Below are 57671 nucleotides of genomic sequence, written 5' to 3' on the forward strand. Positions count from 1 at the left end.
CGCCATGGACCAGACGCCGGCCTGGTGGGCCGCCAGGACCGCGCCGACGCGCTGGCCGGTCCGGTCCCAGCGGTGGAGGCTTCCGTTCGCGCAGGCCGCCGCGACCTCGCCGTCCCCGGTGAGCAGCAGGCACCGCACCGGCGCCCCCGCCACGAGCGGCGTGCCGACGGGGCGACCCGAACCACGGTCCCACCGGCGCACGGTGCCGTCGAGGCCGCCGGAGGCGAACTCCCGCCCGTCGGGGCCGATCGCGAGCGCCTGTACCGGACCGTCGTGTCCGCGCAGCGGCTCGCCGAGCGGCGTGCCGTCCGTACGGCTCCAGCGCCGCACGGTGGCGTCCTGACCGGCCGTGACGATCAGGTCCTCGTCGGGGGTGAGGGCCACCGCCCGCACCGCACCGACATGTCCGCGCAGCGGCTCGCCGAGCGGGTTCGCGGTCGTCCGCTCCCAGCGGCGGACGGTGCCGTCCCGGGACGCGGTGACCAGCTCCAGGGCGTCGTGTGTGCGGGCCAGGCCGAGGATCGGGCCCTGGTGGGCGGTGAAGCGCTCGGCGAGCGCCCTGCCGGTCAGCCGGTCCCAGCGTCCCACCGTGCCGTCGGCACCCGCGGTGACGACCTCCCGGTCGTCGGGCGTCAGCACCATCCCCCAGACGGTCCGGTCGTGCAGGGGCAGCGGACCGGCCAGGTCCAGCCCGAGCAGCCGGTCCCAGCGGAACATCTGCCCGTACGTGTCCACCCCGACGATCTCCGCGTCGTCGGAGGTGAGCGCGATCACGGTCGGGTAGGCGTTGATCTTCACGTCGTCCCCCTCGGCGGTACGGCCCCGTCGAACGCGAGGGCGCTGGAGGCCTCGCCCCGCCCCGCGCGGACGCGCCGGCCCACCCACTGGAAGACCCGGCCGTCCTCACCGCGGGCGACCACCGGCACCCGGGTGACCGTCACTCCCGACCGGGGCACCTCCTCGTCCCGGAAGAACACCCGCTTCACCTCCGGCTCCAGGATCCGGCCGGCCGCCTTGACCTGCGGCAGCCGACTGCCGTTCGGCCGGAACCGGGGGATCTGCCCGCGCCGCAGGCACACGGCCGCCGAACCCGCCTCGAGCGGCACCGGCACCAGCGGGATCCAGTTCGCCGGCACCGGGGTGAGCAGCCGGTAGGCGAGCGCCGCCGGGTCGGTCGGCGGCACCTGCGGATCCGCGTCGGGCGGCTCGTCGGCCCGCACCCGCGGTCTACCGGTGGCGCTCTGCACGATCCGCTCGATCGCGAACCCGAGGTTGGCCATCTCGTCGCGGGCGAACAGCACCTCCTCGACGGCCGCGCCCTCCAGCCGTGCCGAAGCCGTCGGCAGCAGCGGCAGCAACGGCGGCCCCGGCTTGCCGTCATGGGCGTTCGTCAGCCGGAACACCGACCAGTGACCGTCCTCGGCCGGGTCGAGCGTCGTCGTCTCCTCGAAGGTGTCGACGACCGTCAGCTCGGCGATCCGGTGCAGCGCGCCCGTGTCCAGCTCCAGCGGGATCATCCAGTGGTCGTTGCCGTAGACGTTCGCGAACTCCACGACGAGGAGCCGGGCCAGGTCCGGCACTCCCGCCCCGATGGCGGGCAGGTTGACCGTCGCGTCCTCGAACTCCCACCAGCGCTCGGCCGGCATGCCCGGATACGTGACCCGGGTGGGCAGCACCTCCGCGGCCGTGCCGCCGTTCGGCTCGGGCAGCGGTGTCGGGCCGGCGTCGAGGTCGAAGTGGTACGCGTCGGCGGCGCCCCCGGTGTACTCCGGAGCCGTCAGCGTCACCGGCCGACCGCCCGGCGCGGCGGTGACCGCGAACCGGTGCTCGAGCCGCTCCCGTGCCCAACTCGACGGCACCGGCGGCCCGTACCGCTCCCCGAACCACTCCAGCCACAGCTCCGCCGCCCGGTCGAACGAGGCCTGCTGCGCCCCGGTGAGCCCCGGCGGCCGCCAGCCGCCGTCCAGATGCCCGGCGAGGGCGGCCCCGTCGGGTACGCGGTCCGCGAGTACGTCGCGCAGGGCCCGCCCGGCCGGGTCGCGCCGCAGCGGATCCTCCTCGGGGTTCGCGGGCGGCTCGGGCAGCGGCGCCTTCGCCAGCACCGCGCTGTCGATCTGCTCCAGGACGGCGCCCGACAGGCTCTGTGTGCGGAGCGTGTCGAGGAAACGCCGGCCGGCCCGTGCGGAGGCCCGCAGCGGCAGACCCTTCGCCGGCTCGCCCGCCGCCGCCCCGGCCTCCGCCAGATACTCCAGGGGCACCCCCTTCTGCAGGGGCACGGCCGTTCCGTCGCCTGACGGCCGGAAGGCGGCGAGCGGTGTGCTCTCGGTGTCGATCCGGCACCACACCGGTGAACCGCCGTCCTCACCCGTGAACTCCGCCAGCTGCCACTGCCGGGCGAGGAGGAACAACGGGTCGGCCACCCGGGCCGCCAGCGCCTCGTCGAGCTGACCACCGGTGCCGCTGGGCCGGACCACCGGCTCCAGACGGTGGTACTGGCCGAAGGCCATGACATCGAACATCGTCAGGACTCCTTCTTGATCAGGTGCGCCACGATGTCGGCCATGTCAGCCCGTTTCATCAGGTCCTTGACGTGGATGCTGGGCGCCGTCCCCATCGCCCCCTCGGGCAGATAGGCGGCGGGGAGGTAACGCCCCAGCCAGCCCAGCGCGTCCAGGTCCACGAGCCGCAGCTTCGCCAGGTCGAACGCCTCGCCGATGGTGGCGGCCAGCACGTCCGGCGTCCACGGCGCGCCGACCACGGGCGGCACCGCGAGCAGCACGGCCTGCGGGGCCCGTGCCCCGGGCGCGTCGTAGTGGAACGTGGCGCCCGCGGTGTGCCGCTGGGACGGAATCAGCTCCGACCACGCGTCGACCACGAGCACCGCGGCCCTGCCCGCCGCGAGCGGCTGGACCGGGCCGTGCACGACCAGTCCCGTAGCCGGCTTCTCCTCGTCCTCGGGCCTGCGCCGAGCGCCCACCCAGCGGTCGCCCGTCGCGAAGGGCACCTGCCCGATCCGCAGGGCGTACCCGGCGCCCGTCGCCGCGGCCCCGGTGTGCAGCAGCAGGTCCGCCAGGGCGCCGGTCCCCGGCCGTACCGTGCCCATCAGCTCCACCCAGTCGCCCGGCACCAGCAGGACGTCGCCCCCGCGGTCCAGCCCCGAGCCGAACGAGTCGTCCAGCGCCGCGGCACCGGGCGGCGCCGAGAGGCCCACGGCGCGGAACCCGGGGCCGAACACCGCCTCCAGGACCGCTGCCGCGGCCCCGGGCCCGCCCCGCTCCGTCTCCTGCCGGGCGAGCGTCAGCCGCTCCTCGGCCCGGCGCAGGGCGGCGGCCAGCTGGTCGGCCTGCTCCCCGGCCGGGCCGGCCGGCGGTCCGGTCACCCCGTACGCGGCGAGCGCCTCCAGATCCTTCGCGTTCACCGCCGCCCGCAGGCCGTCGACCGCCTCCTGCGCACGGGCCGTGAACTGCGGGTCCACCACCGGCTCGGGCGGGTTGTGGGCGGATGCCAGCTCGGCCGCGGTGCCGGGCCGGGCGGCCGCGAGCACTCCGGCGACCGCCGTGCCGAGCGCCTCCACCTGGGCGATGTCCAGGGCAGTGCGGGCCCAGCCCGATGCCCGACCGGGGCGCAGGACGGGGATGGCGTCGGCCGGCACGTTCGGCGGCCGCTGCGTCAGGAGTTCGCGTTCCAGCACGGTCCGCAGTCGCCCCGTCGCCGCTAGCGCCACCACGTCCAGGGCGCAGTACCGGGTGAGGGGCCACGTGTGCTCGGTGACGGTGGCCGTGCCGCCCCCGTCCTCCTGGCCCGGCCGCAGCCACGCGGCCCGCAGCCTGATCCGGCCGGTGGCCCCCAGCTGGTGACCCGCCCACGTGTCGAGCCGCGGCTCGGCCTTGGCGCGCGCCCGTACGATCTGCTGCGCGCCGTCCCAGCCCGCCGCGCGGGCCGCCCCCTCCGGCACGACGACCAGGACCCGGTGGCCCACCGGGATGCCGCGTCGCGGCGTGTCGAGGACCTGGGGCCGCGGCGGCGGCTGCCCGCCCGCCGCGAGCGACTCCAGCGTGGCGCCGGCCCGGTCCGGACTGCCCTGGGTCAACTGGTGGACGCTCTCGGCGAGCAGCAGGTCCCCGACCGCGTCCAGGTCGTCGCGGAGCGAGACCAGGTGGCGCCGTACGGCCTTCTCCTCGGCACCGGTCATCGGCGGGTTGCCCGAGTGGGCCCGCAGATGCGCGACGACCTCGCTCTCGGGCACCTCGGCGAGCCGAGCGCCGTCCGTGACGTCGTGGGCGCCGATGAACTCCTGGGCTCCCGTGGCCGAGTGCTGGACGGCCTGCACCGACCACTTCGCCCGCAGCGGAGCGATGAACCGGTCCAGCTCCAGCGGCGCCTCGGCCTGTTCGCGTTCGTCGTGCAGCCGCCGCTCGAGCCGGTAGCCGAGCAGCGCCCCCAGCGGCTGGCCCTGGGCGATCCCGTCGAGGACGGTCATCGCCACCCGCATCCGCCGCGACGACAGGTCGACGGCGAAGGCACCGGGGTCGGTGGGGTGCGACAGGGCGCCGCTGTGCAGGACGGCCGCCGTGGCGGCCTGCGGCAGCGAGGGCGCGAGCACCCAGCCCCGGCTGCGCGGGACGGTGCGCGGCGACAGGTTCTCCACCCAGCCGTACGCGCCCAACTGCACCCCGGTCGGGCGCCGGCCCGGGCTGCGCAGCGCGTGGAGCCGCGCGGTGGCGAGGGATCCGATCCAGGCGTCGAGCCGGTGCGAGACGAGATCGAGGCACTCGCCGAGCAGCCGCTCCATGGCGGCGAAGGGGTCCTCCTCGCGGTCCCGCCAGGTCTTCACCCGGCCGGCCAGGTACTGCAGGGCGGCGTCGATCTCCGCGAGGCGCACGCTCCAGGGCCGCTCCGTGCCGAGCAGCGCGAGGACGCCGTTGCGCCGGGTCGCCGCCTCGACGACCTGTCCGGCCATGGAGGTGCGGGCACCGAGGACGGCCTGGAGCACCGTCGTGCCCCGGTCGGCCCCGCCGTCCGCGTCGGTTCCGGGCGCGGACAGCGCCATGATCTTGCCGAGGGTGAAGGGACGGGCGAGCAGCCCGGCCCCGGTGATGGTGCTCAACTCGTGCTGCGGGTTGAGCAGGGCGTCGGCGAACCGCAGCCGGGGCCAGAGCGCGTCCGGGTCGCGGACGCCGCTGGCCGCCCGCCCGTACTCCAGGTTCGCGGTGTGCCGCAGCAGCGCCTCCAGAAGGGTGCGGGCCTCCTCCTTGCGGATCATCAGCTTGCGCATCTCGAAGCGCTCGACGACGTTGTTGAGGAAACCGCTGAGGTCGTCCGCCGGATCGACGCCCGCCGGCAGGTTCACCGGACGCACGTACGGCAGCCACAGCCGGGTCGCCGCGCCGTTGACGTGGTGGCTGATCCGCGGCCGGTAGCCGATGCCCAGCGCCGTGTTGAGGGCCTGCGAGTGCAGGTCCTCCGGTGTGTCGCCGACGCAGTACCCGGTGCCGCCGAAGCTGATGCCGCTCAGGCTGAGCGAGACGTCCTTGAAACAGGCGAGGAGCCCTCCCTGGACGGACCGTACCGACGCCGTCCGCGACACCGGCGCCATCCCCAGGGCGCGCAGGACGTCACGCTCCGGCTTGGGCAGCGCGAGGGTCTCCCCGGGCTGGTCGGGGCCGCCGACCCGCGGCAGGCTGCCGACACCGACCTCCCAGAAGGGACGCAGCACGCCGAGCACGCGGTGCAGCCCCGTCAGGCCCGACGGCTCGCGCCCCGGATCGGGCTGCCAGCGCGCGGTGGCGGTGACCGGAAGCACGCCGTACGGCTGCCGGCCCAGCCGCAGCACCGGCAGCGGACCCCGGGCCCGTACGTTCTCGAAGTAGTGGCGGCGCAGCCAGGACCGGTCGACGGGGAGCTCCGCGCCTCCCCTGTCCTTCTCCAGGAGTTCGTCGAGGTAGAAGTCTCCGGTGGCGCTCCACAGGGCCATCTGCAGGGCGCGCGCGTCGGCCTGTTCTGGCTCGTCGGCTCCGGGCACGTCCGTGAGGGCGGCCACCGGAAGGCCGAACGCGGCCGCTGCGCGGGAGCAGTTCGCCCACGGGTCGGGCGGCGCGGCGGGCGCGGCGGCCCCGAGCAGCCGGTCCACGTCCGGAGGCGCCGGTGCGGAGCCGCCGCCGTCCTCCGTGTTGTTGGTCGCGGTGCCCTGCGCCACGAACGCGGCCTCGCCGTCGCCGTCCCGGCCGGACAGCAGCCGGGCGAGCCGCCCCGCCGAGGCCTCGGGGTCGAGGGAGCCGGATACGCCGAACGCGACCACCCTGGTCAGCAGCGGCTCGCGGGTCCGGTCGTAACCCTCCCTGTCGAGCGGCACGGTGACGGCGAGCCCCTTCCGCTCCGCCTCCCCGAACTCCGTCAGCCAGCGCAGCGCCGGATCGAGGTGCGGGCCGTCCGGTGCCGGCTCGGCATCCGGGTCGGGGCCCAGCTGCACCACGTCCGGGACCGGCTCGCCCTCCTTCTCGCCGACCAGCACATCGCCCTGGTACGCCCGTACGACGAACAGGTCCGGCAGCGTCGAGGCGGTCGCCGCCCGGTTCCAGCCCCGCCCGCGGACCGGCACCTCGGGCCAGGCCGGCTCCGGCCACGGAGCGGCGTCCGGCAGCGGCGCCTCCGGACGGGTGTCCGACACGGGCGTGAGCAGCCGGACGAGCCGGCGCGCCCGCTGCGCACCGAGTGCCCCCGACAGCTGCCCCCAGGCGGCGAGCAACAGCCGGGCCCGGTCCCCGTCCGCGTTCTCGGCGCGGCCGGCCCGCCACACCGTCCGCCAGTACCGGCGGCCCTGCTGGACCTCGCCGTCGGTGGGGTGCGGCTCGTGCGATTCGACGTGGATGTCGTCGGGGAAGATCCGCACCAGCAGCTTGTCCAGCTCCCCGTCCGTCCGCAGCCGGGTCTCCAGGCGTACGGGCAGGAGCAGCAGTGGCACTTCGGGATCGAGACCGGCGAGCAGCGGGTCGAACCCCTTCCCGGCGAGGGAGCGCACGCCCTCGTCCAGGGCCCGCCGGGCGGTGCCGAGGCGGGCGAACGCGGCCTGCCGGTCGGCGGCGGTGGCTTGGGCGCCGAGGAGGGCGCGGCGCTCCTCGGCCTCGGTCACGGCGCGGCGCAGCGCGCCGAGGTCTGTCATCTGTCGTTCTCCTCAGGGGGACAGGAGGCGGGAGGCGGGCAGGACGACCCTGACGGGCTGCTGGAAGCACTGGCGGGCGACACCGGCCGCGCTCGCACCCCACACCAGACCGGCGTGGGCGACGTTGGGCCGCGGGTTCCCCGGGGCGTGGGTCGCGGCCAGATACGCCTCCTTGGAGTCGAAGAGATGACTCCAGTCGAGGTTGTTCCAGTCGTCCGCCTCACTCGGGGTGTTGGGCGGCGGTGCGTAGGCGCGGCCCCAGAGCCCGGGCTGCGGCGGGGTGGCGAGCGCGCCCTCGGGCGGGTCGTCGAGTCCGAAACGGGGCTCGGTCGGCTGCTCCGCGATGACGAAGCACCAGGGTGACGCGAGGAGTTCGGCCTCGGTGAGGTCGAAACCGATCATGGCGGTGTCGGGATCGAGGCCGCCCCGGAAGATCGGATGGCGGGCGAGGTCCTCCCTGGGTGCGGTGCCGACCAGCGGAGCCGCGTAGATGATGGCGCCGGGGTATCGGCGCAGCAGCGCGCTGCGCAGCAGCAGCACGACCCGGTCGGGCGGGGCGGTCAGATGCGCACCGAGCTGCAATTCGCGCGCCCACTGGTGCAGCGGCGGCAGATCCGTCCCGTACCCCCAGAACGAGGCGAAGTACGTGCCGCGCTGGTCGGTCGGGTACTCGCGCCAGCGCAGCTCGCGCGCGAACTCGTGGTTGGCGCCGACCATGTAGGCGGCGACGAACTGGGCGTTGGTGAGGGCGAGCAGCGCCGTGTCCGCGGGAACGTGCTCGAGACCGCCGAACATCCACTCGTTGGACTGCGCGGACAGCGGGGGCCACATGGCGTCGCGGAAGACCGGCGCCCACTGCACCGGAACCTCCGGATCCGTGCCCGCCGGCCGCTCGATCAGGGCGTCGACCACGGCGGGCACGGTGACCGCGGGGTCCGTCGCCTGAACGATCTGCTGCTGGGTCTGCTGGGCGGGGAACGTGTCGCGGGGCGGGATCGGCGGCGCGTCCGACGGCCGGAGAACCCGGTCGTGCGCCTGGACCACCATGTCCTTGATGTGCTCGGGGCTGGTGTCGAGCACGGCCGGAGCCGGCAGCAGGTCGTTCTGCCGGGCGAGCGGACCCGGGTGGGTGAAGACGCCGAGGCCGAGCCCTCCGGTCTCGTGCCACTTGTCGACGAGGGGCTTCAGGTCGGAGGGCTCCCAGGGCTCCTGCTCGGGGCCGGGGCCCTCGCCGGTGACCCGGAGCTCGCCGGAGCAGTCCGCCCACCAGAGCTCGGAGGTCGGTGTCTTGTCGTCCCAGTCCCAGCTGCCCGGGCAGCTGCCCCGGAACGTGCCGTGGTGGGCGGCGGACCGCCAGGTGCCGGTGAAGACGCCGTCGGAGCTGATGTTGTCCGGGTTCCAGGTGCCGGTGCACACCCCGCGCCAGGTGCCCCGCTCCGCGCCGGACTCCCAGCGCCCGGTGTACAGGGCGATCCAGGTGGGGTCGCCGCCGCCCTCGCCGGGGTAGTTGCTCCAGGTGGCCTCGAAGCCGCCCTGCCAGCTTCCCGACCGCCCGGCACCCATGTCCCAGGTACCGGCGCAGGTGCCCCTCCAGTCGCCCGCGGGCTCGCCCTTGGGCGCCCCGGTCCAGAGCCCGTCGAACGCGCCGGTGAAGCGTCCCGGAGCCGGCCCGGGGGCCGCCGCGTCGGTGAACAGGCCGAGCCCGGCCGGGCCGGACCGCCCGGTGGGGAAGACCAGGTCGCCGTGCGGGGTGACCCTCGTCCGCGCCAGGAAGTCCTCGGGGGCCGTCACTTCGGGCAGCGCCGACAGCCGGAAGGCACGGTTGAGCGTGACGTCGGCGAGCGGCTGCGTGGCGGCGAGCTGCTCGGTGGTGACCGTGCGCTGCACGGAGCGCCGGTCCGCGTCGGCCGCGACCTGCCGCCAGGCGTCCGGCGCCCCGCCGTCGGGCGCGAAGACCTTTCGTACGGCGGCGAGCCGATCCGGGGCCACGACCCGCTCCGGTGCGACGGCGAAGGCCACCGCGCCGTCGGGATCGCGCCGCGGCACGGCGAGCCCGGTGGCGGAGGCGGCGACGGAGGCGAGGACCGTGGCGAACGGCGGCTCCGGTGCGTCCGCCGCCCGGCCCGCGACGAGTCCCACCCGACGGCTGAGGACGCCCATCGGGCGAACCGCGCGGTGGAAAGCGGTGGTGGCCATGGCGTTGGGGAGCAGGCTCGCCCGGATCGACGACCACAGGGTGGTGTCCGCGGACAGCGCGAGACGGCTCTGCAGCGGTGTCGCCAGCCGCAGGACCTCGTCGGCGGAGAGCGGCCGCACATGCCGCAGATGCAGCCGGCCGCCGACCAGCCGGGCGAACCGCGCCAGATCGAGCAACCGGTTGGCGGCCCGTACGTCGGCGAGCTGCCGCCACGCCGAAGCCATCAGCTGCTCCTGGTCGGCCTGCACGGCCCTGGCGCCGAGCCCCGCCGCGACCCGCCAGCGCGGATCGAGGTTCAGGGTGTCGAGCCAGCCGGACGACACCGGGTCGGCCCCTTTGCTGAGCGCGTGGAAACCGCCGTACAAAGGAGGCAGGACGTCGGGGTCCTCGTCGCCCTCTCCGTCCGCCAGCGGCACCAGCGCGGCCGCCAGCTGTTGCCGCCACTGGGTGCTCGGCGGGCCGACGGGCCATGGATCCCGCGCCGGGGTGAGGGGGGCGCGCAGGGCGCTCTCCACCTCCTGGACGACCGGCCCGGGGCCGGTCGCGAAGAGCCCGGGGCGGCTCACATCGAGCGGTCGGCGGCCGGCGCGCGGCGGCACCGGGCGGGCCCGCAGCCGGTCGGCCAGCGACTCAAAGTCGCCGCCCTCGCCGGTGGAGAACACCCAGGAGAAGTAGACCGGCAGTTCGGACCGTTCGCCCGGGGACCAGGCGGGAGCGAGGCTCGCGCCGGCGGGGTCCCGGCCGAGCCCGGCCAGCCGGCCCGCGTGGAAGGAGGGCACCAGACAGGCGGTGTAACCGGTGTGCGGAACCAGCCGACGGGGGGTGAGGAGCCGGGACACCGATCGGCGGGGGTCGGTCTCGTAGCCGGGCAGGGTCTGGGCGTGGGCCCACAGGTGCAGGGTGGCCGGATCGGGCAGTTCGGACCCGGCGACCCGCAGCACCGGCAGCGGAACACCGGGTTCGTGCTGCGGCCGCCCGACCGCGAACGGCACGCAGACCAGGGCGAGCCAGGGGCGCAGGGCACCCGCCGGCCCGGGCGCCAACGGCGTGAACAGCCAAGGAAGTTCGCTCCGCTCGAACTCCACCATCGGGAACCGGGTGGTCTCCGCGTCCGGCGTGCCGGGCAGCGGAAAGAGCCGCACGATCTCCTTGGGGTCGATCGCCCGCACGTCACCCGGTCCGTACAGCTGCATCGACGGCACCGGAACCGCCCGCGCGGGACGGCCGTTCACCGAGGCGGTGGCCGCGAGAGAGCCCCGTACGGGCGTGGTGCGGACCAGGTCGTCGGGATCGGCCAGCGAGGCGGCGGCACCGGCCCGGTCCCAGGACGCGAAGGTATACGTGGTCATGGCCTCACCTCGTGTGCGGGCACGACCTGATGCAGCGCGGACCGGCCCGACACGGTCCCCAGCTGGGCTGTGGCTTGGGTGAAGGTGGACATCTTCACGAACCCGGCGGCCTCCTTGAGCGTGCCGGCGTGCACGATCGCGTACGCACGCTCCTTCAGCACCCGATCGATCGGCGGGGTCGCGTACCGCGTGCGCAGTTCGTGCACGAGGCTGCGGCCGACGGCCCCGAAGGGCAGCGCGGCGGTCAGGGCGGCGTCGGAGATCCTCCAGGGCGCCATCGGTGTGACGACGGGGCCGCCGAGCCATTTCGTCTCGTACTCGACGGGCACCGAGTGGCGGGGGGCGGTCGCCGTCGGCGCGGGCGGGGCCAGCTCGCTGCCCGAGCGCAGCCGCTCGAAGGCCGGCTGGGTGAGCTTCTGGTCGTCCGTGAGGTCGAAGAAGTCGGCCCGGGCGAAGTCCTCCTGGACCGGCTGTACGGTGCCCGCCCCGCCGGAGAACGCCACCGTCACGCCGAACCGGGTCGGCTGGGGGAGCCGGCCCGGTCCGAACCGGACCACCTCCGTGTCCAGCGGCACCGTGCGCTGGCTGAACCGCAGTCGGCCGAGCGGGTGCAGCAGGCGGCCGCCGGCGGCGTCGTCGGCGCGCAGCGACACCATGGTGCGGGCGCCGTCCGGAAGGACGGGCTCCCAGCTGTGGGGGTCGTCCAGGGCCTGCTCCAGGAGCCGGCACACGTCCGGGGGCGGCGGGACCTTGGCCTCGCCGGTGCAGTTCCAGTGTTCGTCGAAGGGGAAGCTGACGTCGAAGAAGAGGAAGGACACACTGGCCCGTCCTGCGATGTGCCAGCAGGGCGTCGGCCCGTCCACGTGGACGCGCAGCCCGACCGAGCACAGGGTCGCGCCGCCGACGCGCAGGGCGAACGAGCCGCCGAGGTCGAGCAGCACGCCGAAGCTGGGCTCCCAGCGCACCAGCGCGTCGAAGGAGAGTCGCCCGGACACGCCGGTGCTGCGGGAGCCGATGACGGCGGACAGCTCGGCGCCCGCCTGGACGGTGCCGGGGGTGAGGGCGAAGTAGCCGGAGAAGACGATCTTCAGCAGCGGGCTGTCCGCGATCGGGATCGTCAGACGCTTCGGTGTGGGGAAGCCCGCGGGCGGGGTGAACCGGGGGTGGAAGCCGCCGGCGCTGAGGATGAAGGTCGCGTCCTGCCCGCTCTTCGCGCGCAGGGCGAGGCCTCCCTCGATCGAGGCGGTCAGCAGCCGGGAGCCGGCCAGGTTGGCGTTGATCTCGACCAGGCCGTTGGCGGCGTCGACGACACCCGCGACGGAGGCCCGCAGATCGAGGATCGGCGCCTGGGGGGCGGGCAGCGCGACCCTGAACCGGCCCAGGATCCCCACCACACCGCTGGGCAGCTCGAGCACCACCCCGACGTCCGCGGTGAGGAAGGACACCGGACGGCCCCAGCCGACCCGGAACATCGGCCCGACGACCGTGCTCCCCGAGCGGGCCGGGAACACCGCGCCCAGCGAGCTCAGGATGCGCGGCGCCGCGGCGGCGGCGTCCGCGGGGAAGAGCAGGTCGTCCAGATGGCCGGACTGGACGACCTCCGCGAGAGCCGCCCGGTCGAGCGCACGGCCGACGCCGAGCAGACCGCCGACGGCGTTCAGCGTGAAGGCGAGGCCCAGCTCGATGGCGGGGGTGAACGCGGCGCTCATCACGACCAGCACCGAAACCGGGCGGGTGTCCAGGATCCCGAAGGCCCGCACCTCGATGACGCCCAGGCTGAACGAGAGCGCCCCGCGGTACTGGCCGTCCTGCTCGGCCAGGAACCCGCCGCCCTTGGCGGGGCCTGCGGCAAGGGTGAGCCCCACGCCCTTCGGCGTCACCGGGGCCGCCGTGTAACCCCCGCCCGCCGGGCGGACTTCGAGGCCCACGCCGTCGACCGCCGCGTCCGCGAGGCCGAGCAGCGAGGCCCGGAAGGACGCGTCGAGCCGGAGCCCGCCGTCCCGGGAGGACACGTACAGCGAGGGCGCGCGCAGCCCGGACGGCGCCCCGCTCAGGGGGAGCGCGATCCCCTTGCCGCTGCCGCCGCCCTCCAGACGCAGCCCGTCCTTGCCGAGCCTGGCGCCCAGCCGGCTTTTGAGGACGAGCCCGCCGGGGACGAGGAGCTTCAGCAGCTCGTGGTCGGTGAGCGCGAGGTCGAGGCCGTCGGCCCGGAACGTGAGCGAGGAGGTGTCGGGCGCGGCGGACGGGAGGGAGAGCACGAGGCTGATGCCGTCGCGCACGGTCAGACCGGGTACGAGGGGGAGCGCGCCGGTCAGGACGAGGGAGAGGCCGATCGTCTGCGGCAGGGCTGCCGCGAGCGGATTCTGCACCGTGGTCGGGCCCGCTTCGAGGACGTCGTCGATGGCCAGCGTCCACGTCGGCGGTGTCTGCCGGGCGGCCGTGCGCAGCAGGTCGACGAGGACCGGCCACACGTCCCCCGCGGGGGCCGCGTGCGGCAGGGCGAACCGTACGAGCAGCGCGTCCGCGGTCAGCGCGCCGCCGGGCAGGCCGAGCGCCTGCGCGAGGCGCTGTCTGCGGGTGTCCTGGGGGAGGCCGGAGAGGAGCGGGAGTACGGGGTCGAGCCCCGCGCGGAGCTCGGCCGCCAACTGCGGCAGTGGGGTTGCCATCAGCGGGCCGTGGAGAGGTGGGGGACGTTCATCTGATCGGCGCCGTTCTCCGCACACGGGCCGCAGGAACGTGCTGCCAACAGGGCGGATGGGGATGGGGAACGCCTCGACGCTAGCGCCGTCGGAGGGGTGCGGCGCCGTCGCGAACCGCGGGGTGCGGCCGGTCCGGTACGGTTTTCACCCGACCGGCCGAGACTGCGGGCCGCAGCGGACGCGGCGGCGCCACCGGCGGGTTCGAGTGTCCCGGGCGGGACGCGGCGGCGGCCGGTGCGGGGGTGTTGATCGGCGCCTCCCATCGGTGGCTCCCACCGGCGTCTCCCACCGGTGCCTCCCATCGGTGCCTCACCGGGCCCCCGGCGAAGTCTCCGACGGCGTTCCCCTTCCCCGAGCGAGGGCTCGCGCGATCGACCGCGCGATCGGTTGACCGGTGTGCTCCTCGTAGAAGCTGAAGGCCGGACTGGGATTGACCTCAAAGCAGTAGGCCTCTCCCTCGTCCGTCAGGGCGAGGTCGATGCCCGCGAGCGTGAGCCCGAGCCGCTCGGCGAGCGTCGAGCACCGTTGTGCCAGGTCCTCCGGCAGGTCCCAGGGGGTCAGTTCCGTCCGTCCGCCGTACCGGTGGGCATAGCGGTAGTCGACGCTGTCGGTCTCGACCCGGGTCGCGAACAGCTCTCCGTCCACCGCGTGCACCCGGACGTTGACACCCCGCACGTAGCGTTGGAACTGCACCGGGCACGCGCGGATGAGCGGAAGGCGGTCGACGGCCTCGTCGTCGAGCATGCGGACGATCGACCGTACGGAGCTGATCGACTTGTAGACCACGTCGCCGTGGTGGGACAGGAACGCCCGGGCGAGATCCGGATCGTTGGTGACCAGTGTCTCCGGGACGCGGAATCCCGCGTCGGCGATCAATTGGGCCTGATACGGCTTGGACTGGTTGGACGCCGTCGCGGCCATCCGGTTCATCACGCAACCCGGCGCGATCTCGATCCAGTTGCCGACGACCTCGTGCCACAACGCGCAGTGCCGCACCGTCTCTTCGCTCGCCCCCTCCAGTTCCGGCAGCAGGCGCCAGTCCATGAGCCGGGTGTAGACGCCCGTCACGCCGGAACAGTCGACGGACCGACCGTTCTCCAGCAGACGCCCGTGGACCCCGGCGCCGTCGACCTCGATGTCCAGCGGGGTTTCCAGGAAACGCCGTTGGTGCAGCATCGTGTACGGCAGGCCCAGCTGCTGGAGCGCCTCCTCGATCAGCCCGATCGGCGGCTCGCTCGCGATGCCGCAGAGGACGATCATCGCGGCCTCGCCGGCAGGCGGGTGAGGTGCTCGTGCAGGGATTCCAGGAGTGTGTCTCCTCCGACACGCAGATCGGGAAGGGGTGTCGCCCCGGCGAAGCGTGCTTCGCCGCGGTCGCGGAGCTCCAGGTCGATCCCCAGGAGGTCGGCGTCGGCCAGCCGGGCGAGCCGCCTGCAGGCGGGGACGAGTTCCCGTACGCGCTCGCCGCCGAAGACCTGCTCGCCCAGGACCAGCACGGTGTGGGCCGGCGTGCCCTCCGGTTCGTGAGGGGGCTCCCGAAGACCCTCGACGCGAGCGTCCGCGCGGGGCGTGCTGGACAGCGCGAGCGAGGACACCGGCAGTCCCGCCCCGGCCGCGAGCACGGTCCACTCGGCGGGGGAGCGCCATGCTCCGGACAGGCCACGCGGGCTGGGCCTGTTGACCGTGAGCGGGGCGATGCAGCTGAGCCAGCTGAGCAGAAGGGCGCTCATCTCCTCCATGGCGTAGGAGGTGTCGGCCGGTGAGGCGAAGAGGAGATGGTCGACCGGAGCGTAGGACAGACGGTTGAGCACGCCGTCGATGTCGCCGCTGGCGAGGGTGCGCCCGTCGGGCAGACCGATCTCGAAGGTCGCCCGGTCGTCGTCGACGCGGTGCGCGGACCGTGCCGAGCGGGTCAGCGTCCGCGGGGCGACGAGCTCGATCGGGGCGAGACCGCGTTTCCTCAGGCCCGAGTACGCCCACAGCGCCGCCTGGTCCTCCGGATCGCACAGCACGAGCCACATGGCGGCCGCTACCGATCGCTCTGCTTCTCGACGTCCTTTCCGTCCTTGGCGTCCTTGGACTCCTTCGTGTACTTCGCCTCCTGGCCGGCCCGGTTCTCCCGGTCCAGGGCGCTCGTCGACAGGTCGGGCCGAAGCTCGGGGCTGATGAAGTGGACGAGCTCGGAGACCGTCCGCTCAAGGCCCGCCAGTCGTTCGCCGACACCCCCTCCGGCACCCTCCGGCATCCGCTGGAAGCGCCCGGTGAGCGTGTCACCGGCCTTCACGTCGAGCTGACCGTCCTTCCCCTTCTCCCCGGTGCCCTTGTCGCCGTCCTTCTCCTTCACCGTCTCCTTCGTTGTCTTCTGTGAGCGGACCAGGAAGAGCGTCCTGTCCTCGACGTCGACGACGTTGCACTTCATCTTGTACTGGGTTTCGGCCCGGGGGGTGCCGGCGACGATCGGGGCGACCTTGATCTCGATGCTTCCGCACCCGTTGGGCGGGATGCTGGACGCCACTCTCACCAGGGTGAAGCCGGCACCCATGTCGGTCCCGGGCAGGTCGTCGAACTTCAGCGCCGTGGTGCCCACGTTGGCGATGCTCGCCACGATGTTCTCGAGCGGTGCTCCCGCCACCGCGTGGCGCCCCAGGCTCCGGTTCATGGAGATCCGCGGCTGATGCGTGTCCTCCTCGACGTCCGACGTCACCCACACGAAGCCGAGCTCCTCCGGATCGTTGTTCGTGATCCGTACGCGCCACAGCCGGGCGTTCTTCTCGGAGATGAGCAGCTTCACCATGAAGATGTCGTCACGCTCACGGGTCCACGAGGCCGTGCCCACCTCATTCCCGGACTCGTCGTGGACCGCGCCCTCGCTCGGGGCGCGTGGCACGGTCGCGATCTCACCGGTACCCGCCCGCAGTTCGATGGTCGGCGCCGCCCCGCCGAGCGGCTCGCAGCCGGAACCCACCGCGACGAGACGGAGGAACATGGCCGTCGCGTCGGCGGGCACAAGGAACGGGATGAGCCCGCTGGTAGCCCGGGAGACGAGCCGCAGCGGTTGTTCCTCGGGGAACATCTGGAATACAGGGTCCATTTCGTCACCCGCTTCGTTCGGTGGGACGGAGGCCCGCCCCGGGCACGACAGAGGTCACCGTCACCAGGTCCCCAGCGGAACGATGCCGGCGTAGATCAGCCGTCCGGGGCCGTCGACCACCGCGCCGGTCTCGTTCGTGGTTGATGGATGTGTCTCGAACTCGCAGGCGGCGAGCGCCTTCACTGTGTAGCGCTTCATCGGTCATGACCCCGTCCGGAGAGAGGGCCGGCAGCGGTGGGCGGACGCGCCGCTTCCGTTGTCACAGCGTCTGGTACGCCGCTGTTCCGGGCTCCGCGAGCACGAGGCCCGACGGCGACTCGAGCAGACGGCTGGAGTAGTCCTCCACGCGGTTGATGTAGTAGTCCCACGGGAAGTACGGACCCGGGTCGGTGTGGTTGTTCCCCGGGACGTTGTAGTGGCCGCCGAATCCGGTGAACCAGTCGCGGGTGTCCGGGTCGAGCGGCACGTCGATGGGAATGCCGTACACCGCGCACAGGTACGCGGACAGTTCGGCGGAGGAGTCGAGCATCTCCTCGGTCCAGTCGGCGGGTCCTGTGGCGCCGGTGTAGCCGTACTCGTGCTCGATGCCGAAGTACAGGCCGTTGCCGCCCTTGCAGTGCCAGGCCTTGTACTTTCCGTCCCGGGGGCCCGCGGTGTCGGGGTCGGGCAGCGGAACCATCTGGACGCGGCGCCCGTCCCGGGCGACGACGAACTGCGCCGAGACCTGGGACACGGGGTCCTGGAACCAGCTCACGGCTCCGTCGTACCGGCCGGCCGTGTAGTGGACGACGATTCCCTGGGGGACCATCGGGCTCCCCCCGGACCGGTGCGGACTGTTCCGGTATCCCACCTGTGGCCGCCTCACCCCGGACAGGTTGCTGTGCATGCGCAGACCCTCCGTCGCCCCCTCGCCGTTCTGGTCGATGGGGTGCGAGGCCACCTCTCCGCATGTCGGGCAGGTCAACTGCACCGTCGTGGTCGCCATTTCTTCCTCCAAGGTACGGTCGCCGAAGAATGAGGCGGGGTTCCTGATGGAGATCTGCCGGTCGAAGAACGCCGGCCGGCAGCTGTGGTCGATCCGGCCTCTCCAGGACGTGGACCTCCGTAGTCCGGGCTTGTCCTGACGGCCTCCTCATGCCGCGCGATGGTTGATCCGACGCTAGGCGGCGGGTGTCATCGGTTCGTCATCCGCCCGTCATCGGTCGCCCGCGGGAGCATCGGCGGCCCGCCCGGACCGCTTCGGCCCGTGCCTGGGGACGCGCGCCCTACCCGTCCACGTAGCGGAACTCCGGTCCGTAGGTCCTGCCGCTGCCGTCGGGCAGTGCCGTGCCCATCAGGGCCACCGCCGGCTCCTCCAGGTCGCGCATCTTCTTCACGGCGTCCTTCAGCAGCGTCGTCGCCTGGGCCGGCACGTCCTGCTGCCATGCCTGTTCGATGAATCGCAGCATGGCGCTGTAGGCCCCGTTGACCTGGTCGAGGCGGTCCAGCGTGTCCTGCCCGGGCGCCGAGGGGCCTTCGCGCGGCCAGCCGCCGCTCGGCACGACGCCCATGGGCAGGGTGTGCGGCATCGGGATCTCGGGTCCGGTGAAGTCCCACCTCTCCGGGTTCTCGGACACCTTCACGAGTTCGCGCCCGCGGTGGATCTCACGGAAGGCGTAGAAGTGGGCCAGCTCGCCGCTCTCATTCGGGTGGGGGTTCTCGGGCGACGCCGAGGTGCCCTCGCCCTGCTCCTTGATGACGGCGATCGCGGACTCGACGGCACTGAGCGTGTCGAGTGCCACGAGGCTGTTCCCCGCGCCGTGGAACTGCATGTTCCTGATTACCTGCCGGGCGCCGGTGATCAGTTCCGGATGGTTCCGGAACGCCGTCAGGATCGCGGTGTAGAAGGCTCCGATCGATGTGTGCTCCGCCCTGCGCTCCACGACCGGGTCGTCGGGTTCCTCGATGCGCGCGTACAGGTCCAGCGACTCCTTGGTCAGTCCGCTGAGGAAGACGGTGAGTCCGGGCCGTACGCCGCCCGGCAGGGGACCCGGATACTTCGGCACGGTCCTGACGTCGGCGAGCCGAGGGACTCCGCCGATGGTGGTGAGCAGGTTGCACGCGATGCCCAGGTGCGACATCTCGTCGAAGACGATCGTATGGAGCGCCTCGCGGACGCGCTCGTCCGGGCCGGGGTCGTCGATCGACCACATCCCGCACAAGTACGGCGGGAGGGTGGCGAGTTCCAGCAGGATCGCCTGCTGGAGCGAATCCCTCAGCCAGTCGGCTCCGCGGAGCTCGGCGGGCTGGTCCAGCAGTTCGACGATCCGGTTGCTCTCGTAGTCGACAAGGGTGGTCATGGAGTACCTCCATCCGGACACGTTCCAGCGGTCTCGAAGGTAGGCAGGCTCCGTCACTCCACCGTCACTGCTGCGTCAGCCGTTGCTGCGTCGGTGGAATCATCCGGGAGAACTCGGGGGACGGCTCGACGCCGAGTTCCGTGCGGAGCAGCCGCCGGAACGCGTGGTAGTGCCGCACGGCCTCGATCACGTTGCCCTCGGCGAGGTGCGCGGACACCACGGCCCGATGGGCGCTCTCTCGCAGGGGCTCGATGCGTACGCTCGCCAGCGCGGCCTCCAGGGCGAGTGCGGGCATGCCCTGCCGTGCCAGCTTCTCCGACAGGGCCTCGAGGGCGTGCAACCGCAACTGGCGCAGCCATTCCCGTTCGGGGACGACCCAGTCGTCGTCCCAGTCGGGGAGCAGGTCCCCGCCGTTCAGCAGCCCCATCGGTGCGGGACGGTCGAGGACGGCCTCGGGGCCGTGCAGCACGCCGAGCGCGGTCTCGGCCAGGGTGTGGACGTCCACGCTCACCGTGTCTGCCATGGCCATGCCCTCCCGTGTGCAGCGGATGAGCCCCTGGTCGCAGCGGGGCATCTTCCACAGCGTCGTGCGCAGACTTCCTCGCGCGCGCTCCTCCGGCACGTCGGGCCACAGGGTCCCCGCGAGGACCGAGCGGCTGACGCGTCCGCGGAGGCCGACGAAGGCGAGCAGGCGCTGGGCGTTGCCGCACAATTCGACGGGCTCGGCATCGAGATCCAGTCGGAACTGTCCGAGCAGCTGCAGCCGGGGACACGAGAGGGGAGGGGAGGGAAAGGATTGCATCGGCCTTCCCGCGGGGTGAGTTCGCGTGAGCGGACTTCGCGCTCCACAGCCGCCTTCCATCGTACGACAGGCGCGTGGCACGGGCTCGTCGACGAACCTTTCCACGAGTGGCGCGCAAGCGGGTAAGGCGGGGACACCCCGAGGCAGGGGTGGCCGATTCCGAGGGTGTGGGTGTGGGCGGGGGCCACGGGTTTCCATATGAACCGGATAAGCGCTGCCGGCATGCAAGGGCGGTGCTCGTCGTCGCCCCGGTATGCGGCGACGACGAGCCCGCTCTTTCGGATGGGCCGCCTGGGCAGCCGCGTATTCCTGTGCGCTGTCGAGACCATGCGCCTGTTCGTTCACGTGAGCAGGTGGATGTCCATCGCGGTCAGTACCCAGTCGATGGGGTTGGCGAAGGTGTGCCCCGAGGCCTGCGAACCGGCGAAGAGCAGACCCACGGGGTTCAGCGGGGACTCCCTGGTCCAGATCACCGAGCCCGAGTCACCGGCCATGCTGAACTGATAGGCGGGGTTCCGGATGGAGATCTGGCGGTCGAAGTAGGCCAGTTGGCCGCCGTAGTTGATCTGGCCGCTCCAGGACGTGGATTCGACCGCCCCATAGGTCAGTTGCGTCGTCCGTCCGGTCTTGCCGACCTGGAGGCCGTAGAAGGCGGACTTGGTCAGGTTGCTGATCCGGAAGTACTGGGGAGCGCCGTTGTAGATGTACACCAGCTCCCGCCGTACGCGGTCCGGGAAGCACCAACCGGTGGCGCAGTCGACGTAATTGGGCTTGCCCGTGAGATTGATGACGCCGAACTTCTCCAGTACCGCGATCTGGTCGGCGGGGCAGAGGCCACCGTCGAGTCTCCCTGGCTGGACGATGCAGTCTCCGATCGTCGAGTTGTTCACCCTGGCGAGGACGTGGTTGTTGCTCAGGCAGAGCACCTTGTTCGCCGCGGGACCGCTGCGGCCGAACGCGAGACAGCCGAGGGTGCCCGCTGCGTTGTCCAGGTAGTGGTGTGTGGAGATCCCGCCGGGTGCGGGACGGTCCCGGAAGCGGTGCGCGAACGCGTCGACGACTCCGCTGTGGATCACCCGGATGGGCGCCTCGCGGGCCTGGGCGACGCCCATCGCGTCCACCAGCACCGTCCGCGCCTGGTCCGCAGTCATCGGTTCGGCGACATATACATGCAGGATCTGCTCGCCCGGCGCGCCATCGCCATCCCGTTCGGACGGCCCGACGGCGATGCCCTGGACGTTCCCGGCACCGGCGAGCCCATCCAGGGAACGCGGTCCGGTCCGCTGCTGGAACGTCCGGTCCCGTATCGCCTCGGCGATGGCCTCTCTGGCCTCCAGTACGCCGTGGTTCACCTCCCCGCCCGACGAGTCCACCCGGGAAATACTCTCGGTGGTCGGCTCGAAGGAGATTCCCGCGGCCTCGCCGGACGGTCCTTGTCCTTCGGTTCCTTCGGGGGGAACCAGGTAGTTCCGCTCTCCGTCGTCCTGGCTAGTCATGATGCGCCCCTCTATTCGAGCTGCCCCTCTTGTCGATTTCCGCCTCGATGGAGTGGCGTACCGCCACTCCGGTCGGTAGGCCCTGCCGCTTCCGTCGGGCAGCGGCCTCCACGCCGGCGTCTGTAGCGTGTTCCAGCAGTTCGAAGGTGTTCCAGTGCCGAGCCTAGGAAGGCCTCGTCACTCCGCCGTCATCGCTGCGTCAGCGGAATCATCCGGGCGAATCGGAGGGAGCGCTCGACGCCCAAATCCTCATGACGGACTCTCCGTAAGGCGTGACAGTGCCGTACGGCCTCGATCTGTGCGTTGACCGTGGTCCGGTGCCAGGTCGGTTCTGTCAGGTGGACAGGTTGATGTCCAAGGTGGCCAAGACCCAGTCGATGGGGTTGGCGAACGTGGTGCCCGTCGTCTCGTCGACCGCGAACAGGAGGCCGACCGGGTTCGTCGCCGCGTCGGCGGTCCAGATGATCGAGCCTGAGTCTCCGCGATGTCCAAAGGTGTAGCCGGGGTTGCTGATGGAGATCTGACGGTCGAAGTAGGCCACGTCGCCGTCACCGTAGTCGATGGTGCCGCTCCAGTTGGTGGACGTCACCATCCCGTACGTCAGTTGGCTGACCTTGCCCATCTTGCCCACCCACATGTTCTGCGTGGCCGCCCGGGTCTGGCTGCTGATGGCGAAGTACTGAACCACGCCTCCCACGAGGTGGAACAGCGATCTGGTCACACGGTCCGGGAAGCACCAGCCGACCGCGCAGTCGACGTAGTTCCTCTTGCCGGAGAAGTCGAGAATTCCGTAGTTCTCGAGGACCGCGATCTGGTCCGCGGACGTGAACGGGTCGCCGCCGTCCGCCGGACCCGGCTGGATGAGGTAATCCCCGAGCGTGGCGTTGTTGTTCTGCGCGAGAACGTGATTGCAGCTCACGCACAGGAGTTTGTTCGCCGCGGCTCCGCTGCGGCCCACAGCCAGGCACCCCATCGTCCCCGCCGAGAACAGGTAGTGCCCCACGGAGATGCCGCCGGGGGCGGGGCGCGTCCGGAAGGCTCCCGAGGCGGCCCTGATGATGCCGCTGTGGATGACCTCGATCGGAACATCACGCCCCACCGGCACGTTCATGGTCTCCGCGAGCAGAGCGCGCACCTGGTCGGCCGTCAGCCGCTCCGCCACGTACACCTGCAGAACGGGCTGACCCGGTGCGCCCTCCGCGTAGGGCCCGCCCAGTCCGACCGCGACACCGCGGATCATCTCCGCGCCCGTCAGGGCATCCGCGTTGCGGGCGCCGGGAGGGCGCCGGTACAGGTACTGCTGGATCGCTTCGGCGACCGCTTCCTTGGCCTCCCTGAGGCGCGGATCCACCTGGGCGGCGTCGTCCTGCTGGGCCAGCATCTCGACCGAGGGCTCGAAGGAGACGCCACCCGTCCCACCCCCCGTTCCCCGCGGTTCTCGCGCTTCGGGAGGAACCGCGAACTCCCTGTCAATGCCGTTCGCATCACTCATGCTCGGCTCCGGTGTCCTCGGGGGTGTCCGGCCCGGAACCCAGCCGTCCGCGGTGCCGGTCCATGGGAAACTGCGTCGGCGTGCGAGCGCCGACCGCGTGACGGTCCGCGGGTTCTGCCGTGAGGTGTGAAGGAGATCGCGACACTGAGCGAACACCGACTGAGTGTCCGGGCGCGTTGTCTGCTTACTCCATAAGTCTCCTTTCTGCCCCTTGCAGACGCAACTCTTGCCCTCAGGGGGGTACGTCCTCATCCGCTGCGCCCCCCGGTCAGGCAGAGTGCCTGTTGATGAGCGATGAAGATGTGATGCCCTACGCCCGCTTCGACTCGGTCGAGGGCCTGCTGCAACGAGGGCGCGGCCTGGGTGCTGTACGCGCGCTGAAGGGTCCCCTGGCGGCCGCGCCCTTCGTCTACGACGGGATCCGGCGAGACTGGCGGTGGGACGGCTTCGACGACCGCGCCCGCTACCTTGCCGGGCTGGTCCGGGACCTGGGACTGTCGCCGGCGCCGGTCGTGGAGCTGCTGACCGGGGACGAGGGGCAGTGTCGGCGGGCTGTCGACGTGCTGGAACTGCTCGCCCTCGATGATTGCGACGAGGCACGCGAGGCGCTGCGCTCCCACGTCCGGGAGGGCGCGCTCTGGGTCCACGTACTGGAATCGGTCTCCGGCATCTGGCCCCTGGAGTGGTGGGAGGACCTGGGTGAGGTCGCGCGGGCCCGGATCGGCGGGGAGCCCGAGCCGCCGTGGTTCACCGAGCCGTGGACCCGCTTCGGGATCGAGGTCCAGCGGCCCGACCGGGGCCCGATCCCTCGCGATCTGACCGGCCTCGCGGTCGGCGAGTTGCTCGACCTGCTGGCCGGGGCCAGGCCCGGGGCCAGCGGCAAAGTCGAAGCCCTGCGCGAGCTGTCCCGCCGGGATCCGGTGGAGGGACTGATCCCGCTCGTGCCCTCGCTCGTCACTCCGGACGGACGCCGTCCTCTTCCCCTGCTCAGGCGGGCCGTCGACCGCCTCGGAGCCTTGGCCGTACCGGCCGCGCGCCGCTGGGTGGGCGACGAGCGGGAGTGGCTGGCCCGGCTCGGCTCGGACGTCCTCGCCGATCACCTCGGCCCCGAGGTGATCCCGGCCCTTGTGGCCGAACTCGCCGACCAGTGGCGGACCCGCGCGTGGTGCGGCCCCGACGCCACGGCGAAGCGGCTGGCCCGCTTCGGTCCTGCGGCCGCCGCGGCGGTGGCGGACCTGCGCCGGTTCTGGCTGCGCACGCCGCACTCCTACGAGCGGGCCGCCTACCTGGAGGCACTGGCCGCCATCGACCCGGGCGGACTGGACCACGCCCACACCGAGTCGCTCTGGGACTGCGAGGAGCGGGCCCGACTGCTGGGCGTCGCCCACGCCCCGGACCACCCCGAGACCCTGGAGCGGATCGCGGCGCTTCGCGACGACCCGATGGAGACCCCTGACGTACGGGCAGGCGCCGAAGCACGGCTGGCCACCACGACCACCGCGTGCTCGCCCTGATCTGCATGCCGCCCTCGACTGCGAACCCCTGACTGGCGACCTGCATTCGCTGCCACCGCTGTTTGATGGCGAGGAAGAGGACTTCGGCCTCCTCTTGGCAACCACGAACGATCCCCTTGCCGCGTTGGACGCTGCCGAGCCCCAGACCGGAGCAGTACGCGAACGGTGGGTAAACCAGTCCATGGCAGGCGATGAGTACCGCGACTACGTACTTGCCGACCGCCCCGCCACGACTCCTGACGGCCAGCCGTGGCCCACTCCGCAGCCGTCCTGATCACGGTTTCACGACACTCCGGTCAGAGCCGTCGCCGACTGGACACGCGGCTCCGCCGCCGCCTGCCCGTCCCTCCTGTCGCCTGGGCAGCCTCGATCACCCCGCGCCATCGCGAGAAGGAAGGGTCGCAATACGGAGAGTGGCAACCAAGGGGGTGTCGGAGGAGTCACCTGAGTGATCGTTTCGCCTTGATCCGAACGGCTGGCAGCGGCGCTACGACTGCACGACGACGACCCAATCCCGCCGAAACCGCTCCTGAATGGCGACGCCTGTATCCACGCTCGCTGCCCACCTCGAATGCGCTGCGGTCACCGGACGCCCGTTCACACACCGCTACGGCCCCGGAAACGCCACCGTCCGGGTGACCATGCCGCAGAGCGGGATCCAGCGGCGGTACATCTACGACTGGGCCCGCCCCGATCGACGGGGCTGGACATGAGCCTGCGGTCCGCGGCGGCAGGAGGACAGTGGCGGCTTCCCGGGTGGTCTCGTCGCCCTCGAAACGGCTCCGTCCAGGCGAGAGCCCTCCGAGCGCCGCCCGTCGGACCCGCGCCTTGCTCCTGCCCCACCCCCGGAACCGCGCAATGGTGAAAGGAACCCCCCGTGCCCGTACCTTCTGCGATCGACCACCACGCCACCGGCTACAGCCTCGCGCATGCCTACTGCCTGGCCCAGTTGGCGGATCTGGCCTACAAGACCGAGCCCGTCATCGAGGAGATGGCCGAGCAATGGGGTTTCGACCGGGTGCGTCACCACCGCACACGGTTCACACCGCCGTTCCCGTTGCAGGACACGCAGGCTTTCACCATGGCCAGCGACCGCATGATCATTACCGCGTTCCGGGGGACCGAGCCGGCTCAGATCCGCGACTGGCTCTCCGATGCCACGACCCCGCCGTGGCCCGGGCCGGCGAAGACCGGCTACGTCCACCACGGCTTCGGCGAGGCGCTTCAGTCCGTCTACCCGGACGTGCAAGACACTCTCGCCGAGTTCCGTACCAACGGGCAGAGCGTGTGGCTGACCGGCCACAGCCTCGGCGGCGCCCTGGCCATGCTCGCCGGCGCCCGCCTCCACCTCGAAGCCCCGAAGCTGACCGCCGACGGCATCTACACCTACGGCCAGCCCCGCACCTGCGACCGTCTCCTCGCCGCGGCCTGCAACGAGGGCCTGGCCAAACGCATCCATCGCTTCGTCAACAACAACGACATCGTTCCCCAGCTCCCACCCGAGCCCGCCTACACCCACGTCGACACGTTGCGCTACATCGACGCCTCCAGGAAGGTACGGGAGTCGATGACGCTCCTGGCGGGACTGACGGACCGGGCCAAGGGGCTGACGGCCGACCCGTTCGCGCCAGCCGGCGACGGCGTCCGCGACCACTCGATCCTCAAATACATTGCGGCGCTGAAGAGCAACCTCAGCTGAATTCCCCCGATCGCGCCGGATTCCCCCCGATCGCGCCGGCTGCCGGCTGGAGGGGCTTGGTGCGCACGTGGTCGGTGAAGCGCGCCAGCCCTGTCCCGCCCGCCCCCCCGGTAGACCGGCCGCGTAAGGGGCACTGCCCGGCGGGCCGTGACCCGTGGCAGCCGTGGATGTTCACGACTGCCGTAGGTCGTGGTGGGTTTGACTCAGCTGTCGTCGCGGACGCACACCGCGTAGGCCTTGAACGGGTAGTGCGTGTCGATGTGCACCGTCCAGCCTGCACCGTCCGGATGAGGACAGTTCATCCTGACGCTGTCCGTATCGTTCATCGAAGGGGCATCCCAGCCCCACCGGTGACGATGTAGCCCTTCGGGGCCTTCACCTCGACCCTCTGCGTGCCTTCGACTTCGACGATCTTGTACTCCAGGCCGGATCCGTTCTTGCCGCCGAGAGCGACGTACGCGGTGTCACGAACCTTTCCGGCGGTCTTGGCGGCACCGTCAACGATTCCCATCAGGGACTCCTTCACTACGGGGGACAGGGCGCCACATAGGTACCCGGCACGCTCCGTGACCTACGCAGCTGTCACTCCAACGGGCCCGGGTGCTGCAACGGGCCATCGGAAGCAGGTCCTAGGCCCGGATCGACGCGGGCGAGGATGCGGGCGTGGCCTGCTTGACCGCCCGGGCCACCACCTGCAGAGTCGGGATGCGGCACCGCAGCAGCGACGCCCGACTCTGCCGACCGGTCCGCCCGTCCGCAGGTGGCAGACCTCTCTCACGCCCAGGAGCGGCTGATCCGATGGTCCTCGACCTGATGGTGATCGGTACGGCCATCACCCTGGGGCCTTTGCACAACAGCGCCTTCATCCTGTTGCTCTCCTCGCGGCGCGGCGTTCGCCAGGGGCTGGCGTTCCTGTTGTCGTGGCTGGCCAACCTGATCGCGGTGATCGCCTGTGTGGTGCTGCTGACCGGCGGTCAGCCCCCGGCCAGTCACAGCGCGCCCTCGACCGCCGCGATCGCCGCGAAACTCGCCATCGGCCTGGCACTGGTGCTGTACGGCGTATACCGGCACCGCCGACCGCCCCGCCCGCACGGCCCGCCACGCTGGACCGCCCGGATCGACGACGCCTCCCCGGCCACCGCAGCCGCCCTGGCATGGGTGCTGCAGCCCTGGGCGCTGGTCGGTGCCGGCGCCGCGACCGCCGTCGACGCGAACCTCTCCACGCTCACCGACTGGCTCGCACTGACCGGCTACTGTCTCCTGGCCACGCTCAGCCTTGTCGTCATGGAGATGTACGCGCTCCGGGCGCCTGCGGCCGCGAACGCCCGGCTGAACGCCCTGCGGAGCTGGCTGGAGCAGCACCAGGAGCAGCTGATCGTCACCCTCTCCCTGCTCGCCGGCCTGTGGCTGACGGTCCGGAGCATCTACGAGCTGGTCGCCTGACTCGGACGGCCCCGGCGGCACCGAATTACGCGCCACCGCACCCGACGACCCAGCTCCGTAAGGCAGTCGGCGGGAGTACGGCCCAACTGGACGCCGTTCCATACAGTTTCGGTCACACTGCCGGAGCCTCCTTCGACTGGCGGGGGCCGGCCCGCTCGGCGATGAGACGCCGGTAGTTCGGGCACTGGGTGACGTCCTCGTGCTCGCAGTTCAGGCCGCCCTCGATGAGCTCCAACGAGGCCTGGGCCGCTGCGATTCTCGACTGGCGCTGAGGTCCCGTGCCGCGGTGACTCCGGCGAAGCCGGCACCGATCACCACGACGTCATAACTGTTGGCCACGGCTCTCTCCTTCCGTCGCCACGCCGTGGGGGCGCGGCCGAAATGCCTGTCGTGACAGGCCTGGCCGAGAGCGCCATAATCGATCTCGATTCGAAGTCGAGGTCAGGGGCTGTTAGGGAGCGTATTGGGTCATGATCATCAGGTGGTCCGAGTGAGGTCTCTGATCCAGATCATCGAGGCGCGCAAGTGGAGGCCGGCGAGGTAGCTGTCAGGGGTCTTGTCGTACCGCGTGGCGATGCCTCGCCAGGCCTTCAGCTTGTTGATCAGACGCTCGACGGTGTTCCGCTCCTTGTACAGGTCGGCGTCGTGGCTGACGGGCCGGCCGCCTCTGGAGCCCTTCTTCTTTCGGTTGGCGGCCTGGTCCTTCTTCTCCGGGATGACGGCCTTGATGCGGCGTTTGCGCAGGTGGGAGCGGTTGTCGCGAGACGAGTACGCCTTGTCCCCGGCGACCGCGTCCGGCCGGGTGCGGGGACGGCCGACGGGCCCGCGCACCCGTACCTTCTTCAGCACGGGGATGAACTGCGGGCTGTCCGCTGCCTGGCCCGCGGTCAGGATGAACGCCAGCGGGCGGCACTTCCGGTCACCGGCGACATGGATCTTGCTGGTCTGTCCGCCCCTGGAACGTCCGAGGAGTGCGGCCTTCAGCCGGAGTTTCCGGCGGCGCCGGATGCGCCGCCGTTCTTCCCGCTCGGGGTTGCTTCCGGCCTCCTGCCCGGTTTGTTCGCCGCGGTCGCCCCCTTTGACCTGGCCTTCTCCGCCTCGGCGGCAGCCTTCTCCAGAGCAGTGAGGACCTCCTCGTCCAGGTGCATGCCGGCTGCGTCGTGATGGGCCCGCGCGGTGGTGGAGTCGATGCTGACCAGGGACAAGTCCACCTCGCCCCGCTTCGCGGCCTGTGCGATCAGGCCCTCCATCAAGGCTTCAAAGACTCCGGCGTCACGCCACTGCCGGAAGCGGTTGTGGACGGTCGACCAGGCGCCGAACTCCGTCGGCATCTCCCGCCACTGCCCGCCCGTTTTGAACCGCCAGATCACGCCCTCGAACTGCCCCCGCAGCCGCTCGGGGTACGGGCCGTACTCGCCGATCGGCAGGTACGGCTCGATGAACTCCCACTCCGCATCCGTCAGTTGCACGCGAGTCACCCAAGAAGATCTACCCGTCCAGGCCCCGCCACGCAGGTGAAACTCGCAGATTGATCACGACCCAATACGCTCCCTAGGGGCCGGTCAACCGTGGTTCGTGTGGAAATTCGAGCGTCATTGATACGATCTCGAATCGTGTTCGAGAAGAGTCCGACAACCCAGCCACCGACTCGCCCGACCGTGGTACAGCGCCGCGGGAAGGAGCGCAGGCGGGCCATCCTCGATGCCGCCGCGGCGCTGCTCGGCGAGCAGGGCTACGAGGCCGCCACCCTCAAGGCCATCGGTGAGCGGGCGGGCATCCCGACCGCCTCCATGTACCACTACTTCCCCGACCGGCATCAGGTCGACGCCGAGCTCCTGAGGCAGCATGTGAGCGAGCTCGACGCGCTCATCGGCGCCGCCCTGGACAATCCGAGGGCGCGGACGCTCCCCGAGGCCGTCGACGTCATGATCGACCTCCACCTCGACTACTTCCGCCGGCACCCGAGCTGCACGGAACTGTGGTTCGCGGGACGCCACGAGACGCTCGACGAACTGGTGCGAGCCTTCGACGAGGCGCAGGCGGAACGGCTCTGGCGCTACCTCGTCGAGCGGGGCTTCGTCCCCGCCGACACGCCCCTGCTGCCGCTGCTGCTCGCCTTCGAAGTGGGCAGCCGGCTCTTCGACATCGCGTTCCGGCGCTCTCCCGCAGGTGACGAGGCCACGATCGCCGAAGCGCGCCGCCTTGTCACCGCCTACCTGGAGACGTACGTCTCCTAAGGGCCGGCGCGGCGCGGCTGACGCGCACGGCGTGCCCTTCGTGGCGTACTGCGGGACCTTGAAGTCGGCGAGACACACCCGGCAGTGCGCCAGCGCGGCGGCGACGTCGATCTCCGCCCGGTCCGGGAAGAGGACGGCTCCGACCTTCTTGCCCATCACGTCGTCGGGCACGGCGAGGACCGCGGCGTCGGCGACACCGGGGGCGGAGAGCAGCACCGCCTCGACCTCCACGCTGGAGATGTTCTCGCCGCCGCGATTGATGATGTCCTTGATCCGGTCGACGATGTGGACGCGTCCCGCGTCGTCGACCCGGACGATGCCCCCGGTGTGCAGCCAACCGCCCACGATCGCCTGCGCCGTGGCCTCCGGCCTGCGCCAGTACCCCGGGGTGACGGTGGCGCCACGGACCACCAGTTCGCCCGTGAACGGGTCGTCTCCGATCGGTACGACGCCGAGGCCCACCGTCGGCACCGCGTACCCGACGGATTCCGCGTGGTCGGCCGCCTCCCGGTCCGGCAGGACGGTGATCAGCGAAGCCGTCTCGGTCATGCCGTAACCGTTGATCACCGTGGCCCGGGAGAACGCCTCCTTCAGCGACCGTACGAGCGACGGCGCGATCGGAGCCCCGCCGTAGGCCAGCCAGCGCACCCCGGACACCTCGGCGTCCGTGAAGCCCGGATGCCGCAACAGCAGGGAGTGCACCGCGGGCACGGTCACGACGAAGGAAATCCGCTCCGCCATCAACGCCGTTGTCAGGCGCGGCGGATCGAGCGCGGGCATGATCACCGACATTCCGCCGAGGCGGGCGGCGACGATGAACTGCGAATTGCAGGCCGTGACATGGAACAACGGCACCGAGATCAGGGTCCGCAGGTCCGGCCCGATGTCGCGCGGTATGCCGAGACAGCGGACCAGGTTCTCGGCGTTGGTCACGAACGCCTCGTGCGTGGTCGGCACCCCCTTGGGGCGCCCGGTCGTGCCCGAGGGGTAGAAGAGCGCGACCACGTCGGAGAGGTCGAGGTCCACCACGACGTACGGATCGCCGTCCGGCAGCGGCGCGTCGGCTGCCAGGTCGACCTTCACGCCCGCGTCGTCGAGGACGAACTCCACCTCAGGCCGCGCCGACCGGGTGTTGACCGCCACCACGATGCCGCCGGCCCTCACCGTGCCCCAGAAGGCGAGCGCCCAGGTCGTGCCCGCCGGATACCGCACGGCCCCCCGGTCCCCGCGTGCCACGCCACGGGCGCGCAGCCCACCGGCCACCCGCGCGGCGCGGTGCCACAGCTGCGCGTACGTCAGCCGCTCCCCGCCGAGTTCGACGACCGCCTCGGCGTCGGGCCGTGTCTCGACGTGCCTACGCAGCATGTCGAGCAGAGTCGCGGGCATCCGCGTAACGCGGGACTTCGTTCGCGTCCCTTGCCAGGTCCTCCTGCGGGAACGGATTGCGCGAGCGTGGGACGGGGGTGACCGGACGGGGCATCTCGGCGGCTCCAGGAAACGGCGTGGCCGGTCGCCACGCGCGGGTGGTCGGTAGACGACCAGGGCACCGCCGTGACCCGACCTCCCCGGTATGTGGTCGCAGCGATGCCCTGGTCAGGGCCGAGTCGGGAGCGTCCCTAGTGCAGCGACTCGACGATCTCGTGGCGCGGTGTGCCCACGCGCTCCAGGGCGGTGTAGAACGCCTCCGGTTCGGCCCAGTCCTCGGCGGCGAACGAGCCGGTGCGCTTACCGCTCTCGTCGAGTGCGAGGACCATGAACGCGGCGCAGGAGGTCCCGGTCACCGTGGCCATGCTGGCGACGAGGTACCACCCCGGTCCGCTGACCGGCGTACGCCGGACGGCCACCGCTGGGCGCCCGTTGCGGGTGCCGCTGACGCTGGCGAGGATGCCGCCCCGCCAGGTGTAGGCCCCGCCCATCGGCGCCGATCCGGTCTCCACGTACGACTCGTGGTTGACGGGACCGCCGTGCTCCCAGGTCAGGCAGTCGCCGGCGGCGATGTGCATGAGGTGCTGGATCACCGCCCGGCCGACGTCCGGTCGCTCGTCGTCGGCCGCCCAGAACATCTCGATGTCCTCGACGGTGTCGAGCTCGTTCGCGGCGTCGACGGCCAGGACGTTGCTCATGCCCGCTCCGGGCGAACCTGCGGGCGATCTAGAGGGATTGGGGCGGTGCCTCGATCTCGGTCGCGTCGAGACCGTGTTCGAGCACGTCCAGAAAGGCGGTGACGTGCCCGGCCGTCTCTTCGGAGGCGAGAGCGGTGATGTCCTCGTGCTGCCACGGCTCGGGAAGCTCGCCGCGCATGCGCAGGAGCAAGGCGTCGACCGACTCGTTCGTCCGCGGTCTGAGTTCTCGGGCCAGACGGCAGAGGAAGGCGTCCACGTCGGTCCTCATGGGGGTAATTGTCAGGAAGGCGGCGGCCGCCTGCCGCCGGGTGGGGTGCCGACCCGGCCTCCCCCGGGGGTGGTTGACGGCGCGCGAGCAGTCATGCGTACTCTCAAACTCGAACTCGATTCTATATCGAGTCGGATCGGGTCTCCGTTCCCCACGGTCCGCGTACGAGTATGCGAAGGGATAGCGCGTCGGCGCTCGGGGCCGTCCCCTTCATCCTCCCGGTCCCGCCGGGATGCTCTCCGGTCCGGGAGTGGGCAGGCTGGTGCCTCGGACCGGGCTCGCGGTCGAACACGGCATGGAGGAGACACCATGGGCGGGACGACGCGCGTGAAGGGGCCCGCCAGGAGTGGGGCCGCTCGGTTGCTTGCGCGTCTCGCGGTGCTCGCGGCGATCGGTTCGCTGGTCGTGCTCGTGCTCGCGGTGGGGGAGGGCGGGCTGGTGGTCCTCGGGGCCGGGCTGCTCGGACTCGTCCTCTGTGCCGTCGGCCTGTGGTGGTTCGTGGCGCACCGTGGCGCGGTGCGCCTGCTCGGCGCGGTCCTCGCGGTCGCGGCACCCGTCGCCGTCCTGGTGCTGTTCGCACACGACGGCCTGTGGCTGACGGCGCTGGTCCTGCTCCTGTGCTGGGGTGCGACGCTGGCCTTCGCCCGGGCGGCGCTGCGCACGTCGCGCCCGGAGCGGTCGGCGCCGGGGATCGCCGCGGCCCGGCCGAGGAGACCGGTCCTGATCATGAATCCGAAGTCGGGGGGCGGGAAGGTCGGCCGCTTCGGTCTTGTCGAGCGGGCGGAGGAGCTCGGCGCGCGGGTGATCCTGCTCGACCCGTCGGCCCCCGCCGACGTCACCGAGCTGGCCCGCCGAGCCGTGGCCGAGGGCGCGGACCTGCTCGGCGTCGCGGGCGGCGACGGCACCCAGGCTCTCGTCGCGGCCGTCGCCGCCGAGCACGGCCTGCCGTTCCTGGTGGTCTCCGCCGGCACCCGTAACCACTTCGCCATGGACCTGGGTCTCGACCGCTCCGACCCATCCCGTTGTCTCGACGCGCTGACCGACGGCGAGGAGCTCCGGGTCGACCTGGGTGACGTCTCGGGTCGGCCCTTCGTCAACACGGTGTCCTTCGGGGTGTACGCCGATGTCGTGCAGCGGCCGGAGTACCGCGACGACAAGGCGGGTACGGCGCTGACCCTCATGCCGGACCTGCTGCTCGGTGAGGGGGTGGGACGGCTCGACGCACAGGTCGAGGGCACCGCGCTCTCCGCGCAGCAGGCGCTGCTCGTCAGCAACAACCCGTACGTCTCACCCGACGAGCTCAGCGGCGGCGGCCGTCGGCCCCGGCTCGACGCCGGCGAACTGGGGGTGATCGGGATCCGGGTGGAGGACGCGGCGCAGGCCGCAGCCCTGGCCCTGCGGGGCTCGCAGTCCACGGGCCTCACTGTCATGACCGCGCAGCGCGTCGAGGTGACCGCCAACACGGACGAGATCGCCGTGGCGGTCGACGGCGAGGCCCTGCGGATGCCGACCCCGGTGGTGTGCACGCTGCGCCCGGGGGCGCTGAGGGCGCGGGTACCGCGTGACCGTCCGGGTGTCGCCGTCCCCGTGCCGCCGGTGAGGTGGCGGCGGATCTTCGACCTCGCGTTCGGCCGCACCGAGCGAGCGGCTGAGCGAACCACCGACGACCAGTCAGGCGCGTGACGGGCCGAACGGCCCGAGGCGCTCGTGGCGGTGTTCTGGCAGGTCACGGCCGACCTTCCGTTCTTCAGAGCCGCTCCCACCATCCCAGGGCCAGGACGATGCCCTTCTTGGCCGCGCATCCCCACGCATGCCCCTCGCGTGCTCGCTTCAAGAGCTTGGGCATGCCGACCAGGCGGGGCAGGTACCAGGTCGAGACCACCTCGGGCGTGATGCCGAGGCGGCCGAAGGCGAGGCCGAACCGCGCGTTCGTGGACATCAGTCGCGCGTCCATGGCCAGGGTCATGGTCGCGCCGATCCCGACCGCGACGCCGTTGATCGCGGCGATCACGGGCTTGCGGCAGGCGTGGATCGCCAGGGTGACCCTGCCTCCGGGGTCCCGGACCCGGACTGTCACCGCTGGGCCTCCCCCCCGGCCGCCCCGGGCGGCCGGAAGTCTCCGTTTCGCCGACGCGCGCGGTGATCGTTCACACGCACGAGTGAAGGGCTCGGGCGTCTGGCGTGGCTGTGACCTGCGGTACGACCTGCGAATCATCGTACTCGGCCGCGCGACACGGCGGCGCAGGCGCCCTTTCGAGTTGCGACCGAACAGCGCATTTACCGGAGAGGGCTCCAGGCAACGCTTCTTTCCGCCCATATGCTTTTCCTGCAGATCCCGCAGAATCGTTTTCGTCTTCCGTCCCTTCCTGGAGAATAGCCATGCGCGTTGCCGTGACCGGCGGCGGGGGATTTCTGGGCTCGCACTTGTGTGAGGCATTGCTTCGGCGGGGGGATTCCGTCGTATGCCTCGACAATTTCGCCACCGGAAAACCCGAGAACATCTCACACCTGCGCGACTTTCGCGCGTTCGAGTTCATTCATGCGGATGTGAGCGAAGCCGTCCGGGTGCCCGGGCCGCTCGACGCGATCGCCCACCTGGCAAGCCCTGCCTCGCCACCCGACTACCTGCGCCAGCCCCTGGAGACCCTCGCAGTGGGCAGCCGCGGCACCGAGAACATGCTGCGCCTGGCGGAGCAGAACGATGCCCGTTTCCTGCTCGCCTCGACCAGCGAGGTCTACGGCGATCCCTTGATCCACCCGCAGGACGAGGAGTACTGGGGGAACGTCAACCCCGTCGGGCCCCGCAGCGTGTATGACGAGGCCAAGCGATACGCCGAAGCGGTGACGATGGCCTACCACCGGAGCCGCGGTGTCGACGTGGGGATCGTGCGCATCTTCAACACCTACGGTCCCCGAATGCGCCCTCACGACGGCCGCGTCGTCTCGAGTTTCATCACTCAGGCGCTCAGTGGCGAACCGCTCACGATTTACGGCGACGGCAAGCAGACGCGTAGCTTCTGCTATGTCGACGACCTGATCCGCGGCATTATCGCCATGCTGGACTCCTCCGTCACCGGGCCGATCAATCTCGGCAACCCGGAGGAGCGGACGGTTCTCGAACTCGCGGAACTCGTCGTCGAACTCACCGGCTCGGCTTCGGACGTCCAGTACCACCCGCTTCCGACAGACGACCCGACCCGCCGGCGACCCGTGATCACCCGGGCACAGGAACAGCTCGGCTGGGACCCGGAAGTGGACGTTCGGCAAGGGCTGAGCAGGACCGTCGACTGGTTCCTGGGCCGGCCCCAGGACATCGCGCGGGGAGCGGCGGCGATCCGCGGCGGGCAGCAGGACACCGTCCCGGTTCCCTGAGCCGCCCCGCACGCCGACTCCCGCGCAATTCCCGGCCCGGGCGTCGTGCCGATCCACCGCGGACCGGCACGACGCCCGCTCGGCCGCCCCTACCAGACGACTTTCCCTCTGGAGCACACCCATGACGCAGGCCCCGCCAGGCCCTGCCACCCAGACCGGCACGATCACCCGCACGCCGCCCGACGCGCTTCTCGACGATGTCCACGCGCTGTCCGCCGGGAACGTCGTAGGGCTCTCTCCCGACGGACCGGTCTTCGGGAACCCTCCCCGTACGGCCATGACACGGGCCGACAGTTTCGTCTCCCAGTTCTCCCGGGCCGACCGGGTCAAGGTGACGTTGCTCAGCGCCGGATGGCTGGCCGGGCTCGTCTGGTTCTGGGTCTGGTGGCTCCAGCCCGAGCACCGGGTCGGCTGGGTGGGCCTGATCGTCAACAGCGCGCTGCTGGTCTACCTCACGGTCCTGCCCTTCCACTTCGTGTTCGTGTGCGCCCGGATGCGCCGCTTCAACCCGGCGATCGCCGTACCCAGGCTGAGGACTGCCTTCGTGGTGACCCGTGCGCCCTCGGAGCACTGGGACATGGCCCGGACCACCCTGCTCGCGATGGCGAACCAGACGTTTCCGTACCCCTACGACGTCTGGCTCTGTGACGAGGATCCGACGCAGGAGATCTCCGACTGGTGCCAGGAGAACGGGGTCGGACTCTCCTGCCGACGGGGTGTCGAGGAGTACCACCGGTCCACGTGGCCGCGCCGGACCCGGTGCAAGGAAGGCAACCTGGCCTACTTCTACGACCACTGGGGCTATGAGCACTACGACGTCGTGGCCCAGCTCGACTGCGATCACATCCCCGGCCCGGACTACCTGACCGAGGTGGTCCGGCCCTTCGCCGACCCGGCGATCGGCTATGTCGCCGCCCCCAGCGTCTGCGATTCCAACGCCGACGCCTCGTGGTCGGCACGCGGCAGGCTCTACCGCGAGGCGGTCTTCCACGGGGCCTTCCAGCTCGGACACTCCGAGGGTTACGGCCCGCTGTGCATCGGCTCCCACTACGCCGTGCGCACCCAGGCCCTGCGGGACATCGGCGGCCTCGGTCCCGAGCTCGCCGAGGACTTCTCCACCACCTTCCTGCTGAACTCCGCCGGCTGGCAAGGCGGGTTCGCCATCGACGCCGAGGCACACGGCGAGGGCCCGATCACCTTCGCGGCGATGGCCACTCAGGAGTTCCAGTGGTCGCGCAGTCTCGCCGTCCTCCTCTTCGGCATGCTCCCCAAGCACCTGGGCCGGATGAGCCGCCGTCTCCGCCTGCGGTTCGGGCTCATCGCCCTGTACTACCCCCTCCTGGCGACAGCGACCGCCGTGGGCATCGCCCTCCCCCCTGTCGCGGCCGTCACCGGCCTGCCCTGGATCAACGTCAACTACTTCTCCTTCCTGGGCCACTTCTGGGCCATGTCCGTATGGCTGATCCTCCTCACCCTGATGGTGCGCCGCTGCGGTCTGCTGCGTCCTCATGACGCTCCTGTGCTCAGCTGGGAGAACTGGCTCTTCGTTCTGGCACGGTGGCCCTTCGTCGTCTGGGGCATCTGCGCGGCCCTGCTCCAGCGGCTCCGACCCCGGCCCGTCGTCTTCAAGGTCACCCCCAAGTCCCGCAACGGGCTCGAACCGCTGCCGCTGCGCCTGGTGGCCCCCTATGTGCTCATCAGCTGCGCGCTCTCCTCGGCGGCGGTGATCGGCGAACTCACCGGCCCCGCAGTGGGCTACGTCTTCCTGTGCATCCTCGGCTCCCTGTCCTATGTCGTGGTGACACTCGCCGTGGCCGGCCTGCACGTCGTCGAGGCCGCCCGGGGAGCCGGAGTCGGCGTCCACCGGGCCCTCGTCACCGCATGGCCGCCTCTGCTCGCAGGCACCCTCGCGCTGCTTCCGCTCGCCCTGGCCGCCTACCTGTACCCCATCTACCTCGCCGGTGTCCTGGGTTGGTGACCCAGGACGTCGCCCCGCCCCTGCCCCGCGCCCATCGAAAGGTCCCTCATGCCCGGTCCTTCCACCCTCCTCGTGACCGGAGCCGCCGGCTTCATCGGCAGCCATACGTGCGTCGAACTCCTTGAGCACGGCCACGAGATCGTGCTGGTCGACAACTACTCCAACAGCTCACCGGAGGCCGTCGAGCGCATCGCGAAGGTCGCCGGCCGCCCGCCGGCCGCGGTGTACGAGGCCGACCTTCTCGACCGGAAAGCTCTCGGCAAGGTCTTCGAGAACCACTCCTTCGACGCCGTCATCCATTTCGCGGCCAAGAAGGCGGTGGGCGAGTCCGTGGACCTGCCCGTCGAGTACTACGACACCAACGTCGGCGGCACCACCGCACTCCTGCGCGCCATGCGCGACCACGGCGTACACCGTCTGGTCTTCTCCTCCTCGTGCTCGATCTACGGCGATGCCACCAAGGTGCCGCTGACCGAGAGCGACCCGGCCCGCCCCACCAACCCGTACGCCGCCTCCAAGTGGATGTGCGAGCAGGTGCTGTCCGACGTGTGCCGCCGGCTTCCGGAGTTCTCCGTGCTGGCACTGCGCTACTTCAACCCGGTCGGAGCACACCCCTCCGGGCTGCTGGGCGAGGCGCCCTACGGTGTTCCCAACAACGTCATGCCGTACATCGCGCAGGTCGCCGCCGGGCGGCTGGAGCGACTGAGGATCTTCGGCGACGACTACCCCACACCGGACGGCACCGGTGTCCGCGACTACATCCACGTCATGGACGTCGCCGAGGGACACCGCGTCGCGCTGGACCACCTCGACGACGAGAGCGGCATGCGGGTTCTCAACCTCGGCACGGGCCGGGGCACGTCCGTACGCGAGCTGGTGACGGCCTTCGCGGACATCTCTGAAGCACCGATCCCCTACGAGATCACCGGCCGACGCCCCGGTGACGTGGCCGAGCTGGTCGCCGACCCCACCGCCGTGGAACAGGCATGGGGCTGGAGCACCACACGGGATCTCACCGCCATGGTCGAGGACGCATGGCGCTTCCAAAAACTGAACCCCTTCGGTTACGCGAACTGAAGCCCAGACAGGAGCAGAACAAGATGCGGTTGACCGTCATTGGAACCGGCTACCTGGGTGCCGTGCACGCCGCGTGCATGGCGGACAGCGGGCACGAGGTGCTCGGCGTCGACGTCGACGCCCGAAAGATCGCGAGGCTCGCTCAAGGCAGGGCTCCCTTCTTCGAGCCGGGGCTCCAGGAGATGCTCACCCGGAACGTGGAATCGGGCCGCCTGCGGTTCACCACCTCGCTGCGAGAGGCCGCCGAATTCGGGCAGGTCCACTTCGTCTGCGTCGGCACACCGCAGAAGGAGAACTCCCAGGCCGCCGATCTGCGGTTCGTGGACGCCGTCGTCGAGGGCCTGGCGCCGTACCTTCGAGGGCCATCGCTGATCGTCGGCAAGTCGACGGTGCCCGCCGGCACGACGGCCCGGCTCACGGTACGCGTCGACGCGCTCGCTCCCGAGGGCGTGGACGTCGAGGTCGCCTGGAACCCCGAGTTCCTCCGGGAAGGCCATGCCGTCGAGGACACCCTGCGTCCCGACCGGATCGTTGCCGGTGTCTCGTCCTCGCGTGCCGACGCCGTCCTTCGGGACGTGTACGCGCCGATGCTGCGGGCGGGCGTTCCCTACATCAGCACCACCCCGGCGACCGCGGAGCTGGTCAAGGTGGCGGCGAACTCCTTCCTCGCCACCAAGATCTCGTTCATCAACGCCATGGCCGAAGTCTGCGACGCCGCCGGAGCCGACGTCGTCACGCTGGCCGAGGCCCTCGGCCACGACACCCGTATCGGACGCCGGTTCCTCGCCGCGGGCCTCGGCTTCGGCGGCGGCTGCCTGCCCAAGGACATCCGCGCGTTCATGGCCCGTGCAGGGGAACTCGGCGTCGGTGATTCCGTCGCGTTCCTGCACCAGGTCGACCAGATCAACGGCCGTCAGCGGCATCGCACGGTCGACATCGCCCGGGACATGGCCGGCGGTGACTTCACCGGCCGCCGCATCGGCGTGCTCGGCGCGACGTTCAAACCGGACAGCGACGACGTACGCGACTCACCCGCGCTCGCAGTGGCCGCCGCGATCCACCGACAGGGCGCGACGGTGAGGCTGTACGACCCACAGGGCATCGAGAACGCCCGGTCCGTCATGCCTCAGCTCGAGTACGTCCACGACGCGACGAAGGCGTGCGAGGGCGCCGACCTCGTCCTGCACCTCACGGAGTGGCCCGAGTTCCGCCGCCTCGACCCCGCCGTGCTCGCTGCGTCGGCAGCCGTCCCCAAGATCCTCGACGCCCGCAACACGCTGGACGCCGCGCTCTGGCGCTCCGCCGGCTGGACCGTACGCGCACTGGGGAGGCCGACGCCGCCTGCCCTGCCCAACCAGCAGGCGGCGGCCCCCGTCGCCTCGGCCTACTCCTCCGACCTGGGCTGAGCAGCCCCGGCAGCGGCGGCCGGGGCGAGACGCTCACCGAAGTAGTCGACGGGACCCGGATCGACACCCATCGCCCTGAGGTTCAGCGCCGCCTCGGTCAGCTCGTCCGAACAGCCAGGCACCATCATGGCGGCCCCCTTCACACCTCTGACGGGGGCCGACGTGCTCTCCAGACACGGATCGGCATCCGTGCCCGTCGGGCCGGAGCCATCCCGCTCCTGACCGCCCGCCGCACGCCAGTCATCGAGCGTCGAGTAACTCTCACGGCCCCACCGCACCTTCCAGCCGTCGGTGCTGAAGTAGTCGTTGCCCTGCAGCGCCACGTCACCCGCCGAGAAGGCAGCTGTCGACAACACGACAGGAGCGCCGTCGGTGACGAAGATGTTGTTCCGGATCCGCGCCCTGGCCAGCCCCCGCTCCAGGCGCAGAGCCGGCGCGCTCTCCGAAGCGCGGCCCCTCGCCTTCATCACCACCGTGTTGTGGTAGATGTCCAGGTCACTGACGAGGCCGCCATACGCGACGATCCCGCCGTACTGCAGCTGCTTGCGGGAGTCACTGTGACTGAGATTGAAACGCACCACGTTGTTCCGGTGCGCACCGTTCTGGTCACGCGTATAGAGGAGATAGCCCGGCCCGTCGTTCCCGAAAGCCAGGTTGTACTGGAGAACCGATGAGGAGACGTTGTTGTCCAGGCCGAAACCGCCGCCGTCCGCATGGGACGCCGACCGGTTGGCATACGAGACGTTGCGCTCGATGACCACACGGGTGGAGTCGTAGGCCCAGATCCCCTCGGGCCCTTCCTTGGCCCTGCTCGACGACTTCAGCCCGTTGTGATGGGCCGTCGACCGCTGAACCCTGGCGTCACGGACACTGCCCAGCATGATGCCGCTGCCGGTGTTACGGCTGCCCGCCCTCGGGTCCCCGTCGTTCCCGAACGCCTGCACGCGGGTCAGTGACACCTTCTCATGTGCGTACACCGGCTTCTCCACGTCGAACTCGGGCCCCACCGAGGAAATGCCCGCATCCTTGTTGCCGTGGACGACGGTGTCACTGATACGGACGTCACGGAACCCGGTACCCCGGTTGGCGCCTGCAAGCGTGACCCCGGAGCGGAAGCGGGAGATGTCGAGACCGGAGAGAACCACGTGCGACAGTTTCCGGTCCTCCGCGAGATCGCTGAAGAACCGCACCCCGACACTCCCGGAGTACGCGCGGCTGTCACCGACCAGCTCGATGTTCCGGATCTCCACCCCCGCGGTGTTGTACACGGAGATTCCCGGAGTTCCGGCCGCTTCGATCCTCGCACGGCCCTTTCCGTACGACTCGATCACAACAGGCCTTGCCGCGCTGCCCGCTTCCTTCTCACCGAGCGCGAGAGCACCGGGATACCGGGCACCCCCCATCAACCGGAGACGGTCACCCGGCTTGAAGGACACCGCGTCCGCCTTGCGCAGCGTCCGCCACGCCCGCTCCGGGGAAAGCCCGTCATTGTCGTCGTCGCCTCCGGGAGCCACGTAGAACGTGAACCCCTCGGCCGCGTTCTTACGGGGCGGGACATAGGTCTCCGGAAGCGAACAACCGGCCACCGCCAGCAGAACAGCGGTCAGCGCGCACCGAACAACACGCGACCGGCACAGCCCGAAATCCCGTCGGCGGTACGACTCATCCGAGGGGATACCCGAAATCTCCGTTGGTTCCTGCATCGACGCTCGAACTCCCTGACTGTCTGGTGCATCAACGGTGCTCCGGCAGCCTGACAGAGAAAGAGGCCATGCCCCCGGCATTGACATGACGCACAGGGCTGAAGAATCCACCCGAACGGCAGATCAGGACCACACGAACTCCACGCCGTGCCCGCGACCGGCGCGCTCCACTGTTCCCGCCATCCGGGCAATGGCGGCGGGGGCGGGTTCTCGCCACCGGCAAGGCGTACGGCCACCTGGCTCACCACCCTCGGGCACCGCCTTGCCGACGTCTGGCCCAACGATGCGCCTCGCTGCCCCGGTCGCGAGGCCACGTGCGAGCCCGGGCGCCGGGCCACATCCGAGGGGGCCGCCCCCGACCGGGCGGCCCCCTCAGCGCGCGGCCACAACACCGCGGTCCGGGCGCGCTGTCGCGCGCACATCACCTTCCCGCTGGTGCACGCGGCCGGTGCTCGACAGACTGGTCCTGACGCATGGGCCTATGAACCACCCATGCCGGCCTTCACTTGCGGCCGACGCCCGCGTACATCGCAACGTCCGCCGCCGGCGTCACAGGCCGCCACGCGGAGCATGACACCACCCCGGGCTCGAGCAGCTCCAGGCCGTCGAAGTAGCGCGCGACGGCGGCAGGGGTCCGCTGCGTGAGCTTCGGCGTGCCGTGCTCGTTCCAGAACGCCACCGCCGCGTCGACATCCGGCATGTCGGGGTGAGTGACCGTGTGGGACAGGACGAGGTGACTGCCGGGTGCGAGCGCGTCCATGAGCCGGCGGACGATCGTGTACGACTCCTCGTCGTTCTCGACGAAGATGACGACCCCGAGCAGCATCAGCGCGACCGGCTGCGAGAGGTCGAGTGTCTTCGCTGCGGCGGCCAGGATCGAGTCGACGTCCCGCAGATCGGCGTCCAGGTAGTCGGTGCGCCCCTCGGGCGTCCCGACCAGCAGTGCCCGGGCGTGAGCCAGCACGAGCGGGTCGTTGTCCACGTACACGACACGCGCGTCGGGGGCGACGCGCTGGGCGACCTCGTGGGTGTTCTCGGCGCTCGGCAGCCCCGTCCCGATGTCCAGGAACTGCCGGATGCCCTCCTGTTCGGCCAGATACCGCACCGCCCGCCCCAGGAACAGCCGGTCCGCCTTCGCGTACTCCCCGATCCCGGGATGCAGCTCACGGATCCGGTCGCCGGCCTCCCGGTCGACCAGGTAGTTGTCCTTGCCGCCGGTCCAGTAGTTCCATATCCGGGCGGTGTGGGGCCGGGATGTGTCGATGCGCGATTCGATGTCGGTCACGCCGTCAACGTATCGCAGGGACCCGGCAACTCCCTTATGTCGAGGGCGCTTTGCCCACCGTTGCGCACGTTGTCCGCCGCCAAAGCGTGCTGTGGAAGGCCGTGTGGGGTGTTGAGTACTGATCGGTTGTGGGCGATGGTGTTCGCCGGGCTGTGGATGTGGCGGTCCGAACGGCTGCTGAAGGTGGTCTGGCAGCGGGGTGGGAACCGGTTCTTCGTCTGCCGACGCTACGTGGCTCGCGCCCTTCTGGCCTGGGACCATGAGCCGGCAGGAGACCGACACCGGCGGGGTGTCCGGAGCGGGTGACGGGCCGATCCGTATCCGGTGCGCGAGGGGGTCGGTTGTGCCGACAAGGCGGCATGTGACCGCCGAGGCGGTGCCCAGGCGGCATTTTGTCCGTCACCGGCGGATAATGGGGGAGTTGGCGCGGAGTGGCGCGCGGTCGTGAGTAAACCTCACCCTTCGAGCGAGGGCAGTCGTGGAGGGAGGATGCGTCGTGGTCGAACTTTTCACTGGCGCGTACGGGGACAACCTTCAGGAAGAGGGTGCCGCCGACCGCAACAGAAGTATGCAGAACGGGCTCAACACATTCCTCGACGGGCTCTCCGGCGCCGATCTCGGCATGCTGGAGCGGACCGCGCTTACGGTGGTCGCCCTGGAGGACGGAATCGACACCCACGCGTGGGCGGGCCATCGCCACCAGGAGGTGCACTACTCGGCGAGCCTGGTGAAGCTCCTCGCCATGTACGCGGCTCACACTCTTCGGTTCTTCTCCGAGACGGTTCGCCAGGAACAGCATCCGGCAACGGCGGACGACCTGTTCGTCGCAGTGGATTCCGCGTTCACCACGCCCATCAAGAATCACGTTCCGATGAAGATCAAGGCGGTGCACGGGGCGGCTGGCGCCAAGATCGTTCCTGTCTACCGTACGGTCCTGAAGGCGGAAGTCGATTCGAGCGGGAAACCGATCGCCGTCGTCTTCGCGCCGGGGTACGTGTCTGATCTGGAGCGGATGCTGCTTCATCAGGAGAACGACGGGGCGGCCGCCTGTATTCATGGAGTCGCGTTCGGATTCATGAACGGGAAATCAGTCGACGACGGCTTCTTCAACCTCCTCGATCAGCGCGGCATTTGGCTCGCCGGAGACTATCTGGGGCAGTGGACGCCTGTTCCGATTCCGTCCACGAACGACGGACTCGTGGCGCAGGCCACGACGGCGATCGACATGGCGCGACTCTTCACCCGGATGTTCGACGGGAGTCTGGAGAGCGGCGCGCCCGCCGACCTGTTCCACATGCTCGCCGGAAGCGGACGAAGCTGGTTCCACGACCGAGGCGTGTGGTCGACACAGCCGGGCCAGCGGCTTGTCGCGACCCACTCGAAGGTGGGCATCGGCCCGCTGAAGGCGAACAGCGCGGGCATCGTCGAGCAGGTCGTCTCCGAGGCGCTGATCGTGCACGACAGAACCCGTCATATGAATTTCGTGGTCGTATGGCAGAACCTGAAAGTCCCCAAAGAGCCGGGGCAGCCGAAACGCCCCGCCCTCGAACGCGTTGCCCGCATGGTCGAGAGTGCCGTCCTCGGCTTCGTGCCTACCTAGGCGTGTCGTCCCGAGACGCCACCGTCAGCGCCATCCCCGACCTGACCATCCTCGTCGGCGAACTCCGGCTCAAGAGACCCGACTTCGCCCACTCGGAAGCGACGGCTACATCCTCGGCGGCGTCCGCTCACGGTGAGACAGTGCCGCACCGTGACACACCCTGAGTCCCGGAGGAACGGCGACGTCGCAGGGAACGGTGCTCGTCGGCGCCTCGTACGTGACGACGATCCCGGGCTCGCGATCGTGTCCGGGCATTGGGGCCGAAAGCCTGTCGGGCCAGCACGCTGGACGGACCGACGTTGCTCTGACCGGAGCGGGCGAGGCTGCGGCCAGTGCTCTCACTCCGAGGCTGGCCCACCGCCGTCTGGTTGCCGTGTTCAGTAGCCCGCTGAGCCGCGCCATGCGGACGGCCGAGCTCGCCGGCCTGACCGGCGCCAAGCCCGATCCCGACCTGTTGGAGTGGGATTACGGCGGCTACGAAGGCCTGACCGCCGGGCAGATCCGCGAGGCGAGGCCAGGCTGGGACCTGTGGCGCGACGGCGCATCCGGGCGCTCTCTGCTTCCTGGCCACCGAGGACGGGCACCCCGTCATCTCCGCTTGGAACGTCCCGTAGGCGAAGGCCGCCGCGGTGCGGAGCCATCGTCGCAGGTGGGAGCAGGCTGCTCACGCCGTTTGTGCCTGGAGCAGGGGGGCTTGCGGGACCGGCGGGACTGCCCCGGCCGGGTGCCGGCCCGCTATCAGGTGACGGGGGCGGAGTCGCACGGTGGTTGTCTGGGCGCCTCAGGGCGAGTCCCATACGGCCTTAGCGGCCACACTGCCGTCGATGCGGAACTTGAACCCACGCCGCCGCTTCCCGCGCCGCCCTGTGGCCACGCCATGCTCACTGAGGGCGGTCGTCGCCAGGTTCGGTGAGCAGGGCGAAGCCGTGGCGGTCCACGGACGCCGTCGTGGCCGAGAGGACGACCACGCCGGTGCCCGTGGCGCGGTCGAGGCCGAGCCAGGACCGGAAGCCGCCCGTGCCGCCGTTGTGCCATGTGACCGTCAGCCCCTTGACCTGGAGGGTGACCCACGCCGCGCCGATGCGAGCCCCCGCGCCGAGGGGAGCGACCGGATCGAGCGCGGCGATGCCCGGTGCGCTGCCGTTCAGCAGGGCCTCGGTGAGACGGGCCATGCTGCGGATGTCGGCGCGAATCCCGCCGGCCGGCCCGAGCGCCTCACCGGTCCAGGGCTCCCGCGGCCGCCCCCTCCGGCTCGTACCCCTCACGGCCCCCGGCCGGAGTTGGCCGGCCGTGGCGGGCAGGTAGAAACACCCGAGACCCAGGGGGGTGGTGACACGTTGGAGGACCAGCTCCGCGTAAGTCGTCCGGGCGGCCCGCGCGAGCGCGTGTCCCAGCAGCTCGTACCCCAGATTCGAGTAGCGGGACCTTGGCTTGCCCACCCGTACACCCCGGGCTTGGTCCAGCAGCTGCCCGAGGTCCTCCCCGTACGGGTTGGTCCCGTGCCGCCACAGCGAGACCGTTCGACGCCACGGGTGTGCGGAGGCCGGGGTCCGGGGCAGTCCGGACCGGTGGATGCTCAGCGACTCCAGCGTGACCCGTCCGGCGGGAGCGTCCCCGAGCGGTAGGAGGTCACCGAGCGTTGTACGGGCCTCGATCTCGCCGCGCGCGAGCGCCTCGGCGTACAGCAGTCCCGTGACGCCCTTCGAGATCGACCCGATCTCGAAATCGGCGTCGAGTCCGGCGTCGAGTCCGGCGCCGGACACGGTTCCGGCGGTTGTTCCGGCAGCGGCGTCGGCGGTCGTGTCGCGACCCGCTCCGAGGCAGGCGATCCTCGTACCCCCGGGCGAGACCACGGCTGCCGCGACGGGGTGCCGTGCCCCCGTCAACGCCCGGATCCTGGCGGCGAGCCGCGCGTCTCCGTGATCTTCTTCCATGTGCTCACGATAGGCGGCCGCTTCGAACCCGACAGGCGACCCTGCACACCCCACCGCCCCGCGTGACCCACATCACTTTCACCGTCCTTCCGCTTTCCGTTATCCATGGCTGGGCCCCAGGCTCTCCCATGCGCAACCATCTCCAACAGACGGGACAGTCGGCGTGCGGCAGAGCACAGGAATCGAGCGGGACGCGAAGCTGGTCCTGGCGGCGCGGAACGGTGACCCGTGGGCGCGGGAGCAGCTGGTCACCGCCCACCTGCCCCTGATCCGTACCACCGTGGCGCTCGCCATGAGCGGCCGTGGCGGTGCCGAGCACGGCGAGCATGGCGAGCACGTCGAACACGTCGTACGGGAGACGATGCTGCGCGCCCTCGACGGGCTGCCCGCCGTGTCCGACCCCGGCGCCTTCCGGCCGTGGCTGGTCGCGATCGCCGTGGACGGGATCCGTAGGCACCGGCACGCGCAGCCTGCCGGTTTCGTGTACGGGGACGCCGCAACCCCGGCCGCCGAGTGGCAGCAGCCGACGGGTCAGGCGTACGAGATCACCACGGCGGCGCGCTGGCTGGACCCGGACGACGGTGAACTGTTGGCCCTGTGGCGGCTTGAGTGCACGGGTGAGCTGACCCGCTACGAGACCGCGGCCGTGCTGCGGTGGTCGGTCGAGGACACCACGGTCCGCGTCGAGGCGCTACGGGCCCGGCTCGACGCGGCCCGGGTCGTGGCGGGCGCACTGGCCGAGAACCCGCCCTGCCACTTCCTGAGCCGAGAGGCGGCGCGCTGGGACGGCCGGCCCTCCGCCCCGTGGCGCGACCACCTGGCCCAGCACACGCTCACCTGCGCGCACTGCGCGACGCGCTGGAACGGCCTGGTCCCCGCGGAGATCCTCCTGACGGCCACGCCACCCGCGCGTTCGCCCGGGGCGAGTGGGGCCGAGTGGGGACGCGCGACACCCCCGCCCGCACCTTCGTACGCCCCCGGCTCACACAGCACCTCCGTCTCGTACGAAACCACCGAGCCGTACGCAGCCGCAGACCCGTACCGTACGACCGAAATGTCCGCACCGACCGAACTGTCCGAACTGGCCGACCGGGATGGCGTAAGCGACCTGGCGGAGCCGTACCTCCTGGCCGGGCCCCCGGAGCCCGGCCGCCCCCACATATCCCGCCACACGGCGGCCACCACCTCCTCGGTACCGGGCCGGCACGGCTCACGTGCAGCTCTCCGGCGCCGTCGTCAGACGCAGGAGCGGAGCCGGCGCCGGGCCGTCATCGCGGCTGGTGTCGTGGTCATGGCGGTCACCGGCGGGGCCTTCTCGCTGCACGGGGGCCGTGGAGGGGACGACGAGATCCTCGAAGCGAACCGGCTGGCGGCCCCGGCCTCGGACCTGCCGCTCGCCCACGACCCGTCCGCCCACTCCGGGGCCCCGGTGGCGACATCGGCGAACCCCTCCGCCTCGCCGTCCACCTCCAAGTCCGCCGCCGCACGCCCCTCCACGTCGGCATCGCCCACCGCGAAGACCACCACCGCGCCGCCCCGTCCGGCCCGCACCACCCCGCCGGTCAAGGTGAAGACGACCCCGCCCCGCACCACGGCGCCCGCGGACGACTCGCAGTCGACCGGCACCGGCACGGGCTCGAACTCCGGCACCAACACGGGCACGGACGCGGGCACGGACGCGGGTACCGGTGCCGGTGCGCAGAACGACCAGGGCCAGAGCTCGGCCGCCGACCAGGTCGTGGCCCTCGTCAACGCGGAGCGAGCCAAGGCGGGCTGTGGCCCGCTGTCGGTGAACTCGACCCTGACCAAGGCGGCTCAGGGACACTCCGACGACATGGCGGCGCGTGACTTCTTCGACCACACCAATCCCGACGGCGACGGCCCGGGGGAGCGGGTGACGGCCGCCGGCTACCCCTGGTCGACGTACGGCGAGAACATCGCCATGGGCCAGAGCACCCCGGAACAGGTCATGGACTCCTGGATGAACAGCCCGGGGCACCGCGCGAACATCCTCAACTGCTCGTTCAAGGAGATCGGCATCGGTATCCACTCCGAGGGCGGCCCTTACTGGACTCAGGTCTTCGGCGCCCGCTGACACCGCTGCCCCCACACGTTCGCCGAGGCGCTGCCCATCCCTGTCAGGGGCAGCGCCCCAGGGCGTTGACAGCCCTGGCGGGGTACCTCGCGGACCCTGGGGTCGGCCCGCGACGCGCTCGGCCGCCGCCCGGAGCATGCCGGGTGAAGGGTCGTCGAGGACGCGGCGAGCCTCCAGGTCACGCGTCACTCGGGAACCCTGTGCTCGAGAGCCCCGTCTCCGATGCCTCCATTTCAGAGAAGCCCAGCTCAGAAGCCCAGCTCCGAGTACGGTCGCCCCTCTCGAATACCGTCGATGGCCACCTGCGCGTACGCCACGATCGGCTCGGGCAGGTCCTTCGCGCTCCACCACTCCCATGCGACGCACTTGTCGGGTTCGCGCACCTCGGGTGCGCCCTCCCACCGGCGGGCGCGGAACACCACCTGCATGCGAGGCTGGTCCCCCTGCCGGTCCACGACATGGACGACGTGGACGAGTTCCACGTCCGAGGGATCGATCACGAGACCGGCTTCCTCCCGTGCTTCCCGTACGAGACACGCGACGGCTGACTCGGCCTCGCAGTGACCGGCGAGGAAGTGCCAGGTGCTCCCCGCGAACGCGGAATCCGTATGACGAAGACCCAGCAGGACCTTGCCTTCACGCTCCAGATAGAGGTGGACGCCCACGACATGGAGGACCGTTCCGCCCGGGACCGTCCTGCCGCCCGGGACCGTCGTAGCCGGTCGCCGAGGAGCCACGGCTGCCGCGTGCCGACGTACCAGTTCCAGAGTCGACGGCGGGACCAGCATCTGAGGGAGTTTGTCGGGGTGGACCCAGGCGAGCATGACGCCCTCGGTGAGCGGCAGCGAGTCGGGGTCGCCGTTCCAGCGGCCGGTGAAGATCTGGATGGGGACGCACGTCCCGTCGGTGCCGGTGGCCTGCTCCACGGCGAACGGCTCCAGGACGGGAAGGTGGAGCCCGGCCTCCTCACGGAGCTCGCGGCGCACGGTGTCCTCGAGTGTGGCGTCCTGCGGTTCACGGCCGCCGCCCAGCAGCGCCCACGACCCAGGCTCCCAGATGTCCGGCTTGTGGGCGTCTCGCAGATGGAGCAGGTAGCGCCCGCGGCCGTCATGGATCAGGGCCGAGGCGTTCGTCGGTACGGCGATGCCATCGAGCCCCGAGCCCGCCAGCTTCGCCCGTAGGCCGGGGGAGGACACCTCACCGAACGACAGCCACTCGGCGCCTGAGACCTCTTCGGTCTGCGGCTCGATCGCGGACACGCCGTCGGTCAGGCAGAACGCGAACCGGAAGTCGTAGTGCCGGTGCACCCCTTCGCCCTTGTCCGGCCGCGCTTCGACGTCGTGCACGTCGATGTCGAACGGCCGGTCCATGAACGTCGGCGTGAGGGTGAGGGCACCCGGCGGGATCCCGGTCTTCTCGTAGACCTGGCGCAGCGCCACAGCGTGCAGAGTGCGATCCCCGACGGCGACGCGGCCACCGGGGATGAGTGGCATTCGGCCGGCCTTGTGGTGAAGGTGCAGGACGCGGCGCTCGCGGTCGATCACGACGGCGCTGCACGTGATGCGCCCAGGCACGGAGGAACGGCTGGTGCCATCGGTGTCGGTGTCGGTGTCGTCGAGCGCGCGGAGCAGCACGGCCAGGGCGGGGCGTTCATCGGGGTGGCGATCGAGGTAGCCGGTGATCAGGAGTCGGATGTGGGAGGAAGAGGGGGGCACGTCATACCTCACGGTGGTCAAGGGCGGGAGAGGGTGAGTGGAGGGGAGGGGGCGGCGGCGTCGGCTTCGAACGGGTCGGGTCAGCGGTCCTTGGAGAGTTCGAGCAGCTCGGCGAAGGTTCCGCCCGCATGGACGAGGTCGTCGAAGCAGCCCTGTTCGGTGATCCGGCCGTGTTCCAGTACGACGATGTGGTCGGCGACCCTGGTGTTCTCCAGGCAGTGGGTGACCACGACGGTGATGCGGTCGGCGGCGATCGCCTTGATCCGCTCGAAGATCTGGTGCTCACCGCGCGGATCCATCTGGGAGGTGGGCTCGTCGAGGATCAACAGTCCGGGCCGTCGGTACAGCGCCCTGGAGCAGGCGATGCGCTGCCACTGGCCGCCGGACAGCTCGGAGCCGCCGAAGATGTCGCGGGCGAGGAGGGTGTCGAGGCCGCCGGGCAGATCCTCGACGGCCTCGCGCAGGCCGACGGCGTCGACGGCCTGCCACACGAGGTCGTCGTCGTGGGTACGGGGCTGTCCGAGCGTGATGTTCTCGCGGACCCGCAGCGGCCACTGCGCGAAGATCTGCGGCACCAGTCCGGTGTTCGCCCACACGGCGGAGGGGTCGGCGTCGGCGAGGTCGGTGCCGTTCCAGGTGACCCTGCCCTTGTCCGGCAGGTAGATCCCGGTCAGCAGCCGGGTGAGCGTGGACTTTCCCGAGCCGTTCGCCCCGACGACCGCGAGGATCTGACCCCGCTCCAGTGTGAGGGAGACACCCGCCACGGCGGGCTTGTCCTTGCCCGGGTACTGGTAGACGACCTCGTCGAGCCGGATCTCCTCGACCGGAGTGTGAAGGCGGCTGTCGCCGCGCTTGGGGGCGCGCGCGGCGGCGTCGTCGAGGAAGGCCTGCATGTCGCTCAGGTACAGACTGGTGTGGAAGACCGCCGCACCGTTGACGACGAACTGGGACAGGGCGGCAAGCGTCGTCTGGACGGCGATGACCGCCGTGGCGGCGACGGCGAGTTCGATCCGGCCGGTCACGGCGAGCCACGCGAGGGCTCCCCATGTCGCCACCAGGAAGACACCGCCGGCCAGTGACGCCAGCAGGGCGATCCGCAAGGTCCGCGGCGCGGCGGCCAGGGTGCGCCGGTCACACCGGTCGGACAGGGCGCGGTACCAGAACACCAGGTAGTCGGTCATCGAGTTGGCGCGGACCTCGTCACCGTACTTCGAGGTCGTCGCCCACCAGCGCATCATGCCGCGCACGTTGCGGTCGGCGACATTGGCGTAGTGGATCTCGTAGTCGACCCGGGAGGTCAGTACGGCTCCGACACCGGCCGGCAGCACGGCCAGGAGGAGCAACGGCAGCATCAACACGTTCAGCACCGACAGGACACCTCCGGCGGTGACCATGCGGATCAGCGCGGACAGGAACCGCTGGGCGTCGGTGACCATCACATGGGTGCGCATCACCCCCATCTCGGCCGCCTCCTGCCGGTCCGAGAAGCCGTTCTCCGCGTACGCCGCGGCCTCGACCCGGCACACTGCTTCGACCAGTGCGCTGTCCGTCTCCGTGGTCAGGAGCGGCGTGATCCGCCGCTCGGCGTACGCGGCCACCGCCCCGGCGCCGCGGCCCAGCGCCGCCGCGAGCGCCACCACGAGCAGCGCCGGCAAGGCGCCGTGCAGCCGGTCCGCGGCGGAGCCTCCGCCCAGGACGGATTGCATGACGCGAGCGGTGGCGGCCAGCAGGACGGCGGCCGAGACGCCCGTGGCCACCTGGCAGCCGACGAGGAGTTGCACGGCGTGTCGATCGGTCCGCCACGACAGCCGGGCGATCCGGCCCAGCACGGCGGGGATCTGCGCGCACATCCGCCGGAAGGAGACCTCGGCGAGCGGATTGACGGAGTACTGCCCGCTGTACGAGATCTCCGCCGGTGGTGGCGGAGGCGGAGGCGGCTCGGTGTCCTGGTTCTCGTGTGTCTCGGCCGAGGTCAACGGGGCCCCCTTGGCGGTCGTCCGGCATGGTCGTGAGGGTCAACGACCCGGCCGGGATATCGAACACACGTGTTTCGGACGGTGTGCGAACCCCGGGGCCAGGGGGCAGTGCGCGGATGCCGGGTACATCGACCCGTGCCGCACAAGGGCATTGTGGGATGGCGGAGTTGGCCGAAACGCCGAGAGTCCCGCAGACGGCCGACTTACCGCCGGCCATCCGCCGGCAGAGCGACGGTGCAACCGGCTTCGGTCTCGCGCAGACACCGGCAAGGCGGCGGGACGGCGCGCGCTCGTCGGCACGGCACACAAGCAACGCGCGCCCCGACGAGCCCGGACCGCCCCGCCAGGTGCCGCAGTCTCACTCCCTCAGCCGCCGCAACGCCTCCATGGCCGCGCGCTCGATGCGCGCGACGTCGCCGAGGACCGTGCCCGCCTGCACGAGGCACTGCGCGTCACCCGACTCGCCGGCCTTGGCGATCAGCCGTGCGGTCTCTGTCCAGCCGGTGGCGGCTTCGGCGTACAGCCCGTGGCCGGTGCGCAGGTCAGCAAGCCGCGGGGTGGAGCGGGTCGGTAGCTCGCTGGGCTCGTGACCCGGAAGTCGCGGCCTGGCCGCGGTCGCCGGAGCCTGATCCGAAGGCCGTGGCAGACAGCCTGCCGCCGCTCCGAGGGCCGGACGTCGGCGTAAAACGGGTCGAGTCACCGCACCCCGGTGCTCGATCATGCGTTCATGTCTCAGTTGAACACCCTCGCCCGTGTGGACGCCGATCTCGCCGCCGGGCGGATACCGATGGCGCGGCAGCGGCTGCGTGGGCTGGTCTCGTCGTTCCCGTACGACCTGACGCTGCGCCGCCGGCTCGCCGAGGTCTACCGGCTGTACGGGGACGAGGCGGAGGCTGGGCGTTGGATGTATCTCGAAGAGGACCGGAGCGCCGAGGAGACCACCGCCTTCGAGGCGCGGTACGGGTCTCCCGGGTGGCGGATGAAGGCCCTCGCCTGGCGCGGCCCCGAGACGCTGGCCGCCACCGCCTTCGCCGAGGAGCAGCTCGTCGCGGTGCGGACCGCCTGCGCCGAGCGGCTGGGGCGGCCGGTCGACTGGGACGACCCGGGCTCCTACGAGGGGCACAGGGAGCTCCAGCCGGACACCGGGGTGTGGACGTTCCGCGGTGTCGTGCTGGGTGGCGGCGGTTTTGTGGGGGTCGTCGGGCACGTGTGGCTCTGGGTGCTCGGGGTGATGTCCCTCTTCGAGTAGGGCCGGTTGGTGGGTTGGTGGGTTGGTGGGCCAGGGGCCAGGGGCCAGGGGCCAGGGGCCAGGGGCCGGGGACGTCACGTCCGGTCGTAGCCCTCGTCCCCGCCAGGCCGCGAGCTGAAGTGCGGCTTCTCTCAAGGGGACCTGGCGCCCTTGTTGCGGTTGGCGAAAGGCCGCGCTCCGTATAGCTCCATGAACTCCGCGATGAGCTCCGCCTCGGCGACACCCGGATCCCGGTCGGATATCGGCAACCACGCGACGAGCAGCTCGTCCGAGTCCGCCAGCTGCCAGATGTAGCGCCCGCCCCAGTGGCCGGCCATCCCGCCGGCACCGTGGCGGCGATACTCGTCAAGCCGCTTCCGCAGGCCCCTCCGGCCGGCCTTGCCTGCCGACGCCTTGCCGATGTAGACGATCGTGGCACCGTCCACCCAGGCGCCACGAAGCTCGTCAGCCGTCACCGACGGGTCACGGCCTTTGAGGTGGCCGGCGGGGTTACGAGAGAGGAACGACGGGGCCTCCGCACGCGTGCGAAGTACGACGTAGATGCCGGGCTGTGGGGGAACTCCGCTGTCGCTCAACTCGCGGAACGACACGAATCCACGGAAGCCGCGCTCTGCCAGCGTCTTCTGGGTCAGCTCTGATGTCGGACTCATGAGGGGATCGTGCCATCCAGCTGTGACAACGACGTGCCTTCGAGCAATGGTCAAGATCTGTGGATCGGTTGATCTCAGTCCTCGGCGAAGAGCCGCGGGGTCGACCGATACCTCCCCCGATTTCTCTGGACGAGGTCCGCGAGCGGCGTCTCTTCGGTCGGATTCAAAAATCGGGCCATCTCTCTTGTGACGAGATGGCGTAGGGGACATCCGGGTGGATGTCCCCTTGTGCCGCAACCGTCCTCCGTCCTCCCGCTGTCGTCCTCTGCAGTTGCACGACGACCGAGGAGGCACTCATGACTGGGTTTCAGGCACTCGCAACGGCTTCGACCGCACTGGTGGATCTCGACCCGTACCGCTTCCCTGCCGCGTTCATCGACGACCGGAGCGAGGAGATGTCGACGGCCTGTTGCGCCACGGCGTTCGGCGACTACCCGCTGCCGGCGTCCGAGCCTTCGAGCCGCCCGTCCATTCGACTGGAACCGGCCGACCGACGCAGGCTGGAGCTGCTCGCCGCTCTCACCGCGGCAGGCGTCGCGCCCCTGCCCGGTGACCTCGAAGCCATCGAGGTCCTGTGCACGCTGGATGACGCCACGCACATCGCGCTTCGACGGTGGCTCGACAGGTTTGGCAACGTCTGACAAATCACAAGAATCAGCCGGTTGAATCCGCCACTCTCCGCCTCCCTGCCCATGCCGCTGGTGATCCGGGATAGTCGACCACTTCGTCGGCTGATCCCGGGAAACGAGGTAGAAGATGAATTCCTTTTTGTGGGCGGCTCGGTGGCTGGCTTCCGCCTGCGATGACCCAACGGCTTGTCTGCGCGAGTGGAAACTGAGCGAACGAGGTGTGGTGCTCCTGCCGGCCGGGCGGCTCTGGGACGCCCTGGCGGTCCCGGAGACGCTGGGGCACAGCCTGCTGAACGCCGTCGCCCGCTGCGGGCAGCCGACGACCGGCCCGGTACTCCGAGACAACCGACGTCAAGAGCTCGTGCTCCTGATGACTCCGGGCAGCCCCGCCACGAGGCTGGAGCGGGCCGCTCGGTATCTGACAACCGGGAGCTGGCTGGCCGTGCCCGATCCTGGCCGGAAGGTGGCCGGACTTTCCTGGCTCGTCCCACCCGACGGACACGGGACGCTGTTCTCCCCGAGGGATGTGTATCCCGCGCTCGCGCCACGAAGGTCAGCGAGATGAAGGAAGCAGCGGGGAAGGGGAGCGGCCACGTGTTCTCGAGGCGCCGGAGGTTTCCTCGCGCGGTTCAGGCGCACTCTTCGGGCGCGGCTCAACGAGTCGTCGTCGAGGAACACGTGAGCACGGTCTTGGCGATCGTGGTGCGAGCTTCGAGAGCCGCATGGGCGTCCGCCGCGGCGGGCAGGGCGAACCGCTGTCCGATCAGGACCCGCAGGCGTCTGTCGCGGACCAGTTGGAGCACGGCCGTTCCTCGGCGGAGCAGCTCTGCCCGGTCCTGGATGTGGTGTGCCAGGTTGGGACGAGTGACGTACACGGAGCCGGCGGCGTTGAGGCGCTGCAGGTCGAACGGCGGTACCGCGCCGCCGGACTGCCCGTAGACCGCCAGGACTCCGCGCGGGCGCAGCGCGGCGAGGCTTTCGTCGAACGTCGGACCGCCGATGCCGTCGAACACCGCGGCGGCGCCGAGGCCGCCGGTGCGCCGCTGCACCGCCGCCAGCAGCGCGCCCGGTCGGTAGTCGACGACCTCTACGGCGCCGGCGGCACGCGCGGCCTCCGCCTTGGCCTCGGTCGACGCGGTGCCGATCACCGTGCCGCCGCGCAGCCGCACGAGCTGAGTCAGCAGCATGCCGACGCCGCCCGCGGCGGCGTGCACGACGACGGTGTCGCCGGCCTGGACCGGATAGGTGTCGTGGCACAGGTAGTGCGCGGTCATGCCCTGGAGCAGGGCGGCCGCCGCCGGCTCAGGGGCCAGTCCGTCCGGCACCGGCACCAGCCGGTCGGCGCTCAACAGCGCGTACTCCGCATAGGATCCCGGCAGGTTCGCCCAGGCGACGACGTCACCGACGGCGACCTCACGCACCCCGGGCCCGACCTCGACGACGGTACCGGCGCCCTCCTGCCCGGGTACGTACGGCAGTTCCTCCGCATAGAGGCCGGATCGGAGGTAGACGTCGATGTAGTTGACCCCGGCGGCGGCGAGCCGCACCAGCGCCTCACCCGCTCGCGGCGATGGGCGTGGCAGGTCGACGAGCTCGAGGACGTCAGGCCCGCCGGCCCGACTGACCTGAATGGCTTTCATGGTCGGGATCGTAGGACGGTGGTCCACCGCCGATCGAGCGCCGGGCGGTTCAGCACTCGTCATAGCCGGCCTCCTCGGCGAGGTCGCGGACGATCGGCAGGACCTTGCGGATCTCGGACTCGTGACGGCGCCACTTGTCCGGGTCGGGAACGGTCTGGGTCATCACGACAGGGAGGTCGCGGCGGCCCCAGGCATCGGCGAAGGGCAGGTTCACCGCCTCGGCCACGGCTTCCATCGTGGCTACCGGGTCGGCCTGCACGTCCTCGTAGCGGACGAGTACGGAGTGGCCGGTGGGGGCCAGGTCGCGGGCGGCGTCCAGGACGGCCCGGTTGTGGGTCAGCCAGTTGCGTGCGCAGACCTCGGCCAGATCCAGGTCCACCCACTCCTGCCAACCGGGCGGCAGGCTCAGGTTCCACCACTGCTTGCCCCACGGGAACACGTCCGAGTAGCCCTTGATACGCAGCGGCACCGGCACAGGGTAGGAGAAGAACATCCGCGGGTTGAGCCAGGCGTCCATCAGGGAGCCGATGCTGGTGCGCGGATCGCGGACGACGAACACGTACTTGGCGTCCGGGTAGAGGGCCTGCAGGAACGGGATCCGGAAGCAGGACTGGATGCTCTTCTCCACCAGCCGGATCCCGTCGGCGAGGTCGGCCTCGGTGGGGCGCGGGCCGCGCGGCGGGAAGCAGAACGGTGTGATCTCGTCGAGTTCACCGCCGTCCCGCGTGGTGGGCGGGCCTTCCGGCAAGTCGCCCGGGAAGCGCTGCTGGAGGGCCTTGAGCGGCACGTCGTAGTAGTGCGGCTGGAGGCCCTGGGCGCTGATGAAGTCGAGGAAGTCGAGCTTGTCGCCGACGGACCACTCCGCACCGGGTTTGCGCGCGGCGGCGAGCAGGTCCGCGTTCAGCTGAGCCGCCACCTCGGGGGTCGCGTCGGAGGCGTCCAGGGCGTTGGAGTGCCAGCCTCGCCGGCTGGGGTGCAGGCTGTCACGCTCCCAGATCGGCTTGCCTTCGCGGCCGATGCTCCAGACGTGCTCGCTGCGTTCGATCAGGCTGCGGACGAGGCTGGTGCCGGAACGGGGATGGCCGACGATGAAGATGGGCTGCTTGAGCATGGCTGAGCTCGCTTTCGTGAGGAGGCGGGTTCTCATTCGGGCCAGCGAGCGGACCTGACGTGCCGGTTCGCGAGCCCGGCCACGGTGATCACGGACTGGACGCCCGCGATCAGCACGATGGCGCCGGTGACGCCGAGGAACTGCAGGGCCAGACCGCCGGCCAGGGAACCGAGCGGGGATCCGGCGCCGATGAGGGTGATGGTCGCGGCGATGGCACGGCCTCGCCGGTGGTCCGGGGTCTGCCGGAAGATCATGATGTCGACGAGGATCTTCAGGGCCGGCAGCCCGAGTGCTGCCAGGGTCAGCATGGCGAAGACCCAGACCGGTCCGAGCGGGAGCGCCA

General features: G+C 70.9%; 43 protein-coding genes and 3 pseudogenes (2 of these 46 cut by a window edge). 14 read left to right on the top strand and 32 right to left on the bottom strand.

What is annotated here, in order from left to right; all coding sequences use genetic code 11:
- The 14 genes from OG361_RS37790 to OG361_RS37855 all read right to left on the bottom strand — a co-directional run.
- Positions 1 to 798 carry the 5' portion of a WD40 repeat domain-containing protein gene (locus OG361_RS37790; protein ID WP_405860948.1) on the bottom strand. The gene continues 156 nt to the left of window position 1, outside the view, so only the first 798 of its 954 coding nucleotides appear in the window; its start codon is at positions 796 to 798; its stop codon lies beyond the left edge, outside the window.
- Positions 795 to 2519 (bottom strand): hypothetical protein, encoded by a 1725-nt coding sequence (locus OG361_RS37795; RefSeq protein ID WP_405860950.1) that lies wholly within the window; start codon positions 2517 to 2519, stop codon positions 795 to 797. Before OG361_RS37795 ends, OG361_RS37790 begins: the two co-directional genes overlap by 4 nt.
- Before the next feature lie 2 nt (positions 2520 to 2521).
- Positions 2522 to 7159 carry a hypothetical protein gene (locus OG361_RS37800; RefSeq protein ID WP_405860952.1) on the bottom strand — a complete coding sequence of 1546 codons (4638 nt, stop codon included), beginning with the start codon at positions 7157 to 7159 and terminating at the stop codon, positions 2522 to 2524.
- A 12-nt stretch (positions 7160 to 7171) separates the two neighbouring features.
- A complete protein-coding gene (locus OG361_RS37805) occupies positions 7172 to 10705 on the bottom strand; it encodes a hypothetical protein (protein WP_405860954.1) in 3534 nt (1177 codons plus the stop codon).
- Positions 10702 to 13371 (bottom strand): DUF6603 domain-containing protein, encoded by a 2670-nt coding sequence (locus OG361_RS37810; protein WP_405860956.1) that lies wholly within the window; start codon positions 13369 to 13371, stop codon positions 10702 to 10704. Before OG361_RS37810 ends, OG361_RS37805 begins: the two co-directional genes overlap by 4 nt.
- A gap of 342 nt (positions 13372 to 13713) precedes the next feature.
- Complete coding sequence (locus OG361_RS37815; RefSeq protein WP_405860957.1) at positions 13714 to 14664, bottom strand: glutathione synthase; 951 nt, start codon at positions 14662 to 14664, stop codon at positions 13714 to 13716.
- The gene (locus tag OG361_RS37820) at positions 14661 to 15425 is read right to left on the bottom strand and encodes a hypothetical protein (RefSeq protein WP_405860958.1); all 765 of its coding nucleotides are present in this window, start codon (positions 15423 to 15425) and stop codon (positions 14661 to 14663) included. Before OG361_RS37820 ends, OG361_RS37815 begins: the two co-directional genes overlap by 4 nt.
- A gap of 8 nt (positions 15426 to 15433) precedes the next feature.
- Positions 15434 to 16495, bottom strand: coding sequence for a hypothetical protein (locus tag OG361_RS37825; protein ID WP_405860960.1), 1062 nt, complete (start codon positions 16493 to 16495; stop codon positions 15434 to 15436).
- Between the two features lie 60 nt (positions 16496 to 16555).
- Complete coding sequence (locus tag OG361_RS37830; protein WP_405860962.1) at positions 16556 to 16693, bottom strand: hypothetical protein; 138 nt, start codon at positions 16691 to 16693, stop codon at positions 16556 to 16558.
- 61 nt (positions 16694 to 16754) lie between these two features.
- On the bottom strand, positions 16755 to 17303 hold the full coding sequence (locus OG361_RS37835; protein WP_405860964.1) for an N-acetylmuramoyl-L-alanine amidase: 549 nt from the start codon (positions 17301 to 17303) through the stop codon (positions 16755 to 16757).
- 457 nt (positions 17304 to 17760) lie between these two features.
- Positions 17761 to 18834, bottom strand: coding sequence for a ferritin-like protein (locus OG361_RS37840; protein WP_405860966.1), 1074 nt, complete (start codon positions 18832 to 18834; stop codon positions 17761 to 17763).
- Positions 18835 to 18898: 64 nt separating this feature from the next.
- Positions 18899 to 19636, bottom strand: a complete 738-nt coding sequence (locus tag OG361_RS37845; protein WP_405860968.1) for a BTAD domain-containing putative transcriptional regulator — start codon at positions 19634 to 19636, stop codon at positions 18899 to 18901.
- 341 nt (positions 19637 to 19977) lie between these two features.
- Positions 19978 to 21132, bottom strand: a complete 1155-nt coding sequence (locus OG361_RS37850; RefSeq protein ID WP_405860970.1) for a hypothetical protein — start codon at positions 21130 to 21132, stop codon at positions 19978 to 19980.
- Between the two features lie 334 nt (positions 21133 to 21466).
- Positions 21467 to 22624: a hypothetical protein gene (locus tag OG361_RS37855; RefSeq protein WP_405860972.1), complete on the bottom strand. Its 1158-nt coding sequence runs from the start codon at positions 22622 to 22624 to the stop codon at positions 21467 to 21469.
- A 287-nt stretch (positions 22625 to 22911) separates the two neighbouring features.
- On the opposite strand from OG361_RS37855, the gene OG361_RS37860 reads away from it, so the two are divergent.
- Together OG361_RS37860 and OG361_RS37865 are read left to right on the top strand one after the other, a co-directional pair.
- Positions 22912 to 24138: a hypothetical protein gene (locus OG361_RS37860; protein WP_405860974.1), complete on the top strand. Its 1227-nt coding sequence runs from the start codon at positions 22912 to 22914 to the stop codon at positions 24136 to 24138.
- Between the two features lie 877 nt (positions 24139 to 25015).
- Entirely contained in the window at positions 25016 to 25837 is an 822-nt protein-coding gene (locus tag OG361_RS37865) for a lipase family protein (RefSeq protein WP_405860976.1), read from the top strand.
- A 203-nt stretch (positions 25838 to 26040) separates the two neighbouring features.
- Here the strand turns inward: OG361_RS37865 and OG361_RS37870 are convergent, their stop codons facing one another.
- Both OG361_RS37870 and OG361_RS37875 read right to left on the bottom strand, forming a co-directional pair.
- The gene (locus OG361_RS37870; RefSeq protein WP_405860978.1) at positions 26041 to 26163 is read right to left on the bottom strand and encodes a hypothetical protein; all 123 of its coding nucleotides are present in this window, start codon (positions 26161 to 26163) and stop codon (positions 26041 to 26043) included.
- Entirely contained in the window at positions 26160 to 26348 is a 189-nt protein-coding gene (locus tag OG361_RS37875) for a hypothetical protein (RefSeq protein ID WP_405860980.1), read from the bottom strand. Before OG361_RS37875 ends, OG361_RS37870 begins: the two co-directional genes overlap by 4 nt.
- A gap of 287 nt (positions 26349 to 26635) precedes the next feature.
- On the opposite strand from OG361_RS37875, the gene OG361_RS37880 reads away from it, so the two are divergent.
- The gene (locus OG361_RS37880; protein WP_405860982.1) at positions 26636 to 27280 is read left to right on the top strand and encodes a GAP family protein; all 645 of its coding nucleotides are present in this window, start codon (positions 26636 to 26638) and stop codon (positions 27278 to 27280) included.
- A gap of 112 nt (positions 27281 to 27392) precedes the next feature.
- On the opposite strand, the gene OG361_RS37885 is transcribed toward OG361_RS37880, so the two are convergent.
- Positions 27393 to 27515 carry a hypothetical protein gene (locus tag OG361_RS37885; RefSeq protein WP_405860984.1) on the bottom strand — a complete coding sequence of 41 codons (123 nt, stop codon included), beginning with the start codon at positions 27513 to 27515 and terminating at the stop codon, positions 27393 to 27395.
- A gap of 242 nt (positions 27516 to 27757) precedes the next feature.
- Positions 27758 to 28758 (bottom strand): annotated as a pseudogene (locus OG361_RS37890) (IS5 family transposase).
- Between the two features lie 180 nt (positions 28759 to 28938).
- On the opposite strand from OG361_RS37890, the gene OG361_RS37895 reads away from it, so the two are divergent.
- Positions 28939 to 29517: a TetR/AcrR family transcriptional regulator gene (locus OG361_RS37895; protein WP_405862658.1), complete on the top strand. Its 579-nt coding sequence runs from the start codon at positions 28939 to 28941 to the stop codon at positions 29515 to 29517.
- Positions 29518 to 29622: 105 nt separating this feature from the next.
- On the opposite strand, the pseudogene OG361_RS37900 reads toward OG361_RS37895, so the two are convergent.
- From OG361_RS37900 to OG361_RS37910, 3 genes and pseudogenes are all read right to left on the bottom strand, one after another.
- Positions 29623 to 30903, bottom strand: a pseudogene (locus OG361_RS37900) (class I adenylate-forming enzyme family protein); the annotation flags it as partial.
- A gap of 230 nt (positions 30904 to 31133) precedes the next feature.
- The gene (locus tag OG361_RS37905) at positions 31134 to 31640 is read right to left on the bottom strand and encodes a hypothetical protein (protein WP_405860986.1); all 507 of its coding nucleotides are present in this window, start codon (positions 31638 to 31640) and stop codon (positions 31134 to 31136) included.
- A gap of 28 nt (positions 31641 to 31668) precedes the next feature.
- Positions 31669 to 31908 carry a hypothetical protein gene (locus OG361_RS37910; RefSeq protein WP_405860988.1) on the bottom strand — a complete coding sequence of 80 codons (240 nt, stop codon included), beginning with the start codon at positions 31906 to 31908 and terminating at the stop codon, positions 31669 to 31671.
- Positions 31909 to 32217: 309 nt separating this feature from the next.
- Between OG361_RS37910 and OG361_RS37915 the strand changes: the two genes are divergently transcribed.
- Positions 32218 to 33591: a diacylglycerol/lipid kinase family protein gene (locus tag OG361_RS37915; protein ID WP_405860990.1), complete on the top strand. Its 1374-nt coding sequence runs from the start codon at positions 32218 to 32220 to the stop codon at positions 33589 to 33591.
- Positions 33592 to 33655: 64 nt separating this feature from the next.
- On the opposite strand, the gene OG361_RS37920 is transcribed toward OG361_RS37915, so the two are convergent.
- Positions 33656 to 33985, bottom strand: coding sequence for an enoyl-CoA hydratase-related protein (locus OG361_RS37920; protein WP_405860992.1), 330 nt, complete (start codon positions 33983 to 33985; stop codon positions 33656 to 33658).
- Between the two features lie 302 nt (positions 33986 to 34287).
- On the opposite strand from OG361_RS37920, the gene OG361_RS37925 reads away from it, so the two are divergent.
- The 4 genes from OG361_RS37925 to OG361_RS37940 all read left to right on the top strand — a co-directional run bounded on the left by OG361_RS37925 (position 34288) and on the right by OG361_RS37940 (position 39741).
- Entirely contained in the window at positions 34288 to 35280 is a 993-nt protein-coding gene (locus OG361_RS37925) for a UDP-glucuronic acid decarboxylase family protein (protein ID WP_384565216.1), read from the top strand.
- A gap of 121 nt (positions 35281 to 35401) precedes the next feature.
- Entirely contained in the window at positions 35402 to 37258 is a 1857-nt protein-coding gene (locus OG361_RS37930; RefSeq protein WP_405860994.1) for a glycosyltransferase family 2 protein, read from the top strand.
- 48 nt (positions 37259 to 37306) lie between these two features.
- Positions 37307 to 38335 (top strand): UDP-glucose 4-epimerase GalE, encoded by a 1029-nt coding sequence (gene galE / locus OG361_RS37935; RefSeq protein WP_405860996.1) that lies wholly within the window; start codon positions 37307 to 37309, stop codon positions 38333 to 38335.
- Between the two features lie 23 nt (positions 38336 to 38358).
- Positions 38359 to 39741 carry a UDP-glucose dehydrogenase family protein gene (locus OG361_RS37940; protein WP_405860998.1) on the top strand — a complete coding sequence of 461 codons (1383 nt, stop codon included), beginning with the start codon at positions 38359 to 38361 and terminating at the stop codon, positions 39739 to 39741.
- Here OG361_RS37940 and OG361_RS37945 read toward each other — a convergent pair.
- Both OG361_RS37945 and OG361_RS37950 read right to left on the bottom strand, forming a co-directional pair.
- Complete coding sequence (locus OG361_RS37945; protein ID WP_405861000.1) at positions 39720 to 41444, bottom strand: right-handed parallel beta-helix repeat-containing protein; 1725 nt, start codon at positions 41442 to 41444, stop codon at positions 39720 to 39722. The genes OG361_RS37940 and OG361_RS37945 overlap by 22 nt on opposite strands.
- A 502-nt stretch (positions 41445 to 41946) precedes the next feature.
- Positions 41947 to 42729, bottom strand: a complete 783-nt coding sequence (locus OG361_RS37950; protein ID WP_405861002.1) for an SAM-dependent methyltransferase — start codon at positions 42727 to 42729, stop codon at positions 41947 to 41949.
- Between the two features lie 496 nt (positions 42730 to 43225).
- Between OG361_RS37950 and OG361_RS37955 the strand changes: the two genes are divergently transcribed.
- Positions 43226 to 44329 (top strand): hypothetical protein, encoded by a 1104-nt coding sequence (locus OG361_RS37955; RefSeq protein WP_405861004.1) that lies wholly within the window; start codon positions 43226 to 43228, stop codon positions 44327 to 44329.
- Between the two features lie 217 nt (positions 44330 to 44546).
- On the top strand, positions 44547 to 45242 hold the full coding sequence (locus tag OG361_RS37960) for a histidine phosphatase family protein (protein WP_405862660.1): 696 nt from the start codon (positions 44547 to 44549) through the stop codon (positions 45240 to 45242).
- On the opposite strand, the gene OG361_RS37965 is transcribed toward OG361_RS37960, so the two are convergent.
- A complete protein-coding gene (locus OG361_RS37965) occupies positions 45211 to 46263 on the bottom strand; it encodes a serine hydrolase domain-containing protein (protein WP_405861006.1) in 1053 nt (350 codons plus the stop codon). The genes OG361_RS37960 and OG361_RS37965 overlap by 32 nt on opposite strands.
- A 163-nt stretch (positions 46264 to 46426) precedes the next feature.
- On the opposite strand from OG361_RS37965, the gene OG361_RS37970 reads away from it, so the two are divergent.
- On the top strand, positions 46427 to 48358 hold the full coding sequence (locus OG361_RS37970) for a CAP domain-containing protein (RefSeq protein ID WP_405861008.1): 1932 nt from the start codon (positions 46427 to 46429) through the stop codon (positions 48356 to 48358).
- 248 nt (positions 48359 to 48606) lie between these two features.
- Here the strand turns inward: OG361_RS37970 and OG361_RS37975 are convergent, their stop codons facing one another.
- The 3 genes and pseudogenes from OG361_RS37975 to OG361_RS37985 form a co-directional block, all read right to left on the bottom strand.
- A complete protein-coding gene (locus OG361_RS37975; protein ID WP_405861010.1) occupies positions 48607 to 50073 on the bottom strand; it encodes an NUDIX domain-containing protein in 1467 nt (488 codons plus the stop codon).
- Between the two features lie 80 nt (positions 50074 to 50153).
- On the bottom strand, positions 50154 to 52049 hold the full coding sequence (locus OG361_RS37980; protein WP_405861012.1) for an ATP-binding cassette domain-containing protein: 1896 nt from the start codon (positions 52047 to 52049) through the stop codon (positions 50154 to 50156).
- 358 nt (positions 52050 to 52407) lie between these two features.
- Positions 52408 to 52590, bottom strand: a pseudogene (locus OG361_RS37985) (DUF4872 domain-containing protein); the annotation flags it as partial.
- A 186-nt stretch (positions 52591 to 52776) separates the two neighbouring features.
- Here OG361_RS37985 and OG361_RS37990 point away from each other — a divergent pair.
- Positions 52777 to 53298, top strand: a complete 522-nt coding sequence (locus tag OG361_RS37990; RefSeq protein WP_405861014.1) for a DUF6584 family protein — start codon at positions 52777 to 52779, stop codon at positions 53296 to 53298.
- Between the two features lie 131 nt (positions 53299 to 53429).
- On the opposite strand, the gene OG361_RS37995 is transcribed toward OG361_RS37990, so the two are convergent.
- Entirely contained in the window at positions 53430 to 53948 is a 519-nt protein-coding gene (locus tag OG361_RS37995; protein ID WP_405861016.1) for a hypothetical protein, read from the bottom strand.
- A gap of 296 nt (positions 53949 to 54244) precedes the next feature.
- Between OG361_RS37995 and OG361_RS38000 the strand changes: the two genes are divergently transcribed.
- On the top strand, positions 54245 to 54589 hold the full coding sequence (locus OG361_RS38000) for a hypothetical protein (protein ID WP_405861018.1): 345 nt from the start codon (positions 54245 to 54247) through the stop codon (positions 54587 to 54589).
- A 641-nt stretch (positions 54590 to 55230) separates the two neighbouring features.
- Here OG361_RS38000 and OG361_RS38005 read toward each other — a convergent pair.
- The 3 genes in view from OG361_RS38005 to OG361_RS38015 are tightly spaced (at most 49 nt apart) and all read right to left on the bottom strand, a layout consistent with a single transcriptional unit that may run on beyond the window.
- The gene (locus OG361_RS38005) at positions 55231 to 56217 is read right to left on the bottom strand and encodes a quinone oxidoreductase family protein (RefSeq protein ID WP_405861020.1); all 987 of its coding nucleotides are present in this window, start codon (positions 56215 to 56217) and stop codon (positions 55231 to 55233) included.
- Between the two features lie 49 nt (positions 56218 to 56266).
- A complete protein-coding gene (locus tag OG361_RS38010) occupies positions 56267 to 57328 on the bottom strand; it encodes a sulfotransferase family protein (RefSeq protein ID WP_405861022.1) in 1062 nt (353 codons plus the stop codon).
- Positions 57329 to 57360: 32 nt separating this feature from the next.
- Positions 57361 to 57671 carry the end of an MFS transporter gene (locus tag OG361_RS38015; protein WP_405861023.1) on the bottom strand. 958 nt of this gene lie beyond the right edge of the window, so 311 of the gene's 1269 nt are visible here — the last part of the coding sequence; its start codon lies off the right edge, out of view; it ends in the stop codon at positions 57361 to 57363.

The sequence above is a fragment of the Streptomyces sp. NBC_00090 genome (assembly GCF_045160815.1).
Classification (GTDB): Bacteria; Actinomycetota; Actinomycetes; order Streptomycetales; family Streptomycetaceae; genus Streptomyces.

Coding starts and splice junctions, on each gene's coding strand:
- OG361_RS38000 (WP_405861018.1), top strand. CDS start 54,245: ATGACTGGGTTTCAGGCACTCGCAACGGCTTCGACCGCACTGGTGGAT.
- OG361_RS37965 (WP_405861006.1), bottom strand. CDS start 46,263: ATGGAAGAAGATCACGGAGACGCGCGGCTCGCCGCCAGGATCCGGGCG.
- OG361_RS37860 (WP_405860974.1), top strand. CDS start 22,912: ATGAGCGATGAAGATGTGATGCCCTACGCCCGCTTCGACTCGGTCGAG.
- OG361_RS37805 (WP_405860954.1), bottom strand. CDS start 10,705: ATGACCACGTATACCTTCGCGTCCTGGGACCGGGCCGGTGCCGCCGCC.
- OG361_RS37940 (WP_405860998.1), top strand. CDS start 38,359: ATGCGGTTGACCGTCATTGGAACCGGCTACCTGGGTGCCGTGCACGCC.
- OG361_RS37855 (WP_405860972.1), bottom strand. CDS start 22,624: ATGAGTGATGCGAACGGCATTGACAGGGAGTTCGCGGTTCCTCCCGAA.
- OG361_RS37880 (WP_405860982.1), top strand. CDS start 26,636: ATGGTCCTCGACCTGATGGTGATCGGTACGGCCATCACCCTGGGGCCT.
- OG361_RS37815 (WP_405860957.1), bottom strand. CDS start 14,664: ATGATCGTCCTCTGCGGCATCGCGAGCGAGCCGCCGATCGGGCTGATC.
- OG361_RS37905 (WP_405860986.1), bottom strand. CDS start 31,640: ATGAGCAACGTCCTGGCCGTCGACGCCGCGAACGAGCTCGACACCGTC.
- OG361_RS37795 (WP_405860950.1), bottom strand. CDS start 2,519: ATGTTCGATGTCATGGCCTTCGGCCAGTACCACCGTCTGGAGCCGGTG.
- OG361_RS37800 (WP_405860952.1), bottom strand. CDS start 7,159: ATGACAGACCTCGGCGCGCTGCGCCGCGCCGTGACCGAGGCCGAGGAG.
- OG361_RS38010 (WP_405861022.1), bottom strand. CDS start 57,328: ATGCTCAAGCAGCCCATCTTCATCGTCGGCCATCCCCGTTCCGGCACC.
- OG361_RS37835 (WP_405860964.1), bottom strand. CDS start 17,303: ATGGTCCCCCAGGGAATCGTCGTCCACTACACGGCCGGCCGGTACGAC.
- OG361_RS38005 (WP_405861020.1), bottom strand. CDS start 56,217: ATGAAAGCCATTCAGGTCAGTCGGGCCGGCGGGCCTGACGTCCTCGAG.
- OG361_RS37810 (WP_405860956.1), bottom strand. CDS start 13,371: ATGGCAACCCCACTGCCGCAGTTGGCGGCCGAGCTCCGCGCGGGGCTC.
- OG361_RS37915 (WP_405860990.1), top strand. CDS start 32,218: ATGGGCGGGACGACGCGCGTGAAGGGGCCCGCCAGGAGTGGGGCCGCT.
- OG361_RS37850 (WP_405860970.1), bottom strand. CDS start 21,132: ATGACTAGCCAGGACGACGGAGAGCGGAACTACCTGGTTCCCCCCGAA.
- OG361_RS37930 (WP_405860994.1), top strand. CDS start 35,402: ATGACGCAGGCCCCGCCAGGCCCTGCCACCCAGACCGGCACGATCACC.
- OG361_RS37995 (WP_405861016.1), bottom strand. CDS start 53,948: ATGAGTCCGACATCAGAGCTGACCCAGAAGACGCTGGCAGAGCGCGGC.
- OG361_RS37925 (WP_384565216.1), top strand. CDS start 34,288: ATGCGCGTTGCCGTGACCGGCGGCGGGGGATTTCTGGGCTCGCACTTG.
- OG361_RS37990 (WP_405861014.1), top strand. CDS start 52,777: ATGTCTCAGTTGAACACCCTCGCCCGTGTGGACGCCGATCTCGCCGCC.
- OG361_RS37830 (WP_405860962.1), bottom strand. CDS start 16,693: ATGAAGCGCTACACAGTGAAGGCGCTCGCCGCCTGCGAGTTCGAGACA.
- OG361_RS37910 (WP_405860988.1), bottom strand. CDS start 31,908: ATGAGGACCGACGTGGACGCCTTCCTCTGCCGTCTGGCCCGAGAACTC.
- OG361_RS37840 (WP_405860966.1), bottom strand. CDS start 18,834: ATGACCACCCTTGTCGACTACGAGAGCAACCGGATCGTCGAACTGCTG.
- OG361_RS37870 (WP_405860978.1), bottom strand. CDS start 26,163: ATGAACGATACGGACAGCGTCAGGATGAACTGTCCTCATCCGGACGGT.
- OG361_RS37820 (WP_405860958.1), bottom strand. CDS start 15,425: ATGTGGCTCGTGCTGTGCGATCCGGAGGACCAGGCGGCGCTGTGGGCG.
- OG361_RS37845 (WP_405860968.1), bottom strand. CDS start 19,636: ATGCAATCCTTTCCCTCCCCTCCCCTCTCGTGTCCCCGGCTGCAGCTG.
- OG361_RS37945 (WP_405861000.1), bottom strand. CDS start 41,444: ATGCAGGAACCAACGGAGATTTCGGGTATCCCCTCGGATGAGTCGTAC.
- galE (WP_405860996.1), top strand. CDS start 37,307: ATGCCCGGTCCTTCCACCCTCCTCGTGACCGGAGCCGCCGGCTTCATC.
- OG361_RS37875 (WP_405860980.1), bottom strand. CDS start 26,348: ATGGGAATCGTTGACGGTGCCGCCAAGACCGCCGGAAAGGTTCGTGAC.
- OG361_RS37825 (WP_405860960.1), bottom strand. CDS start 16,495: ATGGACCCTGTATTCCAGATGTTCCCCGAGGAACAACCGCTGCGGCTC.